The organism is Streptomyces sp. NBC_00094 (assembly GCF_026343125.1).
In the GTDB taxonomy this organism is placed as follows: Bacteria; Actinomycetota; Actinomycetes; order Streptomycetales; family Streptomycetaceae; genus Streptomyces.
The window spans coordinates 1664591-1722261 of the sequence record NZ_JAPEMB010000001.1; the positions used below are offsets into that span (position 1 = coordinate 1664591).

A 57671-nucleotide genomic window follows, 5' to 3' on the forward strand; every position below is an offset into this window, starting at 1 on the left:
AACACCTCGTCCAGCGCATCCGCCGTGGCCTACGGCACATCCAGTACCGCAGTCACCTCATAGACGGCTGCCTCGCCGAGACCGGCTTGACCATCAGACCCACCTGAGCAGCCCAGCAACACCACGAGTTCAATCCCAGTCGCCCTGGGAACGGTCGTGATCGGTGATGGTCCGCTGGCACTCTCCCGGCCACTCGTCTGCCACCCCCGGACGCACGGGGGCGTGAACCAGGTAGGCGATCATCGTGTGATGGATACAGGTATGTGGCCGACGCTCCCGGACGCGGAACGGGATCAGTGAGCTCTTTCAGAGTGGCCACTGATCGGGTGACGGGCCAGCGTCCCGCAACGCACGAGGCTCCTGTGCCGTTGAGAGAGGTGTTCGACGTCTCAACTCATCAGCGCAGGAGCCTCGTTGGTTCCCTATCCTGCCGCACTCGACCTGCCTCATGCTCTGGTCGAGTGGGTATCCATGCTCATCGTCACCCGTGAGGGTGACCGCCGCTGCAAGCTGCCGCCCCACCAGCGTGCTCTTGTGGGCCTGGTCTACCTTCGCCGGCACGACACGCTCGCGCAGATCGCCGCCGGCTTCGGCATATCCGTCGGCACCGCCCACGCCTACGTCACGGCCGTCGTCGAGCATCTGTCCGGCCGGGCGCCCGGTCTCCTGCGGGTCCTGCGCGAGGCCGATCCGGACTACGTCCTGCTCGACGGGACGCTCGCTGAGTGTGACCGGGTCGGCGACAGCCGGGCGGACTTCTCGCAGAAGCACCGCCGTCACGGCGTGAACGTGCAGGTCGTGGCGGATGCCGCGGGCAAGCTGCTGTGGATCTCGCCCGCGCTGCCCGGCCGCACGCACGACCTGACCGCGGCCCGTACCCACCGCATCATCCGGATCTGCGAACGCCAGGGCGTCCCCGTCCTCGCCGACCGCGCCTACATCGGCGCCGGCCCCTGGGTGACCACACCGATCAGACGGCTTCCCGGCCGGGACCTCACCACGACCCAGCAGACGATCAACCGGGCCCTGTCGGCGGCACGGGCGCCGGTCGAACGAAGCATCGCAAGGCTGAAGTCCTGGCGAATCTTCCGCCGGGCCCGCTGCAGCCCCAACCGCATGACCGCCATCGCCGCAGCCATCCTCACCCTTGAGCGTCAACGCTGAAAATGCTCAGTGGGTTTACCTCCCCGGGCAGGCCCTGGGGCCGGTGCGCATGGATATGCATCGCGAGGAGGTCATCGCGGCTCTGGCCGCGCATGGGTTTGCTACGCAGTCCGACGGGCGCATCGAGGGGTGGGATTTTGTACATTTCGCTAAGGAATACAACCCGGTAATCAAGGCGGCTGTGGAGTGCTACTTCCACGAGGACGGGGAACTGGCCTACGTCCTCGTCGACGGCCGGTTTGGCCCACAGGTGGCCTGTGAGGGGATTCGGCTCATCGGCCGCGTGCCGTCGCAGCTCGCGCAGGAGATGGAGGACTACGCAACCGAGCACGACACCGGCATCCAGTTCAGTTACGGCGGCGACTGCTTCTGCGACGGCTTCCAGCTCGAAATCGGCGCCCAGCGTGCCGGCGACCACGTTGTGTCCTGGGCCCTGTTCTTCATCGCCGGAGAGGACCCCTCTCTCCCACGCGACGCCGCGCCCACGGTGATCTGGCACCGCTGGTAGACGACACCACGAGTTCAACCTCAGTAACCAGCTCACTCCACGTCACCAGACCGCTTGACAAACATGATTGGGAATCAGTCAAGTCATGTGTCGGTTTTGAAGTTGTCGGGTTCACAGAATCCCCTCCGGGATCCGAGGCAGCACTCCCCTGGACACGCCCAATGGACCCGTCGGCCAGGGAAGAGACGTCCTCGAAAGCATTGGCCGCAATGTGGGTAACCTGCACGAGCCAGCGGTCGGCTTGACACCTGCCACAGTCCGGTGATCGCGGGCAGGAAACAAGCCGGTGCCGTCCGTATGGCGCCACTCAGCGGCGAAACGCCGCTGTCGTTTCTGAGTCGCCTACCAGACGGCCTTCGCGTCGACGTAAAGGGTCTGATCATGGCGCTGGCCGACGGCGAGCGCGCTCTACATTCCTGCGGCAACATGCACCCCGACGGGGAGGTCTACCTCGCCGCTGAGACCTGGTCCCGTCTCGCTCAGTTCCGCCAGGTCCCCGAGGCGCACCTCGAGCGGGCGCTGCCGGCGTGGAGATAGCGCCCGCAGGCGAGGAATGCGCCTGCGGCTCAGTTCCGGTTCGCCTCGACCGTACCCCGCCACAGGCGTGGAGTGCCGGCTGTGCTCTGCGGCGCCTACAAGGACGGCTGCGATGTTACACCGGTATCTGTCTCCGTCGGCCCGGTCTGCCTGCGGCATCAGCAGTGGTTGGCAGACACGCAATGTGTGGGCAGGACGACGCTCCTGAACGTGCAGATGGGTCTGGAAGGGAGGGGCCACCAGAGGCGATGGTGGTGCACCGGCGGCTGGTGCGGCGACACCACTGTTCTCCCAGGCGCGGAAGTGGAGCAGTCCGTGGTCGCCTCCTAAGGGCTGTCCCGTAAACGATCTTCAGAGGGCGACGCGCGGTCCAGCACGCGGCCTTGCTGGGCCCTCTGCTCGTGTCCTGCCCCGCTTCAGGCCCGTGCGGGGAAGTCAGGATGGTCGGCGTAAGGCGAGGCAAGGTCACGTAGGTCGTGGCACGGCCAGGGGTCGCGGGCGTGACGGGCCAGGATGCGCCGCTTGGCTTCGACCTCGCGTAGGACGCGGGCCGGGTCGTGCAGTGCCACATGCAGAGCAATCGTGGGGTGGAATCCGGAGAGGTCAACCTGGCAGAAGTCGACCGTGTGTCCGTGGGCAGACCATTCCCCGCATCCGTCGCCGTCGCAGCGTCGTGCCAAGTCGGCCTCCTCGTCGAGCCGCGCCTTGAGAAACTTCACCAGCTTTTCAGTCATGGGAGCATTCTCGACGTTGTGTCGGCACCATGAAACGATCTTGTGGTGTCTGGTGTGATCACGGCGTCGGAGTCGTCCTGGATAACCCCGTTCACGGGGCTGAGCCCACGTGTCTTCGGCAAGTTGGTGACTGAACTGCGCCGCGAGGGTGCGGATCCGGTGCGCAAGGGCCGCCCGTGGTCCCTTCCGCTGGAAGACCGGGTGCTGCTTGTCGCGGCGTACTGGCGCACGAACCTCACGTTGCGCCAGCTTGCCCCGCTCTTCGGGATCTCGAAGTCCGCGGCCGACCGCATCATCGATGACCTCGGCCCGTCGCTCGCGCTGCAGCCCCGCAAGCGATTCCGCAAGGACACCGTGCTCATCGTGGACGGCACTCTGGTGCCCACCCGCGATCACACCATCGCCGAGCAGTCCAAGAACTACCGGTACTCCACCAACCACCAGGTTGTCATCGACGCTGACACCCGGCTCGTCGTGCTGGTCGGCCGGCCGCTGCCCGGCAACCGCAACGACTGCAAGGCGTGGGAGGAGTCCGGTGCGAAGGCCGCCGTCGGCACGACCACGACGATCGCCGACGGCGGCTATCCAGGCACCGGGCTCGTCATGCCCCACCGCCGCCGCAAAGGCGAAGAGCTGCCCGACTGGAAACAGGCCCACAACAAATCCCACAAACAGGTCCGAGCCCGCGTCGAGCACGTCTTCGCACGCATGAAGACCTGGAAGATCCTCCGCGACTGCCGCCTCAAGGGTGACGGCGTCCACCACGCCATGCTCGGAATCGCCCGACTCCACAACCTCAACCTCGCCGGATAGACGGGCAGTCGGGTTGGTCACCGACCACGTCCACACGGCTCAGAGATCATTTACGGGACAGGACTTAGTGGGATGCACACTGGCCGGCCGAGGAGGCGTGGCCAAGATGCCCTGAAGGGGTACGCCGAGACCTGCGAGTCCTCTGTCGTCCATTCCACGCGTAGCCGCTGGGCTTCGGCCGGGTTGCGGCCGGAGCACGATGAAATGCTGCCGGCCACGGTTCACTCCCCGTCGACCAGCAGCACCCCACCGCATATAGATACGAGTGACCGGGGTTCAAGAACCCTCTTTACACGGGCCCATTCAATGCGGCCAGTAGCCAGCGCCACCAGTCCGGAAATGACTCACTTAAGGAATACTAGTTGCCCGCCAACCTCGAAATCCGTCCAGAGCACAGTGGCTCCTTGCGACTCCCCCAACCAGAACGTTGCCGCACACCCCGAATCGAACCGAAGGAAAACAGCAGTCGCCCCGCCCGATTCCCGCGCCTCCCAAGTTCCGACCCCGCCAGCAGGACCCGAGGTTTCCGTAGCGCACTCAAAGTAGTTTGCACCCAGACTGCGCGCCTCGAACTTATTTTCAGACTGAAGCGTGAGGCTCGATTCCCCACCTTTCCACTCCCTGGAAAGGAAATCTGAATCACGAATAACCCCCTTGGGATACTTGACCCCCGAATCCTCCAGAGTTGCACAGGAAGAAACAACAGGAAGGAGCACGGCGAGCAGTATTCCTCGCACCACAATTCGACCCATCAGCATTCTAGTTTCCACCCACCCTTTCGCGCCAAAAGTGGTCACCCTCACGAAAGTGAGAGCGACCACCCTCACGCTACGTCCAGACCCCGATACTTCAGAAGTATACTGTGGTCCGGAAAGTAATAGTCATGTCATGCGACTTCATGGCGCCACCGAAAGCGATAATTCCGTCATTGTCGACCCATCTCTGAACGAAACGCTCAGAAGGAGTTCCATAGCCGGTCGCTATATGCGCAAAGGACGAAACGGTCATCGAATTCTGAATCGTGATCCTCGCCTGAATTCCACGCGAATTCGCCCGGAGAATCTTGTACTTCGCGGTATAAGATCCCATGACAGCCGTCCCTACGTTGTGATCACCAGTGATCATTGAGGCTATGTCGCGGGCAAACTGCCCCCCCTCATCCCCGCCTGCCGCAATGGAGTTCGGCTTCAAGGATCCTTCGGTTCGACCATTGAAAATGAACGCCTTAGCGATCTCCACCCTTTGGGCAGCCGTGACATCCGATCGCAATATTTGCTGCGCCACCTTACTATCCTCGCCGTACGTCACGTTGCGCTCGAGTCCACCGAGTGCCCATTGCATGCCGACCTTGACGAGTCCATCTTGACCCCCTCCAAGAACGGCGTCCTGCGGATTGCACACCAAATCAATTGGCATCATGGAGCAGTCGCTCTCCTGCAGATACTCCGGACTAGCCACATACGGCGGAATGTAGGGCAACTGTACGGGCTTCGGTCCAATTATCGGGACATTCGTTACCGCTCCACCTCCAGTGCCACAGTAGAGAGTGCCGCACCTGGACGGCGCGGTCGGTGTCGAGGAGCCGTCACTGCCCGAGGTGCTCGCTGTGCCCGAATCGGAGTTCCCGCCCGTGCTGGACGAAGGCTGAGGCGTGTACGTGCTGGTCGCCGGGGTACAGGAGTTTCCATATGCACTACACACTTCTTGCAGCCCCGTCGGGTCCGATGTCGTCGTCGGGTGCTGGTTCGCGTAGCTGTACCCGTTGAGGGACTGGTGCTGGTCAAGTGACAGGATCGGGTCGATGCTGATGAACTGACCGAGGGTTGGGTCGTATTCGCGGGCACCGATGTGAGTGAGATTGGTACCGGCGTCGGTGGGCTTTCCGAGGAAAGTCTTGTCGTCGGGCCAGGTGCCGCTGGTGGCACCTCGGGTGGCGCCGAAGGGGGTGGTGTAGCGCTTGGTCAGGGTTTGGGTGGCGTCGGCGGTGAGGGAGAGGTTGCCGGTGTTGTGGTGGTCAGTGGCGAGGAAGTGGAGTTTCTCGGTGCCGGTTTCGTTGGTGCGCAGGGCGATGGTGGAACCGGCCGCGGTGTAGTAGCGGTTGGCCCATTTCTTGGCGCCCTTGAGGTGGACCTCGGTGGCGCCAAGGTAGAGGACGGTCTCACCGCTGGTGCCGGCGGCACGGCGGATCAGGAGCTGACCGTCGGCGTCGTAGAGGTAGTCCGTGGTGGCGGTGCCTTCGGCGAGCTTGGTGAGCTTGCCTTCAGTGGACCAGGTGAGGGACTGGGTAGTGGTGCTGCCGGCTGCTTCGACCCGGGTGGTGGTGTTGCCCATGGCGTCGTAGGTGTAGCGGGTGGTCTCGTCGGTGCAGTTGCCGTCGGTCGTGGTGGCCTTCAGCGCATGCGTGCGGGGGCTGTTGTAGCAGTAGGTGCGGGTGACCGGAGTGGCGGTGTTCTGCTTCTCCGTGGCCCGCTGGCCCGCAGCGTTGTAGGTGTAGGAGGTCCAATAGGGGGCGGCTCCGCCGAGGTTCGCCACGGTACGGCCCGTGGTGCCGCAGTTGGCAGTCTTCGGGGTCCAGGCTTCCATCAGGCGGCGCTGGCCATCGTAGGTGAAGCACTGGAAGTCGGCGCCGTTGCCTGTGTTGGCATAGTCGAAGGTCGACGTGACATTACCGGCGGGGTCGTAGGTGTAGGTGGTGTCGCGCACCGCGCCGCGGGTCTGGTCATCGACGTCCGCGTCGGTCAGACGGCCGGTGCCCTCCTCGTAGAAGTTGGTGAGGAAGACCTTCTTGGTGCCGATGGCGGTCGATGGGCCCAGCGTGAGCTGCTGCACCTGGCCCAGGTCGGCGTAGGAGGCGCCCAGCAGGTAGCCGGATATACCGGAGAGACCAGTGGGCAGACCGTAGCTGTTGTAGGCGGTGCTGACAATCTCCTTGGCGAGGCCGCCGGCCGCCGGTTCAGTGGTGCTCTTGATGGTTCCGTCGATGCGGTAGTCGACTTCCGCAGTACTTGTGGCGGTGACGGCACCGGAGGTGACCAGCGGGTCGTCGGACGGGAGCGTCAGTGTGGTGGAGGTGGCCCGGCCCATGGAGTCGTAGGCGGTGACCTTCTTCGTGTAGGTCTTGCTGCTGGTCTGGCCCTTGCCGCCGGTGTAGCGGATGGAGGCGTCGGGCAGGCCCCTGAGGAGCGAGTCGTAGGTCCACTCCGCGAGGCGGTTGGCATCGGTCGCGCTGTTCTGCCACAGGCCGGTCTTGCGGCCGATCTCGTCGTAGCCGTAGACGAGTACCCGGTTCGCCGCGTCCTTGGTCGTCTGGATCTGGTCGAGATCGGTGTAGGAGGTGGCTGCCGTTCCCTTGTCGGGATCGGTCGCGGTGTCCTGCCGGCCGTAGAGGTCATAGGTGTACGACCACTTGGCACCGTCCGGGCCGGTGACCTGCTTCTGCCCACCATCGCGGAAGTAGCCGTACTTGACGGAGGTGTAGGAGGTACCGGAGGTCGCACCGTAGGCGGTGTCGTCGGGCTGGGCGCCCGCATACGTGCGGGTCTCGGTGGTGCGGCCCAGGGCGTCGGTGATGGTGCGGGTGGCAGTGCCGCCCTGCTGCGCGGTGGCGGCCACGGAGTCACCCGTGTAGGTGGTGACGACCGGGGCGAACTTCGGCACGCCCTTGACCAGAAGCATCGACTTCACCTGCCGACCAAGGCCGTCGAACTCCAGCCGCGTCTCCTGAGGTGCGCCACCGTTCTCGGCACGGACCCAGGTGCTGTTGGGTGCGGTTGTGGAGTCGAAGACGTCGGCGAAGGTCTCGTATGCCAGGCCACGGTCGTTGTAGCGGGTGTCGGTGAGGATGCGGCCTCCGTTGGGGGCCGGGCTCTGGGTCTGGAGCGGGCGGAGCAGGGAGTCCACCAAGCTGTAGCTGGTGGTGTAGGTCTGGCCGTCCGCCTTGAGGGTCGAGACCGAGGTCCAGGAAGGATCCTTGATCTGGTTGATGCCGTAGGCGAAGGTCGCAGTAGCTGTGTCACCGCCGGACTTGGAGCGGTTGGGTGCCCAAGTCGCGGTGATCCGGCCAAGCGCGTCGTAGGTGTGCTCGGTCCGCTTGAGGTTGGTGTCCAGGGCGTAGGTCACCAAACCACGCGCGGGGTCGTAGTAGGTGTACGAGCTGTGGGCCTGGCCGTTGGCGAGCGTCGGCTTGGTGACGATCACGGCGGTGACCGGGCCCGCGGCGGCAGGGTAGTAGGCCGTGGTGGTGACCTTGCCGGAGGCATCGGTTGTGGTCAAGGGGCGGCCGAGCTTGGCGGTCGATCCGTCGTAGCTTGCCTTGGTCAGCGTCTGCCAGCCGGTGGGCTCGCGATCGGCGGTGTTGCCGGAGACAGCGGCCGGGTAACCCTTCGCACGGCCGGTCCAGGTCGGCAGGCCGAGTGTCGGCGTCTGGTCCGCGGTCCATCCGGTGGCAGTGGTGTTGTCGTAGACCACGGCCGTGTCGGACAGGACGTCACCGCGCTGGTCCGGGGCCTCGGTACTTGTGTACTTGTGCGTGATGCCGGTGGGCATCTTCAGCAGGTCGTCGGTCACCGAGCAGGCCTGGCCCACGGTACGGGTGCGGGAGACCAGGCTAGTGAGGCCCTCGGTGTCGTTACGTGCGTACCAGGTGCGGGTACAGGTCTCGTCTCCGGCCGCCGAGGAGTCACCGAGGTTGTCCGTACGGACGGTCATGCCGTAGCCGTCGTAGGTGTGGCTGGCGACCGTGGTGCGCCACTTCTGGGCTGCTGTCAGGTACGTGTTGGCGTAGGTCCGCGCGGTGCGGACGTAGCCGGCGGTGACGTGTGCATACGACTTCTGCTGGCTGGCGGTCTGCTTGTACCAGAGGTCGTTGACCTTGTTCCCGACAGCGGTGGTGCCGTTGTAGGTGATCTGCTGGCGCAGCTGACCAGCGTACTGCTCACTATCTGTGGCGTCGGCGACGGTCACCTCGTCACCGGTGCTGCCGACGACGTTGTCGATGTCGATGCCAGGGACAGTGACGCTGCGGGTCAGTGGATTACCGTTGGAGTCCTTGGCCTTGAGGCGGTCGCCATGCATGCCCTGCATGTACAGGCTGACGGTCTTGGAGCGCGTGTTGCCGATCGCTCCGGTGTAGGCGGTCACCTTCTGGTAGCCACGCCAGATGGACCAGGTGCGTTCCTTCTCCTTGGTGAAGGGGTCGTCGTTGTAGTGCCAGGCCGGCCCCTCGTAGGTGTAGGCGTGTTCGACGGGCACGTTGCGGCCGCCCGTGTCGGCGGTGCTCACTGCGATCACCCGGTACTTGTTGAACCAGTCAAGCTCGGGGTCGCCGCCGTTAACGGGCCAGTACACCGGGTAGCAGGAGAGATTGTTTTCGTCCTCGGCCGTCGGCATCTTCGAGCCGCGCACACACTCGGGCTCGGAGAGGGCGACGGTGGTGATCGCGCCGGTCTCGGAGGTGACGGTGGAGATGCGCGGACGCGTCAGAGGCACCGCATCGTCCGTGGCCCCGTCGACGCGGTTGGCACGCTGCTGGTAGGTGAAACCGATGGTCGGCAGGCCGATGGCAGTGCCGTTCTTGCCGGTCCGCTTCAGTCCGGTCAGGGTCCACACCTGGTCAGAGCTGTTGCCGATGTCCTGACCGTCGAAGATGTCCTGGGTCAGGGTGTAGGAGTCGACCGGCTTGTAGGCGTCAGGCTCGGCGGCCGTGGACCAGACATGGGTATCGATGGCCGACAGTATCTTCTGGGTGAAGAACGCTGGTCCAGTGGCCTTGCAGTCCGTCTCGCTCGACGTGCAGATCGAGTCGAAGGGGACGTCCGGCCAGTTCTTGGCGGTGTCCACGGTGATCGCGCCGCAGCCGCCCCCGAGGTCCTTGCAGCGGTCCTTGTACGCGAAAGCCACCTTGCCCGAAGCGGTCCCAGTGAACAGCGTGTCGGAGCGCTGCCCGTAGCGAATCTCATTCAGGTATCCGCCGCGGGTGTAGGAGGCGAGGGCGGTCTTGTCGCCGTTCTTCGCGTAGTGGTTCGTGTCGGCCGTGTACCAGTAGGTGGAGGCGTTGCCGTGGACGTCCTCGACCAGATCGAGGTTCCAGCGCCACGCCTGCTTCTTCGCGCGGCCGGAGAAGGTGGTGTCGGCGGAGTAGCCGGGCTCACCGGAGTCGTCGCCGAAGATCGGGACAGTCCACACCGAGTTGGTCCGCTCGGTGCCTGCGCCGTCGAGCTTGTTCAGGCCGAAGGTGTAGGTCGTGCCGTCACCGGTGACCACCTTCCAGTACTCCCCTGCACCGTCAACGCCGGCGTCACCCTCGTCGCCGTTGTCGGCGCCGGTGGCGTGGGTGACCTTGGAAGCATCGTCGTTCTTCAGCCGCCACGCGCCGGTGGTGTCGTCCTTGACCAGTTCACTGGCCTTGCCGTTCAGGACGAGGGAGGCGTTCTCGTACTTCCAGCACTGGTCGTTCTTGTCAGTCTGCCCATCGTCGTCGCACGAGCCGTACTTGCGCTCGATGTACGACGAGGTCAGGTCGAAGCCCTCACCGACCATCGAACCCTGGTTGTTGGTGTTCGCCGTACGCCCGTCAACGCTGCCTGAGTCATAACTGATTCCCAGCGACGGAGCAGGGCCTGCTGCTGCCGGCGGAACCGAGATCGGGTAGGACCACGTGAACGAGCCGGACGAACCGCCGGCCTCCCAGGAGGACGCGCTCGACAGCGGGGTCGCCTTGTAGTCACCCGCGCCCTTGTCCGAACCGCCCGTCGTCGTGGCAGCCAGGGCCAGCACCCGCGGAGCGGCGTCCACTCGCGACAGACTCGCGGTGACCGTCTGCTCCTCGGCGCTGTTCTCCGAAGAGATCGGGGTGGTCTCGCGGCACTCCGCCTTCTGCGGAGTCGTCAGCGCACACGCCGGCAGCGACACCATGCCCAGTCGAGTCGCCCAGGCACCGCCGATCGCGGAACCGAAACCGCCGTAGTCGACCTCCACTTCGGCCGCACCCGACTCCTGCGCCGCCACGGTGAACAGCACACCGGTGACACCGGCTGCCCGAGCCGCCTTCTGGTCGAGCACCTTCACGGTAGAAGTACCGGACGCGGGGCGCTGCACCAGCCGGGCCGCTCCCGTCCCCTCTATGCCTCGCACATCCACCAGGGCGGCGCTCGCGCGACCGGAAGCCGGGTCTAGCTGGCCTGTGAGCGTCTGCGCCTTCGGCCAGGTGCTACGGGCACGCTCCTGATTGGCCCTGATTGCCAGCTGACGGTTGGCCGCCAGTTCCTGCGCGACCTTGGCACGTTCCTTCTTCGCGCCCGGCTCAGTGACGGCATGTACCTTCACCGGCTTGGACGCGGGGACCTCTGGACGCCCCGGAAGTTCCGCGGCCTGCACCATGGGCACGAGGGGCGTGGGTATCGACAACGCCAACGCCAAAGCGCCGATCACGGCGCCTTGGCGTCTACGCAGACGCGTACGTCTGGACACGACGAAACGACTCCTTCTGATCAATCGATCAAGTCGGAAAGATGGAGGAACCTGAGCCGAAGCTCAGGCGGGCAGCCTCAGCGGGGGCGGAGCGCTCGATCGCGCCCCGCCCCGATGCGGAGGCAAAGAGAGAAGGACTTCCGTCAGGTCACGGGCCGACGACGGCTTCCACCTGCTGCGCATCGCTCAGCGCACCTGCCCACAGGCGGATATCACTGATCTTGCCGGGCAGGTAACGGCTCCAGGCGCTGCCGGTCCAGCCCTTCCCGACGGTGAAACCCGACCCAAGGTCCGCGGACTTATAGGCCAGCAGAACGCCTTCTTCGGAAGTGCCGGCGTAGAGACTGGCCGTCTGCCCGGGGGCGTCGAGCACTCCGGTCAGCCGGATCTCGCCCTTAGGGGTGAGAAGCTCCTTGCTCTGCGCCGAGACGCCTGTGCCATCGGATTTCCATTGCCCGAAGTGCCATCGGCCTTCGGGAAACGGCTCGGTGATCGGAACGCCGCCCGCGTCGAGTATCGGCTTACCTAGCGAGTCACGAGCCGGGACATCCTTCGTTCCGGTCTTCTCGAACCAGATGCCCCACGAGGAACCCGTGCCGGTCTGCTGGCCCAAGACCTGCATCCGGGACCCGTTGGCCATGCTCTGTATCTTCTCCGTGTCCACGTCCACCGCAGTGGACACGGTGAAGGAGCCGGTGTCGTCCACCAGAGGGCGAACCGTCGACGCAAAGTCGTCCACGCCGTCCAGGACGATGTTTTCGCCGTCCAGTGAGGCACCGGATCCCATGGTCAGCGTGTTGCCGTAGCCGCTGCTGTCCTGCAGGGACGTACCGGAGCCGCTCGGGTTGTACTGGGCAACCAGCTCGACGTAGCCCTTGCCATCCTTGTCCTTCGCCCTGGCGAGCTCCGCCATGCCCTCCGAGGTCAACGCGTCCTGCCGCACAACGACCTCGTCGATCTCGCCGGGGAAGTAGTCGGTGTAGGAGCCGTTGTACTTGGCTCGTCCGACCTGGAGGCCGCCGCTGGATGCCCACGCGTCGGCGGTGAGGTTATCGGTCCCCTGCAGAACACCGTTGACATAGAAGGCGAGCTTGTTCGTTGTCGCCCCCCTGTTGACCACGACACCGAGATGCGTCCACGCCTTGAACTGCGGCAGGTTCAGCGCGTTCACTCGCTGACCGGAGAAGGCAGATCCAGCGGTGTCCGTGTCGGGCAAGCGGACGCACCAGGTCTGCACGTCGTAGCAGTAGCTCAGGTAGAAGGAGCTGTGCACGCTACCGTCCTGCGCCAGAACCGTAGCGACGCTCGAGCCGGAGTCCAGCCTTCCCCAGGCCGTGACCGTGTAGGACGCCTGGGTCTCGACGACCTGCTTGCTGGTGCCGGCTCCCCCGAGGCTTGACTTGGTCAGCGACAGCGCCTTGTCCTGCGACTTGGAGTCATCCGCCGCGGTCAGTACACCTCGTCGGCCATGGTCGGTACGGATCGCGCCGGAAGCCGTGAGGGTCATGTTGTTCTGCAACGCGGTCGTAGCGGCCGAGCGGTCCACCGCAACACCGGACGCTTCATTGAAGTCCCAGTAACCGATCGGTTTACCCCACTCCCCCACCAGGAACTTCACTGCCTTCTCGCCGGCACGCCCCAGTGAGTCCTTGGCCCGCACGTTCAGGACGAAGGTGCCGGACACCGGAGGAGTGATAGTGGTGGTGTAGGACCCTGCGGTGGCAGCCTTCCAGCCGCTCCACGCCGTGTCCGTGGACAGCTTGAACTCGTAGTGGGTGTTCGAGTCACCTGCGGCAGAGCTGAAAGTGACCGAATCTGCCTGCCCCGGCTGGCCGCGCACCTCACATGGACCACCCGTGACGCACTCGGCGTACACGGAGTTGAACTTCACCACCGGCGGCTTGGGTGCGGTGGGGTCCACCTTGAAGTAGCACCAGGGGGTACCACCACTGACCAGCGGCGCCGTGTAGGAGGTGTTGGGGAACGACTGTGTGTTGACGGTGAAGCGGTAGAGCGTGCCCTCCTTAAGAGCGACGTTCCAATCCTTCGACTGGTTCGGGAAGTCCCTCAGTGTGTTGCTGTAGGCGACGTGGCCTGTGGTCGGCGTCAGGGAACCCGTGGTCGGTTGCGGTGCGTCGGACCACGTACCGTCCGCGTTCCTACCGTCGACGTCGTAGTACACCCGCAGCATGGCAGCGCTCTCACCACCGGACACCACGCGGGGCGTTGCCACAAGGATCGGCGTGGTGTCGGAGATCGTGGTCGGAGCCGACTCCGACTTACTGCAGATCTGCGTAGAGCCCGAGGGAAAGCCGTACTCGGCCGGCGTCGCCGGCTTACTCATGTACGTCGCCACGAGTACCGCGTCGTCATCGAAACGCTTCCACGCCTCGGTGTCCGTCTCGTCCTGTGCCGACAGCCTCAGCGTCAGCACGCTCGTCTTGCCGTCGGCGAACGCTCTGGTGGTCGCCGTCAGGTTCTCGTCGGCCTCCTCCGGGTTGTCGTTGAACTCGATCACCGCGCGTGGCTGGGAGGGAGAACACGCCGTTCCCCTGCCTGCCGAGACGTAGCGGTCGCCCATGTGATCCCGGACTGCCGGGCCCGGCCACTTGGAGGACTGGGAGATGGCGTCGGTGCGCTTCAGGCTCACCCAACGAGCGCTACAGGAGAACGACCAGGTCTCCGTCACTCGGAAGGTGGCGTCCAGGACGTGCTTGCCCATGAGTTTGGTGGGCACGAACTCGAAGTACATGCGGTTCACGTAACCCGAACCGCAGTAGTACGACACCCCACCGATCACCGCGGTACCGCACTTGCCGACACTCATGCCGTTCTCGCCACCGGCGAAGTCGTAGAAGACATCGCCGTCCGAGGACAGCACCGTCTTCTCTGACTCGTTCATCTCCACCGACGGATCGATGTAGAGCGGAAAGTCCTCCGCCTCAGTTGCGGCGATCAGATTGCGGTCAGGCACGACTGTCAGCGAGTCCTCAGCCAACTGCACGTCCATCACCGCGGCCTCGTCGCCGGCCCCCGGGCCGGCCAGCGGGTCGCCCTCCTGCGAAGGCCCCACCAGCACCGGATCCGCTTGCGTGGAGGTGCCTTCGGCGGACACTCCGGCCAGAGTACGGAAGCCCGCGCTCTGCGTGCCCACCCCTGCCTCTGGTGCCACTACTCCGTCGTCGCCGGCGGAGTTCCACATCTGGGCGGTCGGCGATCGGAAGACCACCTGGCCGTTGCCGTCCAGCGCTTCCACACTGCCCACCGCGCCCTCGCGCAGCCGCAGCCCGTCCGCCGTCAGGCCGTACTCGATCGCCCTCAGCTCCGGCAGCACCGCCGCCTCGGGCGTCTCGACCTCCAACACCTGACGGAAGCCCTCGACCGTCGCAGTCAAGATCAAGTTCACGTCCGGCAGGACGTTCTCGTAAATGGCCCGCTCACCATCAAGGCGGGGCTCGGGCAACTCTCCGGGCCAGCCCATCGAGACCGACTGCCCGTCCTGCCCGATCGTCACCAGACCGGCCCCCGATCCGCCGACGGAGAACGACACATCCACCACGGCGGCCTTGGGACCGATCGAACCGTCCTCGCGACGGACCAGCGTCGCGTCCGGCTGAACCCAGCCGGACCCCGCATCCACACGGACCGGGGCGATCGACTTTTCCAGAGTGAACGTCGCCCCGTCCGGATTCGCGAACACGGTCTCCCGCTCCGTCCGCTCCCCCACCACCTCGACTCGCTCACCGGCGCCGACGGCATCCTGCAACGCCTGCTCGGACTCGGTCAGAGCAACCGCAGGGGTTTCCTCCGCCATCGCGGGACTGGTCGTCAGCGCCGGTGCGACACCCGTGAGGAGCATCCAGGCCGCCGCCAGGGCGAGTGCACGCCCTCTTCCATGGGCGCGCATCATGCGCCTCGGTCTCACATTCATTCCCCACCCGTAGCTACACCCGCCGCGGAAACGCGCACGGTCCGATATGTGACACATGCAGGTAAAGTGAAGATCGAGTAACCACTGCGTGATCTTCTTGTGTGGTGACCCTGACCCAGGCGGCACGCCCATCGGTGCGCCTGGGCCGCGAGCAGACACCGCGACGGCCGGGGCAGATCAGGCAAATCCCGTCGCCTGCCGGGGATAGATAGGGCAAGACGTTCCAACCTGACGTGATGGACGCCATAAAAATTCTGGACTTTACGGGGAACCGTTTGTCATGTTCGACCGCAGGCCGCGCTGAGATCAGGCTCACTCTCCACTATTCGAACTAATGTACGGCTATGAAGTGAGGGTGTTACTCGCGACCGAGACGACACAGATGACGCAAGGGGGGCCATGAGAAGCAGGAGGTGTGTATGTCGTCTACGCATCTCCGTGCAGCGAGTGGCTACTCACTGCGTTACGGCGCCAGCCACCCCCATGCGCTTGCAGAGCGGGCGTCGAGCGAGGTCTTGACTCCCTGGCGCTGACCGACCGGGACTCCCTCACGGGTGCGGTGCGGTTCGCCAACGCGTGCGCGCGGGTCGGGGTCCGGCCGCTGTTCGGTGTCGACCTGGCGGTTCCCGGCGCGCCCGCGCCCAAGGCGACGAGGGCAGGACGGCAGCGCACCCCGGCAAAGGGCGGTGCGTTCGCGACGGAGGCGCCGCTGCGTGCGGTACTCCTGGCCCGGAGCGCACGCGGCTGGGCCGAGCTGTGCCATCTGGTGTCGGCGTCGTCGGATCAGGGCGTCACACGACGATCGGCATCGGTCCCAGTCCGCTGGCCACCCATCATGGAGAGCCGGGCATGATCCGCGCCATCCCGGACGACCTCGAGGCGATCACGGCGTTCCTCACCGGCTGCCCGCCGCCGCGCTGCTGGGGGTCGGCCCGGCGACTGCGCGCACCCTGATCTCCTACGGTCTGGCCACTGCCGACCAGATCGCCGCCACCCCGCTGCCCACGCTCCAGCGCATCCTGGGCACAGCGACCGGGCGCCAGCTCCACCGGGTCGCGGCCGGCATCGATCCGACCCGCGTCACCCCCGGCGCTCCGCCACGCACCTTCACCGCCGAGCACCGCTTCCCCCGCGACGAACTCGACCCCGGTCGGCAGCGCGGCGCCCTGACCCATCTCGCCAAGCGCCTCGGCGCCCGGCTCCGCGCCGAGCGGCAGGCCTGCGACTCGCTCGCCCTGACCGTCCAATACGCCGACCGCTCGACGACCACCCGCAGCCGTACCCTGCCCGAACCCACCGCCCACAGCCCGGGGCTCCGCACGGCCGCCCATGCGTTGTACCTGACCCTGGGTCTGCAGCGGGCCCGAGTCCGCTGTCTCACTCTGCGCGTCGGGGATCTGTGCGACGCGGGTTCGGTGTCCCGGCAGTTGACCTTCGGGCTCGATGACGACAAAGCACGTCGCATCGAGGCCGCCGCCGACCGGGCCCGGGCGCGCTTCGGGCCGGGCGCGGTGCGGCCTGCCAGTACCGCGGGGATGCCGTGACGCCATGACCTTCCGGCCCGCGCTCAGGACGGCTCAGACTCCCGGATCCGTCATGGGAAACCGACGGCCGGGCCCACGCCGCCGGGGCATGGCCACCACCGCCGCGTCCAGGGCGTCCTCCTGATCGCGGCGCACGTTCTCCACCTCGACCGACAATTCCACGACCGTCCGGCGCAGGAACGCAGTCAACTGCCGCTCCGCCGCGAGCTGTCGCTTCGCCTCCTTCAGCTCCTCGACCACGGTCGCGTACCGCTCGGCGAGCTCCTGGGCGGCGGTGGGCACCCTGTCTTGCGCCTTGGCCCGGAGCCGGAACTCGTCGACCAGCCCTGGTGATGCGGGTAGACCACATCGCGGCGCAGCCCCGACTCGACGATCAACTCGGTCTCGGTCAGCCTGCCCGAGACCGAACGCAGGGGCGTACCCGCGAGCAGCCGGGCGGCGCGGTCGGGGCGGCCCGCGGCGAGGGCCCGGCCGACGTCGGACGCGGGGCCGAGCAGGACGGTCACGTCGTCGTCGCGCAGAGCGGACCGGGGCAGCAGGGGGCCGGCCCCCTCCCCGGCGTGGGCGGCGGTGACCATCGCGCGGAGGGAGACCCAGCCCGCCCGGGAGCGGGCGAGGAAGAGGGCGCGGGGCGCGGACTCGTCGACGAAGGCCCCGCCCCGGACGGGCACACGCCGGGCGGCTCCGCGGTCGGCCGGGGCGGGCCCGGGGGCGTCGGGGAGCTCGTAGGCGAGGTCCACGCCGAACAGGGGGCGGATGCCCTCCTTCGCGCACGCCTTGGCGAAGCGGATCGCGCCGGAGAGGGTGTCGCGGTCGGTCAGGGCGCGCGCCGTCCATGCCCCGCTCGGCGGCGCGCCCGGCCAGTCGCGCGGGGTGCGAGGCCCCGTAGCGCAGGGAGTAGCCCGACGCGGTGTGCAGGTGCGTGAATCCCGGCATGGCGACCTCCCGCACTCCCGCATTGAATTCGTACGTACGTTCCCACCCCCACGCTCCCGCCCTAGCTCATTTCGAATGTACGTTCGACAACCGGAGCCGACATGCCCCCGTCGACCTCCGGCGAGCCACCGACCTACCCATCGACCGACCGCCGACCGACCCCCGACCGTCCGCCACCCCCCGCCCCCGACCGGCCTCCAGTCAGCCATTCGGACCCCTCCCACCGGTGGAAACGCCCTTCACCCCGGAACCTGGGGGGCATGAGTCTCGTCGATGAACTGAAAAGCGCCGTCACCCCCCGAGCCGCCCTGCTCGTCGTCGGCGTCTTCGCCCTCCAGCTCCTGTTCATCACCTCGTACGTCGGGGCCCTGCACCACCCGAAACCGACGGACGTCCCCTTCGGCGTCGTCGCGCCGCAGCAGGTCTCCGCCCAGCTCGTCGGGCAGCTGGAGAAGCTCCCCGGCGCGCCGCTCGATGCCCGGGCCGTCGCCGACGAGGCCGAGGCGCGGAAGCAGATCATGAACCGGGACATCGACGGGGCCCTCCTCGTCGACCCGGCCGGCCGCACCGACACCCTGCTCGTCGCCTCCGGCGGCGGCACCGTGCTCTCCTCCGCCCTGGAGACGATCCTCACCACGGTGGAGGCGACTCAGCAGCGCACCGTGAAGACGATCGACGTGGCCCCCGCGTCGGCGGAGGACTTCGACGGACTCTCCGCCTTCTACCTCGTCGTCGGCTGGTGCGTCGGCGGCTACATCTGCGCCGCGATCCTGGCGATCAGCGCGGGCTCCCGGCCCGCGAACCGCGAGCGCGCGATCATCCGCCTCGGTGTACTGGCGATCTACGCGGCCCTCGGCGGCCTCGGCGGCGCGATCATCGTCGGACCGATCCTGGGCGCCCTGCCCGGCAGCATCGCGGCCCTGTGGGGCCTGGGCACCCTGGTCGTCTTCGCCGTCGGCGCCGCCACCCTCGCCCTGCAGTCGGTCTTCGGGATCGTCGGCATCGGCCTGGCGATCCTCCTCATCGTGGTCGCGGGCAACCCGAGCGCGGGCGGCGCCTTCCCGCTGCCGATGCTGCCCCCGTTCTGGAAGGCGATCGGACCCGCCCTGCCGCCGGGCGCGGGGACCTGGGCGGCGCGCTCGATCGCGTACTTCAAGGGCAACGACATGACCGCCTCGATGCTGGTCCTCTCCGCCTGGGCGGTCGTCGGCACCGTCGTCACCCTGGTGATGTCCTCGCTGCCGCGCAAGCCCGAGTCGGAGCCGATCGCCACGGAACTCGGCACCCCGAGCGACACCCGGACGACCCACTGAGAAATGCCCTGGCCCACCCGCACACAAGGCAGTTATGTTCGCCGGGCATCACCGACCGTCCCCGAACCGACAAGGCTCTCTGTGACATTCGTCCGCCCTGCCCGCCCCGACGAACTTCCCGCCCTGCTCGAACACCCCGACGACCCGGAGCGCAACGCCTCCACCCGCGCGTACCTCACCCAGCTCCTCGACAACGGGTGCACCCGTCCCGAGTGGTGCCTCGTCGCCGAGGACGGCGCCGGGCGGCTCACCGGCAGCGTGGTGCTGTGGACCATTCCGGGGCACGAAGTCCCGCTCGCCCTCGTGCTCTTCGAGGCGCCGGCGGACTCGCCGGAGACCGGGGCCGCACTGCTGGACGCGGCAGCGGTCACGGCCGGGAGGCTGGGCGCGACGGAGCTGGAGCACGTCGTCGACTCCCCCGCCCAGGCCCCGCAGTTCCAGCGGAACCCGGAGCACCGGGGTGAGCTGCTGCGCCTGTCCGGATACGCGGTGGTCCGCGACGGCCGCCGGTTCAGCCTCCGGCCCTCCGTCGAGACGGTGGAAGCCGGCGGGGCCGGCGGACTGCCCGCCGACGACCCGCGCCTGACCTTCCGCTCGCTCGCCGAACTCGGCCCCGAGCCCTTCGTCGCGACCCTCGCCGAGCTGCTCGTGGACACCGCCGACGCCCGGCTCGCGGCCGATGTGAAGCTGCACGGCGCCCGACGCGCGGCCGAGCTGCTCTTCGAGGAGACGGCCGAGCTGAAGCACGAGCCCGAGTGGTGGGAGCTCGGATACGACGCGGACGGCACCGTCGCCGTGATCAGCCTGCCCGCCGAGAACCCCAGTGTCCCGGTGATCGGTTTCGTCGGCGTCACCCCCGCCCACCGCGGCAAGGGGTACGCCGCCTCGGTCGTGATCCGGGGCACCCGGGTCCTGGTCGCCGCCGGGGCCACGGAGATCCGCGGGGACTGCGACGCCGCGAACGTGGCGATGGCCAAGGCCTTCGAGCGGGCCGGGTACGCGAACTTCGCCGACCGGCTGGAGTTCGCCCGCGCCCTCTGACGGCCGGAGTCCACCCGCGCCCACTGACGGCTCGGAGGCCGCCCACGCCCTCCGAGCCGTACGTACCGCAGGCCTGTGGCACGTACGGGAGGCCGCCCCGCGCTTCCTCGCGCGGGGCGGCCTCCCGTATCCGTACGGCGGTCACGCGCCGTAGTAGGCCCGGGTCATCAGTTCCTTCATGTCGTCGATCATCGGCATCCGCGGGTTGGCCGGCGCGCACTGGTCGGCGTACGCGTTCATGGCCTGCTGCGGCAGGGCCGCGAGGAAGGCCTCCTCGTCGACGCCCTCCTCCCGGAAGGAGGCGGGGATGCCGCACCGGGTGCGCAGCTCCTCGACCGCGCGGGCGTACGACTCCACGCCCTCCTCCGGCGTCTCGGCCGGCAGGCCGAGCATCCGCGCGATCTCCTGGAAGCGCTCGGGGGCCCGGTAGACCTCGGCCTTCGGCCACGGCACGGCCTTGTGGGTGACGGTGCCGTTGTGGCGGATCACGTGCGGGAGCAGCAGCGCGTTGGTGCGGCCGTGGGCGACGTGGAAGGTGTTGCCGAGGGTGTGGGCCATGGCGTGGACGAGGCCGAGGAAGGCGTTGGCGAAGGCCATGCCGGCGATGGTGGACGCGTTGTGCATCTTCTCGCGGGCCTCGGGCGCCTTGGCGCCCTCCTTCACGCAGGTCTCCAGGTTCCGGAAGATCAGCTTGATGGCCTGGAGGCACTGGCCGTCGGTGAAGTCGTTGGCGTAGGCGGAGACGTACGCCTCGGTGGCGTGGGTCAGGGCGTCGAAGCCGGAGTCGGCGGTGACCGTGGCCGGGAGGTGCAGCGGAAGGACCGGGTCGACGATGGCGACGTCCGGCGTGAGCGCGTAGTCGGCGAGCGGGTACTTCTGCGCGGCCTCCGGGTCGGAGATCACCGCGAAGGGGGTGACCTCGCTGCCGGTGCCCGAGGTGGTCGGGATCGCGACGAGTTTGGCCTTCTCGCCGAGCCGCGGGAAGCGGTAGGCGCGCTTGCGGATGTCGAAGAACTTCTCCTTCGTGTCCGCGAACTCGACCTCGGGCCGCTCGTACATCAGCCACATGATCTTCGCCGCGTCCATCGGGGAGCCGCCGCCGAGGGCGATGACGGTGTCCGGGCGGAAGTCCCGCATGGCGGCGGCGCCGGCCTGGACGGTGGCGAGCTCCGGGTTGGGCTCGACGGAGTCGATGACCTGGATCGTGACCGGTTCCTCGCGGCCGTTGAGGATGTCGGTGACCTTCCGGACGAAGCCGATCTCGCCCATGGTCCGGTCGGTGACGATCGTGACCCTCTTCAGGCCCTCCATCTCGCCGAGGTAGCGGATGGCGTTGCGCTCGAAGTAGATCTTCGGCGGCACCTTGTACCACTGCATGTTGGTGGTGCGCCGTCCGATTCGCTTGACGTTGATCAGGTTGACCGCGGTGACGTTGTCGGACACGGAGTTGTGTCCGTACGAGCCGCAGCCGAGCGTGAGCGAGGGAAGGAAGGAGTTGTAGACGTCGCCGATGCCGCCGAAGGTGGAGGGGGCGTTGACGATGACCCGGATCGCCTTGACGCGCTTGCCGAACTCCTCGGCGAGCGCCTCGTCCTCGGTGTGGATCGCGGCGCTGTGGCCGAGGCCGTGGAATGGCCTTGACCATGGCGTTTCCGCCGGTGGCGAGGATGGTGGAGACGCCTTCGTGGTTCATGAGGAGGCGGGTGGCCTCCATGGAGGGCTCGTCGACCCACTGCACGCAGGCGGCGGGCGCACCGGCGGCGACGGCGGCGTCGCGGACGATCCGGGCGGCCAGGGGCGGAGGGGCTTGTCGGCTGCCCGCCGGGGACCGTGTACGAGGGTGGTTTAACTCGATCGTGTGATGGTCTGCTTGCGGGCTTGCGGTGGCTTGGGCCGTTCGGGCTACGGTGACCGTGCGACCTGGGACGCCGGGTACGGCGCCAGCGTGCGGGGCCCCCGCTCCACCGGAGTGATGGTTCGGGGCCTCCCCGTCGCCCCTGGCCGTACCCACTTGGCCAGGTCGTGAGGAACCCGGCCTCCCGGGATCGGACCACGGACAGGATCCGTGTCGCCGCCCCGGGGTCGAGTACGCCGGGGACCAGTGCACCCAAGACCGTTCGGGGTGTGCGGCTGAGTGGGCTCACCCCCACTTAGCCCTCAGGAACGGTGGAAGGCGAAGACGATCGCCTGGGCCGCCACAAAAACAGGCCCACCCCCTTCGACCCCTTTCCTGATGCCTCAATTCGACACCCGAGGGATCGGGGAAGGGGCCGGAGCAGGGCCCGTAATCGGCCGAAGGTCCTGGAAAACGGTCTCTCCGGCCGCTCTTCGACGGCCGGAGAGACGGGTCAGGACGTGCGTTCCGTCCCGACCGGGATCAGTACACGCTCACGCCGTACGCGCTCAGCGCCTCCGTCACCGGCTGGAAGAAGGTCGTCCCGCCCGAGGAGCAGTTGCCGCTGCCGCCCGAGGTGAGGCCGATGGCGCGGCTGCCCGAGTAGAGCGGGCCGCCGGAGTCGCCCGGCTCGGCGCAGACGTTCGTGCGGATCATGCCGTAGACGATGTCCCCGCCGCCGTAGTTCACGGTGGCGTTGAGGCCGGTCACCGAGCCGCTGTGGGTGCCGGTGGTGGAGCCCCGGCGGGTGACCGACATGCCGACCGTCGCGTTGGCGGCGCTGGTGATGTCCACGCTGCCGACGCTGCCGGACTTGGTGACCGTGGTGTTGGTGTAGCGGACGATGCCGTAGTCGTTGGTCGGGAAGCTCGACCCGGCCGTGGAGCCGAGGACGGTCGACCGCGAGGAGTTGGAGTACCAGGTGCCCGCGCCGTCGGTGCAGTGACCGGCGGTGAGGAAGTAGTAGGCGCCCGCGCTGTCCCGGACGTTGAAGCCCAGGGAGCAGCGCCAGCCGCCGTCGGCGTAGATCGCGTCCCCGCCGGAGATCAGTTTGGTGAACTTACCGGGCGTCCGCTCGATGCGGAGCGCGCCCGCGTCGGCCCCGGCCTGCCGCTTGATCTTCGCGATCGCGGCGGGGGTGACGGTGGAGTCGGCGGTGACGACGACCGCGCCGGTGGCGGTGTCGACGTGCCAGGCGGTGCCCGCGACGTCGGCGGCGAGCACGGCACCGCTCGCGGCCGCGAGCCGGTCGGCGCCGAAGGTCTGCGCGGAGTCGGCGCTCGCGGTGGGGACGGCGAGGGCCGCCGCGGCGGCGAGACCGACGGTGACGGCGAGCATCCGGATCGTTCTCGTGGGGGTGGTGCGCATGATCCTCACTTCTCGTTCCTCCCGAGGGGAATCGGGGGCCCGCCGTGGGGTGACGGGCCCGTGAGGCGCGGCCCGAGGCCGGCGCTGTGGGGGAGTCTCGGGCCGTACGACTTCGCGCCGCAAGGGCGCCTTTCGGTCGTACGGCCCTCAACAGGCTCTGTCTGTACGGTGGTTCGGTTGACTCAGTAGAGGCTGACCTTGTACTTGGCGAGGGCCTCCGGCACCGGCTGGTAGAAGGTCGTGCCGCCGGTGGAGCAGTTGCCGCTGCCGCCGGAGGTGATGCCGAGCGCCTTGGTGCCGTCGTAGAGCGCGCCGCCGGAGTCACCGGGCTCGGCGCAGACGTTGGTCTGGATCATGCCGCGGACGGTGCCGCCGCCGGAGTAGTGGACGGTGGCGTCGAGGCCTGTCACCGTGCCACTGCGGGTGCCGGTGGTGGAGCCGGAGCGCTTGACCGACTCGCCGACGTAGGCGTTGGCGGCGGTGAAGCCGCCGGTGTGGCTGAGCGAGGTGTTGTCGTAGCGGACGAGCGCGTAGTCGTTGCCGGGGAAGCTGGAGCCCACGGTGGCGCCGATCAGGGTGGACTGCGCCGAGTTGGCGTACCAGGTGTTCGCGACGTTGCCGCAGTGGCCGGCGGTGAGGAAGTAGTACGTGCTGCCGCTGCGCACGTTGAAGCCGAGCGAACAGCGGTAGCCGCTGCCGTAGATGGCGTCGCCCGCGCCGAGCAGGGGCGTGAAGACGCCGGGGGCGCGCTGGACGCGGAGGGCTCCGGCGTCGGCGCCGGCCGCCGCGCGGATCTTCGCGAGCCCCGCTTCGGTGACGGTGGAGTCGGCGGTGACGACGACTCTGCCCGCGGCTCTGTCCACGTACCAGGCGGTGCCGCCGACCCCGGCGGCGTCGACGGCGGCGTCGGCGCGGGCGAGCTGCGCCGCTCCCGCCGGGCCGGGGGTGGGGGCGGCCTGGGCGCCGGGGAGTCCGAGGGCCGTCACGGCCGCGAGTCCCGCGGCGATCGCGAGCAGTCGGGTGCTTGTGATCCTCACTGTGCTCCTCACCATTCTCCTTCTGGAAAAACCGGAAAAAGCGGAGGGGCCCGTGGGTGGCGGGCCCGTGAGGCGCCATCAGGTGACGTGTCCCTGACATGCACCGCCAGTGATAGTGGCCCTCTCTGAGCGGACGCACAAGACCGCCGAACGGACGGGCGCCCCCGGCCGTGGTGGCCGGGGGCGCCCGTCATCCGTACGTCCTGTCGAGAAGCCCTGGTCAGGAAGGGTTCAGCCGCCGCTCCCCCGCCGGGACGGCGGTGTCGAGCGTGTTCCCCGGCGGCGGGAACGGGCAGATGAAGTGGTCGGCGAAGGCGCACGGCGGCAGCAGCGCGCGGTTGAAGTCCACCGTCACCGAGCCGTCCGGCGCCGGGGCCGCGGGGCGCAGGAAACGGAAGCGGTAGCTGTCCCGGCCGCTGGTCGCGTCCGCGAAGACCGCCCACAGCGAGCCGTCGTCCTCGACGGCCACCTGAAGGGTGTGCTCGCCGCCGTGCAGCTCGAAGGCCAGCTCCCCGGCGAGCCCGAGGCCGCGCTCCCGGCCGTCGGCGTTCTCGACCCGTACGCTGCGCGTCTCCTCGTACGGACGGAAGACGCCGGGCACCGCCCAGCGCTCGTCGTACGGGGTGGCCTCGATGCCCGCGAAGGCGCGGCGTGCCTCCGACTCGGGGTCGAAGTCCCGTACGGCCCAGAGCCCTTCGCGCCGCAGGACCACGAGCCGCCGGCCGGCCGACTCGACCCGGGACTCGTGGATGGGGGCGTGGTCGGCGGTGAGCCGTACGGTGCCGACGAAGGGCTTCCCGTCGACGGTGATCGCGTCCTCGGCGTCCGCCGTCAGGACCACCTCGTCGCCGTCCTCCCGCCACTCGCCGGGAACGGCCGGAATTCGACCCTCCGGGTGATCCGAAAGCCAGTGGGTGCCCGTGAGGGAGAGCGGGCCGTACGAGGAGGCGACCGTGGCCTCACGCTGCTCGCGCCAGTGCTGCCAGTCCTGCTGGGGATCCGTACTCATGGTGTTCCACCTTTCCATACGGGCTCGGGAAGCCCGGGGTACGACCGCGACCGGTGCGGCGCCGTGTGTCAGTTCTCGGTACGGGGCAGGCCGGGCGGGTTGATCTCCGACTTCTCCACGGCCTCGCTGTCGAGACCCCAGCGCTTGAGGACCTTGGCGTAGGTGCCGTTCTCGATGAGGTGGTCGATCGCGGCGGCGTAGGCGGCGACGAGGCCGCTGTCCTTCTTCGTGGTGGCCGCGATCTTGCCCTGGAGTCCGGCGCCCGCGCCGGAGAACTTGCCGACGGTCTCGGTCTGTCCGGCCGAGGCCACGTGGTACGCGACGGTGGGGTTGGGGCCGAGGTAGCCGTCGATCCGGCCGGACTGGAGGGCCAGGTAGTAGTCGGTCGTGTTGTCGTAGTACTTGATGTCGACGCCCTTGCGGCCGGCCTTCTCGTTCTGCCGGGACCAGTCGACGAGGATCTTCTCCTGGTTGGTGCCGGTGCCGACGGCGATCCGCTTGCCCGACACGTCCTCGGGGCCCTTCACCGTCCAGCCGGACCCCTTCTTCGCCTCGAAGGCGAGGTCGTCGAGCCGGTAGGTGGCGAAGTCGTACTTGTCCTTGCGCTCCTCCGTCACGGTGACGTTGGAGAAGACGGCGTCGTACTTGCCGCTGTCCAGGCCGACGAAGAGGTTCTCCCAGGAGACCGGGTTGAACTCGGGCTTCAGACCGAGGGTGTCGGCGACCAGGGTGGCGAGGTCGAGCTCCACGCCGATCAGCGTCTTGTCGTCGGTGGCGCGGAAGGCGAGCGGCGGGTTGCTCTTGGCCGAGACGCCGAGGATCAGGGTGCCTCTCTTGCGGACGGACTCGGGGAGCTTGCCGGCGATGGCGTCGACCTTGTCGGTGTGGATCCGGTTCTGGTTCGGGCCCACGTTGATGCCGGTGTCCTTCTGCCCCTCCGGCTTGATCTCGTTGATGGCGGCGTCGCCCGAGCCGCAGGCGGTGAGGACCCCGAGGGCGGTGAGCGAGGCGAGGGCGGCGAGGACGGTGCGACGGGTCTTCATGGCAGTACTCCTGTGCGGGAAGGGCAGGGCGGACGAGCGGAGGTGGAGCGGTGCGGGAGGAGGAGACGGGCTCCTCGTCCGGGGGGGTCAGAGGACCTTGGAGAGGAAGGCGCGGGTGCGTTCGTGGCGCGGGCTGTCGAGCACCTCGGCCGGCGGGCCCTGCTCGACGATCCGGCCCTCGTCCATGAAGACCACGGTGTCGGCGACCTCGCGGGCGAAGCCGATCTCGTGAGTGACGACGATCATGGTGGTGCCGGAGGCGGCCAGGTCCTTGATGACGTCGAGGACCTCGCCGACCAGTTCGGGGTCGAGCGCGGAGGTCGGCTCGTCGAAGAGGAGCAGCCCCGGTTCGAGGGCGAGCGCGCGGGCGATGGCGACCCGCTGCTGCTGCCCCCCGGAGAGCTGCTTCGGGTACGACTCCGCCTTGTCGGCGAGCCCGACGCGGGCGAGGAGCTTCCGGGCCGCCGCCTCGGCGTCCGCGCGGGGGCGCTTCAGGGCCGAGACGGGGGCCTCGACGATGTTCTCCAGGACGGTCAGGTGCGGGAAGAGGTGGAAGTTCTGGAAGACGAAGCCGATCCGGGTGCGCTGCTTGAGGATCTCGCGCTCCCGCAGCTCGTACAGCTTGTTCCCGGAACGGCGGTAGCCGACGAGGGTGCCGTCGACGCTGACCGTGCCGCTGTCGACCTTCTCCAGGTGGTTGATGGTCCGCAGGAGGGTGGACTTGCCGGAGCCGGAAGGACCGAGGACGACGGTGACCTCGCCGGCCCGGACGTCGAGGTCGATGCCCCGCAGGACGTGGAGCGGGCCGAAGTTCTTGTGGACGGACCGGATCTCGACCTTGGCGGTGGCGGCCTCGGAGACGGTGGCGGTGGCGGTGGCGGCGCTCATCGGGCGCTCCCCTTCGCGTAATGGCGCTCGACGTAGTGCTGGACGACGGAGAGCGCGGTGGTGAGCAGGACGTACCAGGCGGTGGCGACCATCAGGAGCGGGACGACCCGTCCGTTGCGGCCGTACACGACCTGCACCTGGTAGAAGAGTTCGCCGATCGCCATGACCGAGACGATCGAGGTGCCCTTGAAGAGCGAGATGATCTCGTTGGCGGCGTTGGGCAGGATCGAGCGCATCGCCTGCGGGAGCACGATCCGCCGCAGCTGCCGGAGCCTCGGGATGCCGAGGGAGGCCGCCGCCTCCGACTGCCCCTCGTCCACGGCGAGTACGCCGCCCCGGACGATCTCCGCCGCGTAGGCCGCCTGGTGGAGGGCGAGCCCGAGGACGGCCGCGCTCATCTCCCCGACGAGGCCCATCGTGTCGAAGGAGAGGAAGCTCGGCCCGAAGGGGATGCCGATGCTCAACTCCTTGTAGAGGTAGGCGAGGTTGAACCAGAAGAGGAGCTGGACGATGAGCGGGATGGAACGGAACGCCCAGATGTAGGCGAAGGCGACCGACCGCAGGAACGGACTGGCCGAGAGGCGCATGAAGGCCAGCACGATGCCGATGGCGAAGCCGAGCGCGGTGCCGTGGAAGGTGAGCTGGAGGGTGACCCAGACGGCCTGGAGGATCGTCTCGGTGGTGAAGAACGCGGCGAAGACGTCCCACTCCCAGCCGGGGTTGGTGACGAGCCCGTGGCCGAACTGCACGAGCAGCACGGCGGTGACGGCGACGGCCACCCAGCGCCAGGGGTGGCGCACGGGAACGACCACGAGGTCGGCGGGGGCCGACGGGGTGGGGGCGGCTTCCGGGTCCTTCACCGGGTCTTCGGTGGCGGGCGGATCGCTGGTAAGAGCCATGGCGGTTCCTCGGGAACGGGTCGGGAAGAGGGAAGGGGGGCGCTGATCAGGCGCTCAGCGGGGCCGGGAGCGGACAGCTCCGGCCGGTTCCGCCGCTCTCGACGGTCCCGCCGCCGGTGCCGGTCCCGCCGCTCCGGTCGCGCAGGAAGGACAGGGCCGCCCGGGCGGTGACGTCGTTCTGCCCGAAGGCGACCCCGCCGGTACGGGGCCGGGTGAAGGCCCCGCCGGCCCGGGCGGTGGTGTGCGGGCCGAGCGCGAAGCGGCGCGGGTGCGGGCGTCCGTCGCGCTCCAGGATCCGGGCGTCGGTGGGGTCGACGACGAGGAGGCCGCTGGCGGTGGCCCGGGCCCCGTCCTCGTACAGGGCGCGCAGCAGCGGACTGCCGGCGAGCTCCAGGGTGGGGTCGGGGAGCCGGGCCTCGACGAGGGCACGCGCCTCGGTCCACTCCCCCGGCGCGGCGGGGGACGCGGCGCGGAAGACCCCGCGTTCCTCGTCGGTCTCGACGGTGACCTGGGGTCCGAGGAATCGGACCAGGCCGGCGCGGGAGAGCGCGAGGAGCTGCCGCAGCCGGGGTCCTGGCGGCCCGGAGGCGAGGTAGCTGAAGAATCCGTGCCACCAGCCGCCGGGGTCGACGCGGCCGCCGAGCCTCAGGAGCTGCCCGTAGACGGAGAGCAGGGCGGCGAAGACGGCGGCGTCGGGGCTGTGGGCCGGGTCGTGGCGGCGGGTCAGGTCCTCGGTGACGTAGTCGCGCAGGCCGTGCTGGAGCGCCTCGGCGGAGGCGAAGCGGATCCCGTCGAGGGGGTGGTCGAGGGCGTCCGGGTCGAACCGGTCGGCGGGGTCGGGGACGGCGGCGGCGGCGAGCGCGGCGATCTCCGCCCCGCGCGGTGGCGCCTCCTCGTACGCCCGCTCGAAGTCGCTCCAGGCGAGGGAGGTCCGCTCGGGGTGGGTGGAGAAGAGCCGGTGGTAGTGGGCCCACCCGAGCTCTTTGTCGACGAGCGGCCACACGTCGCGCCGGAAGTCGAGCGGCCCGGCCCGCCGCAGCAGGGCCTCGGTCTGCTCGGCCCCGAAGAACCGGGGCAGCGGTGGCCGTTCGCCGTCGAGGACGTACCCGATCTTGGAGTGGTACGGGACGCCTCGCCGCGATCCGACGTACAGCACGGGCTCCCGGCCCGAGGGTACGTAGACGAGGTCGTCGCCCTCGCCCTCGTACCGTCCCCCGCGGCCCTCGGTGAGGAGGACCATCAGGTCGACGAAGGCGAGGCCGAAGCCGCGGACCAGGACGGGCGCGCCGGCGCGCAGCGCGGAGAGGTCCGTGTCGGCGGTGAAGGCGGGCGGGAGGTGGACGAGCCGGTGGCGGGCGGCGAAGTCGGCGAGGGCCCGCTGTTCCGGGTCGGGTTCGGCGTCGAGGTGGCCGACGGTGAGGACGACGAGGTCGGCGAGGAGGGGTTCGGCTCCGGTCTCCAGCCAGACCCGCTGGCGTCCGTCGCGCGGGCCGCCGATCCGCAGTGCGGTGGTGCGGTGTTCGTGGACGGTGACGGAGGCCGGCAGGGAGGCGAGGACCCGCTCGTACACCCAGCGGAGGTAGGCGCCCTGCTGGGGCCGGGTGGGGAAGGCGCGTCCGTCGATGCCGGACCAGTCGGCGAGGGTGGGGCCCGGCCGGACGGGCCCTTCGAGCGTCACGGTCTCGTCGGTGAACAGGGTGACGTCCTCGGCGCGGGAGTTCATCCAGAGCAGCGGGGACTGCTCGGTGCGCCAGATCCGGCCCGGTCCCGGCGGGTGCGGGTCGACGAGGTGGAGGTCGAGGGGGGCGTCGCCGTACAGCTCGGGCAGGTTGGCGGCGAGCCGTTCGAGGAAGCCGGTCCCCCGCGGCCCGGCGCCCACGATGACGAGCGAGGGCGTCGAGGGGCGGGTGGTCATCGGGCACCGCCCGTGCCGCGGGCGTAGTGCCGCTCGACGTAGTGCTGGCCGAGGCTGAGGACCGAGGTCACGGCGACGTACCAGAGGGTGGCGACGAGGAGCAGCGGGATGACCTCGTACGTGCGGTGGTAGACGAGCTGGGTCGAGTAGAGCAGGTCCTGGACGGCGATGACGGAGACGATGGAGGTGCCTTTGAGGGTGCCGATCAGCATGTTCCCGGCCGGCGGGACGATCGCGCGCATCGCCTGGGGCAGCACGATCCGGGTGAGCCGGCGCCATCGGCCGAGGCCGAGGGAGTGGGCGGCCTCGGTCTGGCCGCGGTCGACGGAGAGGATGCCGCCGCGGACGACCTCGGCGGCGTAGGCGGCCTCGTGCAGGGTGAGGCCGATGACGGCGACGGAGACGGGGCCGAGGAGGTTGACCGTGTGGATGCCGAGGACGGTCGGGTAGAGCGCGCCGATGTTGAACCAGAAGAGCAGCTGGACCAGGATCGGGGTGGACCGGAAGAACCACACGTATCCCCAACTGACCGCGCGCAGAACGGGGTTGACGGAGAGCCGGAGGACCGCGAGCAGGGTGCCGAGGGCGAAGCCCAGGGCCATGACGAGGGCGGTCAGCCACAGGGTCAGGCCGAGGCCGCGCAGGACGGACGCGGAGGTGAAGTACTCGGCGACGACGTCCCACTGGAAGGCCTTGTTGCGGACGACCGAGACGAGTCCGAGTCCGAGGAGGACGAGGACGGCGGCCGCGGCGGTCCACTGGCCCGCACCGCGGGCGGGGACGACGACGACACGGGGCGGCGGCCCGGCCGGCGGGGCCGTGGAGGAGGTCTTGACGAGGGTCGCGGACATGCGAAGGCTCCGTGGATGCCAGGGGGCGGATCGAACACGGGGGTGCGCCTTCACACGCGTCGAGCACGGATCCGGGCCCCTCAGCCCGATCCGCCCTTCGAGGCTATGCGGTCAACACGCCCTGTTGTCAAGGGTGTCCGGACTGTGAGCCGTGCGTCTCATCGCGGTTGACGCGGGAACGGATGCCTGTTCCACTGAGGCCATGCATCCGCAGCAGCTGGTCACGCGCTCCCACATCGACTTCGGTCGCGTGTGGTCCTCTTCCTGTTGAGCCGACCCGCTGCTCTGCCCCGCCCGCGTGCTCCTTTCCGCGGCGCCTTCACACACAGGCCCCTCGTGGGTGCCTGAGCTCTCCCCTCCCCTCGCCCTGCCCGTTTGTCCTCCTTCGCCCTGAAGGACCGTCATGACCTTCGCGTTGTCCGTACACCGGACCACGACCACCGACCCCCTGGCGCGCCCACTCCTCGACGAGCTGGCGCACGAGTACACGACCCGTTACGGCTCCGCCCACGATCTGAGCCTCTACCCGGCCGCCGAGTTCGCTCCTCCGGACGGCGCCTTCCTGCTCCTCCTCGAGCAGGGCCGGCCCGTCGCCGGAGGCGCGTACCGCCGTTACGACGAGCGCACCGCCGAGCTGAAGAGGATCTGGACCCACTCGGCACACCGCAGGCGCGGGCTCGCCCGCCGCGTCCTCACCGTGCTCGAACGCGAGGCCGCCGCCCGCGGCTACACCCGCCTGTACCTGACGACCGGCCCGCGCCAGCCCGAGGCCAAGGGCCTCTATCTCGCGTCCGGCTACCGGCCGCTCTTCGACGTGTCCGCCGATCCCGAGTCGATCGGCCCCCTGCCTTTCGAGAAACTCCTGGAGAACCCGAGACCATGAGTACGCGTACGAGTTCCGGCACCACCCGCACGACCCTCGGCTTCGCGCTGATCACCGCGGCCACGCTCGCGCTCACCGCCTGCGCCGGGGGCGAGCCCACGACCGTGCCCGCCGGAGCCTCGGGGGCGCCGGGCGCCGCGAAGGACACGCTCCCGACCGAGGACGTGGTGTCGGGCGTCAGGAAGAACGAGGCCGCGGCGAAGCTGCTCCCCGCCGACGTGCGGCAGCGGGGCAGCTTCACGATCGCCTCCTCGGTCGCGACCCCGCCCAGCTCGGCGTACCTGGCCGACGGCAGGACCGTGGTCGGGGTGGACGCCGACTTCGCGGGCGCCGTGGCGAAGGCCCTCGGCCTGGAGCTGGAGCGCGAGGTGGTCGGCTTCGAGGCGATCCTGCCGGCGCTGGGCAGCGGCAAGTACGACGTCGGCACCGGGAACTTCGGGGTGACCGAGGAGCGGCGCAAGGCCATCGACTTCGTCACGTACATCAACGACGGGCAGGGCTTCGCCACCCGGGCCGACAGCCCGCTGAAGGCGGTGACCGACCTCACCCAGCTGTGCGGCCTGAAGGTGGCGACGGGCGCCGGGACGACCTTCGAGCGGACCCTGGAACAGCACAAGGGCCGGTGCGCGGAGGCCGGGAAGCCGCCTTACGAGGTGAACGTCTTCAGCGAGACGGGCGCGGTCTGGATGTCGCTCCAGCAGGGCCGCAGCGACGTCGTGATGAACACGATCAACGGCCTGCGGTACGCGGTGACGCGGCAGAAGAACGTGAAGTTCCTCAACGAGTACCGGCGGCTCGACGTCGGCTTCGCCTTCAAGAAGGGGACGCCGCTCGCCCCTGCCTTCCAGGCAGCGGTGAACGGCCTGAAGGCGGACGGGACGTACGACCGGATCCTGAGGAAGTGGGGGGTGACGGCGTCGGGCATCGCGCGGTCGCAGATCACCCCGCCGGAGCTCCCGGCGCCGAAGAGGTAGCGCCGGGGTGCCTCCAGTGGGGTGTCCCGACGGCCCGACTGGGCGTCAGCAGTCGCAGCCGCAGCTGCAGTCCCCGCAGCAGCCATCTCCCTCGCAGCAGGAGGAGCAGTTGCTGCAGCAGTCACAGCAGTCGCAGCAGCTGCCAGGGTCGCACTGCTGGCAGAGCCCCTCGCGCCGCTGTCGGCTCCAGGGGTCCTCGAAGGTCCCGCAGCACATCTGGCAGGTGCAGGCCAGGCCGACCCAGAGGGCGCATCCGGCTATCAGGCCGCGCCGGTTCGGCGGCCCGGGCGGGAACGGCCCGCCGGGACCTCCGGGGCCACCGGGGCCGGGCGCGTAGGGCCCGCCGGGTCCGCCCGGGCCGGGGGCGTACGGGTTGCCGGGGACGGGTCCGGGCCCCTGGGGCGCGTACGGGTTCCCCGGCACCGGTCCCTGCCCGTGCACCGGCCCCTGCCCCGGCACCCCGTGCGAGCAGCTCGTCGTGCCGAAGGCCCGGTCCACCGACGTCCGCAGCTCGTGGGCGAGGAGGACGTGCACCAGCTTGCCGTCGGCGAACTCGGCGTCCCGCAGCGCGAGCCGGATCCCGTGCAGGGCGTCGTCGGCGAGCCGGCGGGCCTCCTCACGAGAGGTGCCGGTCGCGGTGAGCGGGTTCCAGGAACCCGCCGCCGCGTCGGCCGTCTGGTCCTCGACGGCGTCGAGGAGATGGGCGAGGCGGCCGAAGAGCCGGCCGGCCTCGGCGAGCGGCGCCGCGTTCCCCGGACGCCCGGCGAGGACGGCGGTGTGCGCGAAGGCGGCCGCCGTCGCGGTCTCGGTCGGCTCGGTGACGACGAGCAGCGGCGTCCCGATCCCGGCGAGGGACTCGATGCCGGTCTGCCGGTCGACGGCGTCGACGAGGACGGCGGTGTCGAAGCCGAGGGCGCGGCCGGTCCTGGCGCCGGCCCGGTCCCAGGAGCGGGCGACCCGGCGGGCCGCGGCGGCGACCGGCCGGCGCGCCAACAGGCCGTCCCGGTCGGCGACGTGGTCCCGCACCTTCGCCGAGGCGAGGACGAGCGAGACGGCCGCGGCGAGGCGCGCGCCCTCCCCCCGGGCCACGGGCGCGGTCCGCATCCCGCGCAGCGGGCAGGGTCCCGCGGTGCGCCGCCCGCTCTCCACGGCGCCGGTCTGAGCCTCCGTCAGGACCGAGACGATGAGCCCGTCGTAGTTGGTGACGACCCGGGCGAACTGTCCGTGGTCCGCGCGAAGTGCCAGGCAGAGGCCGCAGAGGTGGGCCATCCACTCGACTTTCAGGCCGTCGGTGAGCCGATGCGTGCAGGGTCTGACGATTCCGAACATGAGGTGCCCCCGTGAGCCGTGCGAAGGTGCCGTCGAGCGGCTCCGCCGCATCGTAGCGAGCCCGCCCGTTCACCCGTACGCGCCCATCGTCACCCTTCTGGCCCGACTTTCATATTTTAAGTTGCACACCCCTCCGTCAGACCCCGCATACCGCAAGTTTCCTGACGTCTCGCCAGAAAACGGTGCTCACGTTCTGCACCAGTACCGTCACGAATCCCCTGCGCGGCGTGTATCCGCTTGGCGCGCGATCCGCATCATGGACGACGATAGGAACTGCGGAACCACAAGTGACCGCGCTGAAAGGAGGCGTCCATGGGATCGGTGCGCAAGGCCAGCGCCTGGCTGGGACTCGTCGAGGACAACGACGAGCGTTACTACGACGACGAGTACACCGACGGTGCCGAGAGCGGCGGCGACGCCTGGGTGACGGACCCCCGGGTCCGGGTGGCCACGGACACCGCCCAGGAGCAGGGCCGCCGGATCGCGACCGTCTCCCCCGACGGCTTCCGGGACGCCCGGGGCATCGGAGAGCTCTTCCGGGACGGTGTTCCGGTGATCGTGAACCTGACCGCGATGGAGCCGGACGACGCCAAGCGCGTGGTCGACTTCGCCGCCGGCCTCGCCTTCGGTCTGCGCGGATCGATCGAGCGCGTGGCGACGCGGGTCTTCCTGCTGACCCCCGCCGACACCCAGATCATCGGCGGAGAGAGCCGTCGGCGTCCGCAGGACGGTTTCTTCAACCAGAGCTGAGCGGGTCCGCCGGCCCGACCGGCCGCCGCCCGGACAACCGGGTCAGTGCGCCGGGCGCCCCGAGCCGGCGGGCTCGATCGCGTCCCGGGTCGCGGGCACCCGCGGCTCGGCCGGCTCACGGGCCTCGCCCGGCCCGACGGCCACGGCCGCCCCGGAGAGCTCGCCCGCCCCGGAGATCTTGTACGACGCGGAGAGCTCGCCCGACCCCGCGAGCGTGCACGGCTCGGAGTGCTCGCTCGGCCCCGTGAGCTTCCGCGACGCGGAGAGCTCGCCCGCCGCAGCGAGCGTGCACGGCTCGGAGGACTCGTCCGGTTCCGCCGGGCACTCCATGACCCTCGGCAGCCGCCGGGCCATCACCGCGCCGGCGAGCAGCAGCACGGCGCTCACGCAGAGCGTGATGTGCAGACCGTGCACGAAGGCGTGCCGGGCGGCCTGGTGCAGCGTCTCGCCCGCCGTACCGCCGAGCTGGTCGGCGACCTGGTAGGCCTCGCCGAGCGAGTTCGCGGCGGCCTGACTCGCCTCCGCCGGCACCCCGGGGACCGAGGCGAGCCCGGGGGCGTACGCCGCGTTCATCACGCTGCCGAGCAGCGCGATGCCCATGCCGGCACCGAGCTGGTACGAGGTCTCGCCGATCGCGGCCGCGCCGCCCGCACTCCGCTGCGGGGCCTCGCTGAGCATCGACTCGTACGCCGAGAAGAGCGTGGTCTGCAGACCGAAGCCGAGCAGCACGAAGCCCACGGTGAGCAGCAGCGGCCGGTCGTCCTGCCCCATGAGGGTGAGCAGCAGCACCGCGGCGGCGGTGAGGACGAAGCCCCAGCCGACCATCCGGCGCGGTCCGATCCTGCGCAGCGTGTACGAGCCGGTGGCGCCGGCCGCCATGGCGGCGAAGGTCAGCGGCAGGAGCCGGAGACCGGTCTCCAGCGGGCTCAGTCCGAGGACGAGCTGGAGGTACTGGACGGCGATGAGCTCCAGGCCGACCAGGGCCAGCATGGCGAGGACGATGCAGCCGACCGAGGTGGTGAAGGCCGCCCGGGAGAAGAGCCGCATGTCGATCAGCGGATGCGGGCGCCGCTTCTGCCTCCGTACGAAGAGGACGAGGAGCGCAGCGCCGACGAGGAGCGGTCCGGCGGTCGGGAGGGCGAGCAGCGGCTCGCCGGCCCCGGCGCGCTTGACCCCGAGGACACAGCCGAGGACGCCGGCGGCGGCCATGAGCGCGCCGAGGACGTCCCACGGGCCGTCGGTGTCGCCCCGGGACTCGGGAAGGAGGCGGCGGCCCAGCGGCAGGATCAGCGCCATCAGCGGGATGTTGATGAGGAAGACGGAGCCCCACCAGTAGTTCTCGACGAGGAAGCCGCCGAGTACGGGTCCGGTGGCGGCGCCGATCGCGGCCACCGCGGTCCAGATGCCGATGGCGGTGGCGCGCTCCCGGCGGTCGGGGAAGACCGCGCGGAGGATGGAGAGCGTCGCAGGCATGATCATGGCGCCGCCGACACCGAGCAGCGCGCGGGCCGCGATGAGGACCCCCGGCTCGGTGGCGAGGGCGGCGACGGCCGAGGCGACGCCGAAGAGCGCGTAGCCGAGGAGGAGGATCCGCCGTCTGCCGACCCGGTCGCCGAGGGTGCCGAAGAGGATCAGCAGCGAGGCGCAGACCAGCGGATAGGCGTCGACGATCCAGAGCAGCGCGGTGGAGCTGGGGCGCAGGTCCTCGGTGAGCGAGGGGACGGCGACATGGAGGATGGTCGCGTCGAGGGCGACCAGGAGAAGGCTGACGCAGAGAACGACGAGGACGACCCAGCGGTTGGTCCCGCCGTCGGCGGCACGTGGTCGTGTTCGGGCCGTGATCGTCCGCGCCATGTACGTACCTCCCAGTGAAGCTCTCGCGCTCGGCAGGCGCCGACCAGGGCGTATGCCCCTGGGGCGGCCCGACATCGACGGGCGAGTGAGCCGTCAGCGTACGCGAGTTCAAGCCCCGAGCGCGTGGTGCAGCTCTCACCCCGGCGGGCCTCCGCGTGTGGCGTACGCCACTCGACGGGACCCGCGCGTCGCATGGAATTCCGTACGAATACCTGTCCGACGCAATTCCCTTGCACTCAAACACTCTTCCGGAATAGGCCACGTCCGCAATAGGGCTGAAGGTCATCGGATTTTCCGACGGACGCCGGGAATGGGTCCGCGACTGAGACCTACTCCACATCACATGGTCATCACGAAGGCGCCGGATCGACCGGGGCGGCTTCTCAATCCCTGTAACGTCGATTGGGTGCGTACCGACATCTTTGCCCGGTTGGACCGGGAGCCGGAACCGCCGAAGATAGAGGTCCCGGGGATGACCCGCACGCGTCTCGCCCTCTTCGGCGGGACGTCGGCGTTCTATCTGGCCATCGTCGTCGCGGTCCTGCTGTCGACCTGGCTGGTGAGCCTCGACTGGAAGATCATGCTGTTCCGGCCCTACCAGCAGTGGCCCGAGCTGCACGCCTTCCTCGACTACTACGTCGTCCTCGGTCAACGCGGCCCCACGGCCGTCATGGTGGCCGCGTGGCTGGGCTGGCGCTCCTGGCGCCAGCACACCCTGCGGCCGCTGCTCTGTCTCGGCGCGGCACTGCTGCTGCTCAACGTCTCGGTCGGCGCGGTCAAGCTCGGACTCGGCCGCCTCGGTCCCCACTACGCGACACAGGTCGGCTCCGCCGAGCTCTTCGCGGGCGGCGATATATTCCCCTCCGGTCACACCGCCAACGCGGTCGTGACCTGGGGCATCCTCGCCTATCTGGCGACCACCCCGCGGGCCAGGCGCTATCTGTCGGCCCTCTCCGCCGTGGTCGCGCTCGGCGTCGGCCTCACCACCGTCTATCTGGGCACGCACTGGCTGAGCGACGTGGTGCTGGGCTGGGCGGCCGGGCTTCTGGTCCTGCTCGCCCTGCCCTGGTGCGAGCCGGTCCTCGCGGTGGCGGAGTCCCGGATCCTCGCCCTGCGCGACCGGCTGCGGGACCGGCTGCGGGACCGCCGCCGTCTGGTGCCCTCGCTGCCCGTCGCCTCCGGCGGCCCGCGCCCCGGGTTCTTCCCGCAGCGGCCGGCCGGGGCCGAGGAGCCCGTCCGGGAGACCGTGGGAGTGGCCCGCGGCCGCGCCCCGGCGACCCGCGGCTGACCCGTACCCCCTGCGTCAGAGAAGGGCCCCGACCGTCACCGGTCGGGGCCCTTCCGCTGTTCCCGCCCTCTCCGGCCGCCTCGTCAGCCGAGCCAGCAGCGGGTGACGCTGCCGTCCTCGACCTCGAAGTTGATGCGTCCGGACAGGTACTCCATGGTGACGAACGAGCCGGGCGGCAGGGACCTGACGACCTTCCAGCCCCGTGTCCTGGCGAGTTGCTCCGCGCCGTCCGCATCGAGGCCCACATAGGACTCGGGAGCGTCGCGGGGCGGTTCTGGAGTGCGCGATGTGGGTGACATGGACCTCACGTTAGTCCCTTGGCGGTCACGCTTGTGTCACAAGTTCTCGACATATGTTTGACACGCCGGCCGTCACTCGAAGGGACAGTTTCCGGCCGTTTCTCCAGTAATTCCCAAGAGACTCCGGCAGTTCGCACAGAGGGAACCACCACACCCGTACACCGTACGAAAATGCCGATTACCAGGGACGATCGGTGAATTGTCCCGCACACCGCGCGCGACACTCTCACTCTTCCCTTACACAAGACTTACGACGGCTCCGCCGGAGAACTGTCCGCCGACCGGCGCAGCCGCACCCTCCGCCTCCCCGGCCCCCCGGCCCGCCGCGCGCATCATGTCCCGACGCCCGGACAGACCCTAGACACCCCCGGGGCGAGGCGGAGGCAGCGATGGGCACCGAGACAGCGACCGCGACCGTCGAATCGGCCCGGCAACGACACGGCCGCGTCCTGATCGACTGGGCCACGACGACCGACCACAAGAAGATCGGCCACCTCTACCTGGTCACCTCGTTCGTCTTCTTCCTGCTGGCCGGGCTCATGGCGATGCTGATGCGGGCCGAGCTGGCCCGCCCCGGGCTCCAGCTCGTCTCGAACATGGAGTTCAACCAGGCCTTCACCCTGCACGGCACGATCATGCTGCTGCTCTTCGCGACGCCCACGTTCGCCGGCTTCGCCAACGAGCTGGTGCCGCTGCAGATCGGCTCCCCCGACGTCGCCTTCCCGCGGCTGAACATGTTCTCGTACTGGCTGTTCCTCTTCGGCGGCCTGATGGTGATCGGCTCGCTGCTCACCCCGAGCGGCCCCGCCGCCTTCGGCTGGACCGGCTACGCGCCGCTCAACAGCCTGGAGCGGTCGCCGGGCGTCGGCGTCGACCTGTGGATCATGGGGCTCGCGCTCTCGGGCTTCGGCACGATCCTGACCTCGGTGAACTTCCTCGCCACCATCATCGGGATGCGGGCCCCCGGCATGACCATGTTCCGGATGCCGATCTTCACCTGGAACATCCTCTTCACCGCGGTCCTGGTGATCGTCGCCTTCCCCGTCCTCGCGGCGGCACTGCTCGTCCTGGAGGCGGACCGGCGCCTCGGCTCCGTGGTCTTCCAGCCCGAGAACGGCGGGGCGCTGCTGTGGCAGCACCTCTTCTGGTTCTTCGGCCACCCCGAGGTCTACATCATCGCGCTGCCGTTCTTCGGGATCGTCAGCGAGATCATCCCGGTCTTCGCCCGCAAGCCGATCTTCGGCTACACGACGCTGATCGCGGCCACCATGGCGATCACCGGCCTGTCGGTGGTGGTCTGGGCGCACCACATGTTCGCGACGGGCGCGGTGCTGCTGCCGTTCTTCTCCCTCCTGTCGTTCCTGATCGCGGTGCCGACCGGGGTGAAGTTCTTCAACTGGACCGGGACGATGCTGCGGGGCTCGCTCTCCTTCGAGACGCCCATGCTGTGGTCGGTCGGCTTCCTGGTGTCGTTCCTCTTCGGCGGGCTGACCGGGGTGATCCTTGCCTCGCCGCCGATGGACTTCCAGGTGACCGACTCGTACTTCGTCGTGGCCCACTTCCACTACACGGTCTTCGGCACGGTCGTCTTCGCGACCTTCGCCGGCTTCTACTTCTGGTGGCCCAAGTTCACCGGCCGGATGCTCGACGAGCGGCTCGGCAAGATCCACTTCTGGACGCTGTTCATCGGCTTCCACCTGACGTTCCTGGTGCAGCACTGGCTCGGGGCGGAGGGCATGCCCCGGCGGTACGCCGACTACCTGGAAGCGGACGGGTTCACCGCGCTCAACACGGTGTCGACGATCGGCGCCTTCCTGCTCGGCGCGTCCACCCTGCCGTTCCTCTACAACGTCTGGTGGACCTGGCGGTACGGCGCGAAGGTCGACGTGGACGACCCCTGGGGCTTCGGCCGCTCCCTGGAGTGGGCGACCTCCTGCCCGCCGCCCCGGCACAACTTCGACGCCGTGCCGAGGATCCGCTCCGAGTCGCCGGCCTTCGACCTGCACCACCCGGAGTTCGCGGCCTACGAGCGGATGCGGATCACGAGCCCGCCACCGTCTCCCCTGCCGTCTCCTCCGTCCTCTCCCCCGGCGTCCGCTCCGCCCTCTCCTCCGTCGTCCGATCGAGAGCGCGGGACAGACGGTCCCTGAGGTCGCGGACCCGTTCCGTCAGCTCCGGCGGCTCGACCACCTCGAAGTCGAGCCCCATGAGCACCACGTGCACCACCGCGACGTGGAGGTTGTTCGCCCCCGTCCGCAGCAGACACGCCCCCTCGCCGTCGGGCTCGAGGACCCCGTCCATCGGACCGACGACCGCGGCCGCCTCGGCGTGCGGGACGAGCAGCCGGACGACGACCTCCGTCGCGTAGGCCGCGCCGGACACCCCCTTCGACACGTACGCCGCGAGGTCGTCGGCGGGCGGTTCGCGGGGCGGGAAGCGGGGACCGTGCGGCGGCGTGGGCTCGATCCGGTCGGCCCGGAACGTCCGCCAGTCGCCGCGGTCCAGGTCCCAGGCGACCAGGTACCAGCGCCGCTCGGTGCAGACCAGCCGGTGCGGTTCGACGATCCTGCGGGTCGCGGTGCCGCCGTGGTCGCGGTAGGCGAAACGGAGCCGCTCGCTGTCCCGGCAGGCGTTGGCCAGCTCGGTGAGCACCCCCGGGTCCACCCGCTCCCGCGGCGTACGGAGCATGGGCACGGTGAAGTCGGTGAGGGCGCCGACCCGCCGCCGCAGCCGCGCCGGCAGGACCTGCTCCAGCTTGGCCAGCGCGCGTACGGAGGTCTCGCCGATGCCCTCGACACCCTGGCCCGCGGCGGTGCGCAGGCCGACCGCGACCGCCACGGCCTCCTCGTCGTCGAGGAGCAGCGGCGGCAACTCGGCCCCGGCCCCGAGCTGGTAGCCGCCGCCGGTGCCGGGGCTGGCGTTCACGGGGTAGCCGAGCTCGCGCAGCCGGTCGACGTCGCGCCGTACCGTACGCGAGGTCACCCCGAGCCGGTCGGCGAGATCGGCACCGGACCACTCCCGGTGGGCCTGGAGCAGCGAGAGCAGACGCAGCAGCCGTGCGGAGGTCTCCAACATGCCCCCGAGTCTGCCAGCCGTCGCGGACAGGTACGGTCCGCGATGCGACCGCGAAAGCGAGAGACAGCCGCGCGCACGGCCGCATCCCACACGGCCGCACCGCCTCCGCCCGCCCGTCAGCGGAAGCGGGTACGGAAGCGGCCGCGCGTGCCGCGGACGAGTCGGCCCGCCCTCGCCTTCAGTGCGTAGACCGCGTCGACGCCCACGCCGACCCGGTGGTGGAGCCATGCCCGGCCCCGTGCGTGGGTGCGCCGGCTCGCGCCCTTCCCGACGAGCTCCGTCCAGAGCGCCTCGTGCCGAGCCGCGATCCGGACGGGGTCGAAGCGTTCCGAGGAGGCGAGCGCCGCCCGCGCGGTCTTCGCCCGCAGTTCGTCGTCCTCCACGAGACCGCGCAGCGCCTCCGTCACCGCGGCCACGTCGTCGACCGGCACGAGCCGCCCGTCGACGCCGTCCTCGATGATCTCGCGCGGCCCGTGCGGGCAGTCGGTCGACACCACCGCGAGCCCGGAGCGCATCGCCTCCACGATCGTCATCCCGAAGGACTCCCGCTGCGAGGTCACCACGGCGATCGACCCCTTGACCCACTCCGGCTCCATCGGGGTGACGCTGCCCATGAGGAACGCCCGTCCCCCGAGGCCCCGTTCCTCGATCCGGCGGGCCAGCTCGCCCCCGACGTCCTGGATCGCGTCCCCGCTGCCGTAGATCCGCAGCTTCCAGTCCGGGTGGTCCGCGGCGACCTCGGCGAAGGCGTCGATCAGCACGTCATACCGCTTCACCCGGGTCAGCCGGCCCGCCGCGACGACGGTCCTCGCCGCGGGGTCGGCGGGCGGCAGCGTCGGCGCGGGCACGCTGTTGGGCACGGACTCGATCCGTACGCCGGTCAGCCCGAGCCTCCGGTAGGCGCGGGCGTCGACCTCCGTGACCGTCGTGACGGCGTCGAGGAGCCGGTACTCGTGGCCGATGTCCCGCCGCAGCCGGTAGCCGTGGCCGGCCAGGGTCAGATGCTCCTGGCCGACGAGGACGGGCCCCCGCCGGGCCTGCCGGGCGAGGTGCACGACGAGCCCCGGGCGGGTGGCGACGAGGACGTCGGCCTCCACCCCGCGCAGGTACTCCCCGATCCGGGTGTCCGTGAGGGCGCTGTACTGCCTCCAGCGGCCGTCGCCGCGCGGGAAGACCTCGGCGGGTCGGTGGAAGTCGGGGTGGTCCCCGTCGTACCCGGGGCTGTCCGTGCGCAGGTCGACGAGGTGCCGCAGCGTCACACCGGCGGGCAGGCCGAGGGCCGGCCGGTCGCGGTGGCGGAACACCGTGACGATCTCGACCTCGTGACGCGTGGCCAGTTCCTCGGCGAGCGTGAACGTCGTCCGGATCGTGCCGCCGTAGTGGTAACCGTTGTGGAGCAGAAAGGAGATTCGCATCGCGCTGCCGGTTCTCCCCGGTCGGTCGGTCCGTCGGTTGTCGGTCGGGCCGACTTTACTGCGCTACGGAGTCGGTCACTCACGGTCGGTAGCCGAGCTGGGGCACGGTCGCGCAGTTCTCCGTCATCTCGCCCTGGGCGACCCAGCCCCGGCCGTCCTCCCAACGGGCCACGGAGAGACAGGTGTGACGGGTGTCGGGCGGTCGCGCGAGGTGCTCGAAGCGGACGGGCAGCAGCAGTCCGCGCGCGGTGTACGGCTCCGGACGGTTCAGGAACTCCTCGACGCACCCACGGGTGAGCTCTTCCCCCGCCAGACAGGAGCGGGCCGCGTCGGTGAACCACATCGCCGCCGCCCACCCCTCCAACTGCCACTGGGACAGCGGCCGTTGCCCCATCGCGTCCCGGAACTCGCGGACGGCCGGGTGGTCGGCGTCCTGGTGGTTCCGGCTGGCTCCGGTCACCCACAGGGAGTTCAGGCAACCGGGGGCGCGGGCGTAGTCGCGGGCGACGGACGAGGACCAGTTCTGGACGTTGGTGACCTTGGCGTCGACACGTACCCCGAGCGCCTCCATCGCCTCGCACAGCCGCACGTTGCCGTGGGTGTCCATCGCGTCGAAGAGGAGGTCGACGTGCCGGTCCCGCAGATCGGCCGCGACCGCGCGGAAGTTGGGCAGCGCGAAGTCGACCTGCTCGTCGACGACCCGGTAGCCCTCGGCGCGCAGCCCGTCCGCGACCAGCCGGGCGTACGCGGCGGACGCGGCCTGGTTGTACGAGACGACGGCGGCGGTCCTCGCGCCCTTCTCCCGCTCGAACCAGCGGTAGACCTCCGTCCCGCCGTACAGCGTCCCGTTCCACCCGGGCTTCCCTCCGGTGCGCGGCGCGGAGCTGCCGTAGATCCCGTAGAGGTGCGGGTACGTGTCGTACGCGGGGGTGAGGGGCTGACCGCCGACGTCGGGGACGCCGGCCTTCGCGACGAGGGGCGCGCCCGCGTAGTTCAGGGCGGTGGTGGCGACGAGCGCGAAGACATGGCGCTCGTCGACCAGCCGGTGCACGCAGGCGTTGTTGCCGACGCCGCTGCCGCCGTCGTCGCAGGTCTCGACCTCGATCCGGCGCCCGTCGAGGCCGCCGCGGGCGTTGAGGGCGTCGAAGTACGCGCGGGCGCCGTCGCGCGGGCCGGTGAGGGCCTGCCCGCCGATCGGGCTCGTGGCGCTGGTGATGATCCCGACGCGGAGCGGCTCACCGCCGGAGGGGGTGGCGGTGGGCCGCGTCTCGAAGGCGCGCTCCGGGAGCCGGCTGCCGCAGGCCGTGAGCACGACCAGGAGGGCGAGCAGCACGGCGAGGAGCAGCGCCGCCCCCGGTTCAGCAGCCCGGAACGGTGACACCGCTCAACTCGACCAGGCCGCAGAGGGTCTTGACGGAGACCTTCCAGGTGCCGTCCTGGAGGATCGAGGTGCCCTGGGAGTCGGGCAGGGCGGGGGCCCCGCCGACGAGCAGGTCGTAGGTGACGTTGGCCTCGGTGGCCGAGGTGAACTCGACGCCCGTGACCTTCGCCGAGGTCATGGCCGCGTTCTTGTCTCCGGCGAAGGCGGTCAGGACCGGCTCCAACTCGGCGCCGTTCTCCAGGAGACCCACCTTGTCGGCCGCGGGGGTCTTCGGGTCGAAGAACGTCGTCCAGTTCTTGGTGATCTCCGCCTCGGCGGCGGCCGGGTCGGCGGGTTCACCCTCGCCCGGCGGCTGGTCCGTCGTCCCGGGCGGCGGCGTCTCGTAGACCTGGTTGCCGGTCGTCCCGTCGTCCGAGCATCCCGCGACGGCGGGCACGAAGGCCAGGACGGCGACGGCCGCGAGGGCCGCGAGCCGGGGGCGTCCGCCGAGTCGTTCGAGAACCATCTGGCTCACCACCGGGTGTCTCTCCAGGCCGCACGGCCTGATGCTTCCAGAGTGGGGCGAAGGGGGGCATAGTGCAAGGAAAAGGGGAGACGAGGGAGGCCCGTGCCGACATCCCGGATCCTGCTGTGGGGCGGTGTCGCGGCGGCCGCCGGGGGCGCGGTGCTCTGCGTGCTCGGCTGGTACGGGATCTCCGGCGAGCGCTTCGCCGAGCGCCAGCTGCCCTATCTGGCCTCGTGCACGGTGCCGGGGGCCGCGCTGGTCGTGGCAGGCGCGGTGCTCGTCGCTGCGGCCCTCCTGATGCCCGTACGCCCTCAGGAACCGGCCCCGTCCGAAGCGGCGGAGACTCCCCCACCGTCCTCGGACGAGCCGCCGCTGCGCGTCCCGGGCGGGACCCTGGCCCACCGCCCGGACTGCCCGCTGGTGGCGGGGAAGCCGGAGGCGACGGAGGCGGGCGCCGCGGAACTCGACCCCTGCCCGGTCTGTGAGCCATGGCCTCCCTGACGTACGAGCTCACGCTCGCCGGCCTCGCGGTCGGCAGCGCCGCCGCGCTCACCGGGATCGGCCTGATCGTCACCTACCGGGCGACGGGCGTGCTGAACCTCGCGCACGGCGCCGTCGCCATGATCTGCGCGTACGTGCTGCGGCAGCTGGTGGTCGTCGAGGGCTGGCCGCTGCCCCTGGGAGCCCTGGTCACGCTCCTGGTGGTGGCCCCGGGAATCGGCCTCGTCCTCGACCGGGGAGTGTTCCGCCCGCTCTCCCTCCTCGGCTCGAACCCGGCGCAGACCCTGGTGGCCTCCATCGGCGTCTTCGTGCTCCTCGTGGGCGGGGCGGTGCTGCTGTGGGGCACCGAGGCGCGGGCCGACGCGCCGGTGCTCCTCGGCGACGACCCGTGGGCGCAGCTGGGGGCGGTGGTGGCGCTGGCCTGCCTGGTGACGGCGGTGGCGCGGTGGACCCGGTTCGGCCGGGAGCTGAGGGCGGTGGTGGACAACCGGCCGCTCGCCGTCCTGTCGGGGGTCCACGCGGACCGGGTGGCGGCGGCGGGTTGGGCGTTCGGTTCCTTCACGGCCGGGCTCACGGGCGTCCTCCTCGCCCCGTACGTACGCCTCGACCCGTACGGGATGCCGCTGCTCGTCATCGAGGTGATCGCGGTCGCGGTGATCGCCCGGATGCGCTCACTGGCAGTCGCGGTGGTGGCCGCGGTCGCGATCGGCGTGGCCCAGGCCCAGCTCACCCGGCTGCACCCGGAGGGCTGGGCGGCGCCGCTGGTGCAGGCGATCGGGGCGAACCTGTTCGTGGTGGCGCTCCTGGTGGCGGCGCTGGTCCTGCCGGGCGTCGGCGGCAGGGGCCGGGACGCCCTGCCCCCACCGACCCGCACCCCCCGCATCCCCACGACCCTCTGGCTGGTCACCGGCGCCCTGCTCCTCCTCCCCCTCGGCCTCGCGGGCTCGGACCTGCACACGGCGGTGCAGGTCCCGGCGCTCGCCGTGGTCCTGCTCTCCCTGGTCGTGGTGGCGGGCCGGGGCGGCCAGATCGCCCTGGGCCAGGCGGCGTACGCGGGCCTGGGCGCGCTCCTGACGGCCCTGCTGTCGACGGCGGGCGTCCCCACCCTCGTGGCGCTGGGGCTCGCGGTACCGATGGTGGCGGTGGTGGGCCTGGTGACGGCCTGGCCGGCGATCCGCCGCCACGGCCTGGCACTCGCCCTGGCCACTCTGGCGACCGGGGTGGCGGTGAGCCGCTTCGTCCTCGCCCAGCCGTACGCGACGGCGGGCCTGTCCCTCGGCCGCCCGGCGGGCTTCTCCGGCGACCGCGCCTTCTACGCCCTGGAACTGGCCGTCCTGGCCGGCTGTCTGGCCCTGGTGGCGGCACTGCGCCGGGGCCGCACGGGCCGCGCGCTGGCCGCGCTGCGGGACCACGAGCCGGGCGCGGAGGCGTCGGGCGTCCCGGCCCCCGCCCTCAAGCTCCTCGCCTTCGTCCTGGGCGCGGCCCTGGCGGCCCTCGGCGGCGGCCTCCTGGGCATGGGCCTGCGCGCCTTCGACCCGGAGGCGTACGACCCGGTACGCGGCCTGCTCTGGTTCGCCGCGGTCCTGGTCCTGGGCGCGGACAGCCTGCTCACCCCGCTGGTGGCCGCGGCCCTCCTGGTCACCCTCGACGCGGGCCCCCAGGCGGGCGTGGCAGCGGCCCTGGTCGGCCTCCTGGCCACCCAGACGGGCCGCATCCCGCCGCTGACGACCCTGCTGCTCCCCCACCCCAAGCCGACCAGCCGACCCGAAAACCGCGTACGCCCCCGCCCCCCTCCGTCCGCCGTCGGCGCCGCACCTCCCACGGAAGAACCCGCACCTCTCCCGACGACCCGCGCGGAAAGCGCGGGTCGGAATCCCGCTCCGCCCGAAGGCCGGGCACAACCCCGCCGGCCCGCGGCCGCCGACGGCGCCGGGCCCCCCACGGGAAGGCCCGCACCTCTGCCGACCACCCACACAGGTGGTGCGGCTGGGAACCCCAGCCCGACCGCAGGCCGGGCGCACCCCCGCCGCCCCGCACCAGGCCACGCACCCGCACCACCCACCACCCGCACCACCCCGGAACTCCGCGCGCACGACCTCACCCTCACGTACCCCGGCGGGATCACCGCCCTCTCCCACGTCACCCTCCACCTCACCCCCGCGCGCATCACCGCCCTCGTCGGCCCCAACGGCGCCGGCAAGAGCACGCTCTTCGACTGTCTCGCCGGGACCCTCCGCCCCCGGCACCACCAGGGCCTGATCACGCTCGACGGCGCCGACATCACCTCGCGCCCGGCGCACGCCCGGACGCGTCTCGGAATCGCCCGGACCTTCCAGCGGCTCGCCGTCTTCCCGTCGCTCTCCGTCGAGGAGAACGTCCGCCTCGGCGGGGAGCGCGGCCACGTCCGCGGGGACCCCGCGGCCGTCGAACGGAGCCTGCGGCTGCTGGGCCTCGAAGGCCCCGTACGGCACCGCGCGGCCGCCGACCTGCCGACGGGGACACTGCGCCGTGTCGAGCTCGCCCGCGCGCTCGCCGGGCAGCCGCACACGCTCCTCCTCGACGAACCCGCCGCGGGCCTCGACGCCGAGGAGACCGCCGCGCTCGCCAGGCTCCTCGCCGCGCTCGCGGCGGACGGCCTGACGATCCTCGTCGTCGAGCACGACCCGGACCTCGTCGCCGGGATCGCCCACACCGTGCACACGATGGAGGGCGGCCGGATCCTGTCATGAGCGTCGAGATCGAGCTGCGCGCTGCCCGGGTCCGCTACGGCCCGCTGGAGGCCCTGCACGGCCTGGACCTGCCCGTGCCCGCCGGCACCGTGACCGTGCTCCTGGGCCGGAACGGCGCCGGCCGCACCACCGCCCTACGGGCCCTCGCGGGCACGGTACGGCTCTCCGCCGGCCGGGTGGTGTGGCGCGGGACCGACGTGACCCGGCTGCCGGCACACGAGCGGGCGCGCCGCGGGATGTGCTTCGTACCGGATCTGCGGGCGGTGTACGAGGGGCTGACCGTCGCCGAGAACCTCGCGCTCACCGCACCGGGCGCCCCGCCGCCGTACCCCGAGCTCGTACCCCTGCTGTCCCGGCCGGCCGGGACCCTCTCCGGCGGGGAGCGCCGGATGCTGGCGCTGTCCCGCGCCCTGCTGACGCCCGCGCGCGTCGTGCTGGTCGACGAGCCGTCGCTCGGCATGGCCCCGCCGGTCGCGGCGCGTACGTACGGGTTCCTCGCCGCGCTCTGCGCCGAGCGCGGCGCGGCCGTGGTCCTGGCCGAGCAGCGCGTACCGCCCGGCCTTCCGCGCGGCTCGCTCGTCCACGAGCTGCGGCGCGGCTCCCGCACGGCCTGCGGGGAGCCGTCCGAGTTCGCCCGGGATGCCGCGGAGTGACGTCAGAGCGGTGCGATCCGCAGCATCGTGCCGATGACGATCCGGTTCGGGTCGGGCCCGATGAGGCTCCGGTTCGCCGTGTACAGCGCCTGCCAGCCGCCCTTGACGGCGAAGCGGGCGGCGATCGAGCCGAGCGAGTCCCCCGGCTGGACGGTATGCGCGCGGCCGCTCAGCCCGTACCGCTTGGAGCAGACCGGCCAGGCCCCCCAGCCCTGGGTGCGCAGGAGCTCCTCCGCGACGGTGATCTGCTGCGGGCGGGTGGCCAGGTCGGCGCGCCGGGCGTACTTCAGTCCGCCGTGCTCGACCCAGGTCGGCTGCCAGAACTGGAGTCCGCCGTAGAAGCCGTTGCCGGTGTTGACGTTCCAGCGGCCGCTGGACTCGCACTCGGCGACGCAACCCCACGGCCACTGGTCGACGGCGCAGGCGTAGCGGGGCACGGCCGCCGCCGCGCGCACCGCGTCGGCGGAGGCGGAGACCGCCACGGCGGACGGCACGCCGTCCCGCGCGACGCCCGGCACCACACCCGCCACCGCGCCCGTCATCGGCGCCACAGCGGCCTCCCACGGCCCCGTGGACGCGTCCCGGGCCTGGGCGGGCGCCGACGTGAGGGTCAGCAGCGCGGCCGCCGACGCGGCCGCCACGGAGCCGGCCGTCCAAAATCGGATCTTCGACATCGGGGCAGGCTAGGCAGGCTCCCGACACCCCCGGCCCGTGCCGCGCGGAACACTGTTCACACCCCACCCGGTCGGAGTCACCACCCCCGCCGCACAAGCCACCTGCAAGTTGCCTCGCTTCCGCGCGTGACCCCGGCCGAGCCTGACCCGTTGAACTCGGCATGAGACGCCCGGGAACGGCCCGGCGTCCCCCCGTACCGAGTCCAGGGAGCCCCCCGTGCCGCGCATGCTCGACGTCAGCGAGGACGTACGCGCCGAGATCGGCGACGAAGAAGCCGACCGGCTGCTTGCCGGCGACAACGCCCCGGGCAGCTACGACTGCACCTCCTGCCGCACGCCGGGGGACTCCGAGCAGGAGCGCACCAGCACGGTGCTGTTCGTCGGTGAGGAGACCGCGGTCCTCGCGTTCGCCCACGCCAGCTGCATTCCGTCCCAGGTCGTCCGCGTCGCCGAGGAGCAGCTCCAGGGCGCTGTCGCCTCGATCACGGCCTCGGACGCCGCCGACGCGCTGTCCGCCGCCCACCCCGAGCAGGCCGTGCTCGGTGTCACCAGCGGTCTCGTCCTGATCGAGGGCGAGCTGCACCCCGCGCTGGTCGTGGAACCGACCGCCCCCGTGGCCCGCCCGGGAACGGACGGTCTCGTCGACGAGTTCCTGCCGCTCCTGGCGGAGCAGGGCTTCCGGCCCGTCAACGACCTCGGCGAGAAGCCCGCGGTGCTGCCGGGCTGGTCGGTCCTGGTCGCCATGGGCCAGCTGCACTCCGTCCTCCAGCCGGGGCCGAACGGCGCGGGTCAGGCCGCCTGGTGGCAGGCGCACCAGCCGCTCCAGGTCACCGAGGGCTGGCGCGCGGCGGCCAACAAGTCGCACACGGTCCTCGTCTTCGCCGCCCCGGTGGGCTCCATCGGCCAGCAGCCCCGCGAGGACCTGCTGCGCGACGCCCTGGAGAAGGCCGCGGCGAACGGGCGCCTGGTGGCGGCCGCGATGCCGCTGGCCGGTACCTGATGGACGACGGCCGGCCCGGTTTAGGGCCCGGACGGGTCCCCGCGGGCCCGGCCGGCCCCCCGGTGCCGGGCGGACCGGCGGCACCGGCGGCGGCCGCTCCCCTGGGAGCGGCCGCGCCGCGGGTCGGCGGGGGTGCGGCGGCGCCGAAGGTCACGACCGTGCCGCGCCCCCGGCGTGCGCCTCTTTCGGAGAGCCGCCCGCATCCGACGGGCGGCGGGGTCGTTGGCACGTACGTGCACCCATACGACCCTTTCCTCCAGCCGTATCCGAGCCACATCCCCTCCATGCGCCCGGCGCAGGACGTCACGGCGGGCCAGTCGGCCACGCCGATCTACGACGCCCTGTTCTCGGAGTACCGCCGGTCGTTCCGCACGCTGCCGGGTGACCGCAGCGGCGAGGAGGAGGTGGCCTTCCGGGCCTTCGGCACGACCGCGAGCACGGGTCTCCACGGCAACGGGCAGGGGTACGCGGCCGGACAGGGGTACGGGAGCGGGCAGCGGTTTGCCACCGCGTATCCGCCGGTGTGGACGGCGCAGCAGCATCACACCCCGGCGGCCCTGCCGCCGGGCCCCCGCCGGGGCGTCTAGGGCGCGGCGGACTCCGCGGACACACCTGACACGGCTGAGGGCCGGGGCTCATCGCCCCGGCCCTCAGCCGTTCCGTACCGTCCCGCGCACTACTTCTTGCGGCCGCGCTTCTCGCGCACGCGCACCGAGATGTGGATCGGGGTTCCCTCGAAGCCGAACTCCTCGCGCAGACGGCGCTCGATGAAGCGGCGGTAGCCGGCCTCCAGGAAGCCCGAGGCGAAGAGCACGAACCGGGGCGGCTTGGTGCCCGCCTGCGTACCGAAGAGGATGCGGGGCTGCTTGCCGCCGCGGATCGGGTGCGGGTGGGCCGCGACGATCTCACCGAGGAAGGCGTTGAGCCGACCCGTGGGGATACGGGTCTCCCAGCCGGCGAGGGCGGTCTCGATGGCCGGGACCAGCTTCTCCATGTGGCGGCCGGTCTTGGCGGAGACGTTGACGCGGGGCGCCCAGGCGACCTGCTGCATCTCGGTCTCGATCTCGCGCTCGAGGTAGTAGCGGCGCTCCTCGTCGAGCTCGTCCCACTTGTTGTAGGCGATGACGATGGCGCGGCCCGACTCGACCGCCGTCGTGATGATGCGCTGGTCCTGGACCGAGATGTTGTCGGTGGTGTCGATGAGGATGACGGCCACCTCCGCCTTCTCGATGGCGGCCGCGGTCCGCAGGGAGGCGTAGTAGTCCGCGCCCTCCTGGAGGTGGACCTTCTTGCGGATGCCGGCGGTGTCGACGAACTTCCACGTCACGCCGCCGAGCTCGATGAGCTCGTCGACCGGGTCGCGGGTGGTGCCGGCCAGCGCGTTGACGACGACCCGGTCCTCGCCCGCCACCTTGTTGAGCAGGGAGGACTTGCCGACGTTCGGACGGCCGATGAGGGCGATGCGGCGCGGGCCGCCGACGGCGTTGCCGAAGCGCTGCTCGGGGGCCTCGGGCAGCTTCCTCAGGACCTCGTCGAGGAGGTCGCCGGTGCCGCGGCCGTGCAGCGACGAGACGGGGAACGGCTCGCCGAGGCCGAGCGACCACAGCATGGACGCGTCGGCCTCGCCCGACTGTCCGTCGACCTTGTTGGCGGCGAGGACGACCGGCTTCCCGGCGCGGCGGAGGAGCCTGACGACGGCCTCGTCGGTGTCGGTGGCGCCGACGGTGGCGTCCACGACGAAGAGACAGGCGTCGGCGGCCTCGATGGCGAACTCGGCCTGGGCGGCGACGGCGGCGTCGATGCCGAGGACGTCCTGCTCCCAGCCGCCGGTGTCGACGACCTTGAAGCGGCGCCCGGCCCATTCGGCCTCGTAGGTGACGCGGTCGCGGGTGACGCCCGGCTTGTCCTCGACGACGGCCTCACGGCGGCCGATGATGCGGTTCACCAGGGTCGACTTGCCGACGTTCGGACGGCCGACGACGGCGAGGACGGGGAGGGGGCCGTGGCCGGCCTCCTCGATCGCGCCCTCGACCTCTTCGGCGTCGAAGCCCTCTTCGGAGGCGAGCTCCATGAACTCCGCGTACTCGGCGTCGCCAAGTGCCCCGTGGTCGTGCTGGTCGTTCATGAAGTCCGTTCCTTGATCATTCGTGGTCGGTGGGTCCCCGGGCCGCGGGGCCCACTACTGAAAGTCTCGCTCAGCGCCCGGTGAGGCGCCTGGCGTTTTCCAGGTGAGCGGTGAGCCGCCCCTGGATACGTACGGTGGCCTCGTCGAGGGCCGTGCGGGTCCGACGGCCCGAGCCGTCCCCCGCCTCGAAGGCGTCGCCGAAGACGACGTCGACGCGGCCGCGCAGCGGAGGCAGCGCCTTGATCAACCGTCCCCGGCGCGCCGATTCTTCCCGCCCATCCCGCCCGGTGGTCCCCAGCACCGCGACCGGGACGATCGGCGCGCCGCTCCGGACGGCGAAGTAGGCGAGACCGGCCCGCAGCGAGGCGAAGTCTCCCTCGCCTCGGGTGCCCTCGGGGAAGATCCCGAGGACGCCGCCCTGCTCCAGGACGCCCAGGGCGTTGCCTATCGCGTTGCGGTCGGTGCTGTCGCGGTCGACCTTGACCTGCCCGATGCCCTCCAGGAAGGGACCGAGGGGCCCGACGAAGGCTTCCTTCTTGATGAGGAAGTGCACGGGGCGCGGTGCGGTGCCCATGAGCATGGGGCCGTCGATGTTGTGCGCGTGGTTGACGGCGAGGATGGCGGGGCCGGAGGCCGGCACCCGCCAGGCGCCGAGGACGCGCGGCTTCCAGAAGCCGTACATCAGACCGATGCCGATACGTCGGCCGACGGCGGCGCCCTTCTCGGAGGGCACGGTCACTTGGCGGCCGTCCTCTTCTCGTCCACCAGGGTGACGACGCACTCGATGACCTGGTCCAGCGTGAGCTCGGTGGTGTCGACCTCGACGGCGTCGCCGGCCTTCGCGAGCGGGGAGGTCTTGCGGCTGGAGTCGGCCGCGTCCCGCTTGATCAGGGCTTCCTTCGTCGCGTGCACGTCGGCGCCCTTGACCTCGCCGGAGCGGCGGGCGGCACGGGCCTCGGGCGAGGCGGTGAGGAAGATCTTCAGGTCGGCGTCGGGCAGGACGGTGGTGCCGATGTCCCGGCCCTCGACGACGATGCCGTGCTCGGCGCCCTTCGCGATGGACCGCTGGAGCTCGGTGATGAGCTCCCGCACCTCGGGGACGGCGCTGACGGCGCTGACCTTCGAGGTGACCTCTTCGGTACGGATCGGACCGGCCGCGTCGACACCGTCGACCGTGATCGTGGGGCGGGACGGGTCGGTGCCGGAGACGATGACCGGCTTGGCGGCGGCGTTGGCGACGGCGTCGGCGTCCGTCACGTCGACGCCGTTGCTGATCATCCACCAGGTGATCGCCCGGTACTGGGCGCCGGTGTCGAGGTAGCTCAGCCCCAGCTTGGCGGCGACCGCCTTCGAGGTGCTCGACTTGCCCGTGCCGGACGGCCCGTCGATGGCGACGATCACGGATTCCACGGTGGGAACACCTTCCTGGGGTGAGCGGTAGGGCCCGGCGGAGATGCAAGGGGCCCCCACAAGGTTACCGAGTCCCACGCACCCGTTCGGCCCAGCCCGTGCCGGACCCCCGAAGGACGCCGCCGAGAACCCCGCCGGGAGTCCGCCCGGAGCGGGTCCGGAGCCCTGCCCGGGCCCTGCGCCGGGGGCCCTCGGCAGGGCCCGCGATCAGACCCGTACCGCACATCCTCGTACCGTCACGCCGTCACACCGCGAGGCCGTCACACCGCCAGGCCGTCACACCGCCAGGCCGTCAGGCCGTCCGCAGGGCCCAGCCGCGTTCCTGCAGGGCCGCGCCCAGGGCCGCGGCCGAGGCCGGGTCGACCATGAGCTGGACCAGGCCCGCCTGCTGGCCGGTCGCGTGCTCGATGCGGACGTCCTCGATGTTGACGCCGGCGCGGCCCGCGTCGGCGAAGATCCGGGCCAGCTCGCCGGGCCGGTCGCTGATGAGGACGGCGACGGTCTCGTAGGCCGTGGGGGTGGTGCCGTGCTTGCCGGGGACGCGGGCGCGGCCGGCGTTCCCGCGGCGCAGGACGTCCTCGACGCCCGAGGCGCCGTCCCGGCGCTTGTCCTCGTCGGCGGACTGCAGGGAGCGCAGCGCGCGGACCGTCTCGTCGAGGTCGGCGGCGACGCCCGAGAGGACGTCGGCGACGGGGCCCGGGTTGGCGGAGAGGATCTCGACCCACATGCGCGGGTCGGAGGCCGCGATCCGGGTGACGTCCCGGATGCCCTGCCCGCAGAGCCGTACGGCCGACTCGTCGGCCTCCTCCAGGCGCGCGGCGACCATCGACGAGACGAGCTGCGGGGTGTGGGAGACGAGGGCGACGGCCCGGTCGTGGGCGTCGGCGTCCATGACGACGGGCACGGCCCGGCAGAGGGCGACGAGCTCCAGGGCGAGGTTGAGGGCCTCGGTGTCGGTGTCCCGGGTCGGGGTCAGGACCCACGGCCGTCCCTCGAAGAGGTCCGCGGTCGCCGCGAGCGGGCCCGAGCGCTCCTTGCCGGACATCGGGTGCGAACCGATGTACGCGGTGAGGTCGAGGCCCAGCGCCTCCAGCTCCCGCTTCGGCCCGCCCTTGACGCTCGCCACGTCCAGGTAGGCGCGCGCGAGCCCGGCCGTCATCGCCTCGGCGAGGGTCGCGGCCACGTGCGCCGGGGGTACGGCGACGATCGCGAGGTCCACGCGCCCCTCGGGCGCCTCGTCGGTACCCGCGCCGAGCGCGGCGGCGGTCCGGGCGCTGGCCGGGTCGTGGTCACGGAGGTGGACGGTGACGCCCCGGCCCGCGAGGGCGAGGGCGGCGGAGGTACCGATCAGTCCGGTGCCGATGACGAGCGCTGTCCTCACTGGGCGATGTCCTTGCGCAGGGCGGCCGCGGCACCGAGGTAGACGTGCGCGATCCGGGACTTGGGCAGCTCGGTCTCGACGTGGGCGAGGAGCCGTACGACTCTCGGCATCGCGCCCTCTATGTCGAGCTCCTGCGCGCAGATGAGGGGTACGTCGACGATCCCGATGCCCCGGGCCGCGGCGGCGGGGAAGTCGCAGTGCAGGTCCGGCGTGGCCGTGAACCAGATGCTGATGAGGTCGTCCGCGGTGAGCTCGTTGCGCGCGAGGACGGCGGTGAGCAGCTCCTCGACCTGCTCGCGCATGTGTCCGGCCTCGTCCCGTTCCAGCTGGACGGCTCCTCGGACCGCTCGTACCGCCACGTCGTAACTCCTTCGTCCGCGTCGACTGCTCCGTTCAGCCTAGTCAGCGGTGGGGACGACCTGTTCCGGGCGCCCGCCCTCCGAGACGGAGGACGGGCGCCCGGAAGGGTCAGAGCTGCTGCCGGCGGATGAGGTCCTCCAGGGAGCCCTGGGGCACCGAGCCGTTCGGGGTCAGCTTGTCGACGGCCTGCGGCAGCGACTGGGCGATCTGCTCGGCGGCCTCCTGCGGGCTGACGCCGGCGTCGGCCGCGACCTTCTGGAGGGTGTCGTCCGGGAGCGCCTCGGCGATCTGGGCTCCACTGACGGGCTGGTTCCGGCCGGTGCCGACCCAGGACTGGGCCTGGTCGGTGAGGCCGGACTTCGTCAGCATGTCGAGGAGTCCTCCGAGCGGGTTCGCGCCGTCGGCGCCGCCGCTCTTGCCGCCCGCGAGGGCGCCGAGCAGGGAGCCGAGGATGCCGCCGGCACCGCCGCCGCCCTGTCCGCCGCCTCCGAGGAGGCTTCCGAGGAGACTGCCGAGGTCGTTACCCGCCATCGTTCTGCCTTTCGTCCGGTACGGAACACGCCCAATCTCACGCATAGGGTGATGTTCCGCCACTCGATGGACGCCCCGGGCGCGGTAGAACTGTCTGCATGCTCCTGCACGTCGTACCGCTGGCCGACTGGTCCGCCGACCCCACGGACCCCACCGCCCCCTACGCCCCCGCGTCGCTCGCCGCCGAGGGCTTCGTCCACTGTTCGGCGGACGGGGCCGCGGCCCTGGCGATCGCCGACGGCCCCTACCGGACCGCGCCCGGCCCCCTCCTGGTCCTCGTGATCGACGAGTCCCGGCTCGGCGCGGAGGTCCGCTGGGAGGGCTCGGGGGACGTGCTCTTCCCCCACGTGTACGGAGCGATCGAGCGGACCGCGGTGACGGAGGTCCTGGAGGTACGCCGGGACGCGGACGGCCGTGCGAGGGAGCTGGCACCCCGGCCGTAGGCGTGTTGCGGGATCTCCGGGCGGAGCGCGGCCAAGCTGGATGCCATGACTTCACGCGCCACGAAACGCCGTACCGTCCTGATCGCCGCCGCGGCCCTGACGACGGGCTGCGGCTCGGACGACGGGGGTGACGGCGGTACGGCGACCGGCGCCCCGACCACGCCGAGCGCACCGGCCGGCACGAGCACCCCGGCCGATACCGGCACCCCGTCCGCTCCGAGCACCCCCACGTCGGCCGCGCCGAGCGGCGCCGCCCCGCTGGCCAGGACGTCCGAGATCCCGGTCGGCGGCGGCACGGTCTTCGCCGAGCAGAAGGTGGTCGTCACCCAGCCCGCGGCCGGCGAGTTCAAGGCCTTCTCGGCGGTCTGCACCCACCAGGGCTGTCTGGTGAACAAGGTCGCGGACGGCACCATCGACTGCCCCTGCCACGGCTCCAAGTACCGCATCGCGGACGGCTCGGTCGCGGCGGGACCGGCACCCCGCCCGCTCCCGGCCGAGCAGATCACCGTCTCGGGGGAATCGATCACCCTCGCGTAGCCTGACCGGCATGACCCCCGACGAACTGGTGCGCGACCACACCGTCTACTCCTGCGTGATGGGCTCGCGCGCCTTCGGTCTGGCGACCGAGGGCAGCGACACGGACGTCCGGGGCGTCTATCTCGCCCCGACACCGCTCTTCTGGCACTTCGACAAGCCCCCGGCCCATGTCGAGGGCCCCGGCGAGGAGCAGTTCAGCTGGGAGCTGGAGCGCTTCTGCGAGCTGGCCCTGCGCAACAACCCGAACGTCCTGGAGTGCCTCCACTCCCCCGTCGTCGTGCACGCCGACGACCTGGGCCGCGAACTCCTCTCCCTGCGCGGCGCCTTCCTCTCCCGCCGCTCCCACCAGACCTTCGTCCGGTACGCCGGCGGCCAGCGCCGCAAGCTCGACGCGGACGTCCGCCAGTACGGCCACCCGCGCTGGAAGCACGCCATGCACCTGCTGCGGCTGCTGACCAGCTGCCGCGACCTGCTGCGCACGGGCGAGCTCCGCATCGAGGTCGGCGAGGAACGCGACCGGCTCCTCGCGGTCAAGCACGGCGAGGTGCCGTGGCCGGAGGTCGAGTCCTGGATGAACCGCCTCCAGGACGAGGCCGACCACGCCCACGACACGAGCCCCCTCCCCGCCGCCCCGGACCACGCCCGCGTCCAGGACTTCCTGATCCGCGCCCGCCGCGCGTCG

45 protein-coding genes and 4 pseudogenes (2 of these 49 running past the window's edge) are annotated in these 57671 nt (G+C 70.7%); 21 read left to right on the top strand and 28 right to left on the bottom strand.

Going from position 1 to position 57671, the window contains the following annotated elements:
- From OG580_RS07140 to OG580_RS07150, 3 genes are all read left to right on the top strand, one after another.
- Positions 1-107 carry the 3' end of an IS630 family transposase gene (locus OG580_RS07140; protein WP_267042789.1) on the top strand. It extends 469 nt beyond the left edge of the window, so the window shows 107 of its 576 coding nt (coding positions 470-576); its start codon lies beyond the left edge, outside the window; its stop codon occupies positions 105-107.
- Positions 108-414: 307 nt separating this feature from the next.
- Positions 415-1164 (top strand): transposase, encoded by a 750-nt coding sequence (locus OG580_RS07145; protein ID WP_267041591.1) that lies wholly within the window; start codon positions 415-417, stop codon positions 1162-1164.
- Positions 1148-1672, top strand: coding sequence for a hypothetical protein (locus tag OG580_RS07150; RefSeq protein WP_267042790.1), 525 nt, complete (start codon positions 1148-1150; stop codon positions 1670-1672). Before OG580_RS07145 ends, OG580_RS07150 begins: the two co-directional genes overlap by 17 nt.
- A gap of 953 nt (positions 1673-2625) precedes the next feature.
- On the opposite strand, the gene OG580_RS07155 is transcribed toward OG580_RS07150, so the two are convergent.
- The gene (locus OG580_RS07155) at positions 2626-2943 is read right to left on the bottom strand and encodes a DUF6221 family protein (protein WP_267042791.1); all 318 of its coding nucleotides are present in this window, start codon (positions 2941-2943) and stop codon (positions 2626-2628) included.
- Positions 2944-2988: 45 nt separating this feature from the next.
- Between OG580_RS07155 and OG580_RS07160 the strand changes: the two genes are divergently transcribed.
- Entirely contained in the window at positions 2989-3756 is a 768-nt protein-coding gene (locus tag OG580_RS07160) for a transposase (protein WP_267042792.1), read from the top strand.
- A gap of 849 nt (positions 3757-4605) precedes the next feature.
- On the opposite strand, the gene OG580_RS07165 is transcribed toward OG580_RS07160, so the two are convergent.
- Both OG580_RS07165 and OG580_RS07170 read right to left on the bottom strand, forming a co-directional pair.
- Positions 4606-11133, bottom strand: coding sequence for an RHS repeat-associated core domain-containing protein (locus tag OG580_RS07165; RefSeq protein ID WP_267042793.1), 6528 nt, complete (start codon positions 11131-11133; stop codon positions 4606-4608).
- Between the two features lie 238 nt (positions 11134-11371).
- Positions 11372-15133, bottom strand: coding sequence for a LamG-like jellyroll fold domain-containing protein (locus OG580_RS07170; protein ID WP_267042794.1), 3762 nt, complete (start codon positions 15131-15133; stop codon positions 11372-11374).
- A gap of 440 nt (positions 15134-15573) precedes the next feature.
- Here OG580_RS07170 and OG580_RS07175 point away from each other — a divergent pair.
- Positions 15574-15932 (top strand): annotated as a pseudogene (locus OG580_RS07175) (PHP domain-containing protein); the annotation flags it as partial.
- Positions 15868-16698, top strand: a complete 831-nt coding sequence (locus OG580_RS07180; RefSeq protein WP_323182554.1) for a hypothetical protein — start codon at positions 15868-15870, stop codon at positions 16696-16698. The pseudogene OG580_RS07175 and the gene OG580_RS07180, both read left to right, overlap by 65 nt.
- Before the next feature lie 33 nt (positions 16699-16731).
- Here OG580_RS07180 and OG580_RS07185 read toward each other — a convergent pair whose 3' ends face one another.
- Together OG580_RS07185 and OG580_RS07190 are read right to left on the bottom strand one after the other, a co-directional pair.
- Complete coding sequence (locus tag OG580_RS07185) at positions 16732-16980, bottom strand: hypothetical protein (RefSeq protein WP_267042795.1); 249 nt, start codon at positions 16978-16980, stop codon at positions 16732-16734.
- A 140-nt stretch (positions 16981-17120) separates the two neighbouring features.
- Positions 17121-17634: pseudogene (locus tag OG580_RS07190) on the bottom strand (PHP domain-containing protein); the annotation flags it as partial.
- Positions 17635-17894: 260 nt separating this feature from the next.
- Here OG580_RS07190 and OG580_RS07195 point away from each other — a divergent pair.
- Both OG580_RS07195 and OG580_RS07200 read left to right on the top strand, forming a co-directional pair.
- Positions 17895-18947, top strand: a complete 1053-nt coding sequence (locus OG580_RS07195) for a DUF3533 domain-containing protein (protein ID WP_267042796.1) — start codon at positions 17895-17897, stop codon at positions 18945-18947.
- An 81-nt stretch (positions 18948-19028) separates the two neighbouring features.
- Positions 19029-19988: a GNAT family N-acetyltransferase gene (locus tag OG580_RS07200; RefSeq protein WP_267042797.1), complete on the top strand. Its 960-nt coding sequence runs from the start codon at positions 19029-19031 to the stop codon at positions 19986-19988.
- Between the two features lie 141 nt (positions 19989-20129).
- Here the strand turns inward: OG580_RS07200 and OG580_RS07205 are convergent.
- The 9 genes and pseudogenes from OG580_RS07205 to OG580_RS07245 form a co-directional block, all read right to left on the bottom strand.
- Positions 20130-21780, bottom strand: a pseudogene (locus tag OG580_RS07205) (iron-containing alcohol dehydrogenase); the annotation flags it as partial.
- Positions 21781-22365: 585 nt separating this feature from the next.
- Entirely contained in the window at positions 22366-23250 is an 885-nt protein-coding gene (locus tag OG580_RS07210; protein WP_267042798.1) for a S1 family peptidase, read from the bottom strand.
- Positions 23251-23432: 182 nt separating this feature from the next.
- Positions 23433-24302 carry a S1 family peptidase gene (locus OG580_RS07215; protein WP_267042799.1) on the bottom strand — a complete coding sequence of 290 codons (870 nt, stop codon included), beginning with the start codon at positions 24300-24302 and terminating at the stop codon, positions 23433-23435.
- Positions 24303-24507: 205 nt separating this feature from the next.
- A complete protein-coding gene (locus OG580_RS07220; protein WP_267042800.1) occupies positions 24508-25296 on the bottom strand; it encodes a DUF1684 domain-containing protein in 789 nt (262 codons plus the stop codon).
- Positions 25297-25364: 68 nt separating this feature from the next.
- Positions 25365-26339, bottom strand: a complete 975-nt coding sequence (locus OG580_RS07225) for an ABC transporter substrate-binding protein (protein WP_267042801.1) — start codon at positions 26337-26339, stop codon at positions 25365-25367.
- 87 nt (positions 26340-26426) lie between these two features.
- Positions 26427-27227, bottom strand: a complete 801-nt coding sequence (locus OG580_RS07230) for an amino acid ABC transporter ATP-binding protein (protein WP_267042802.1) — start codon at positions 27225-27227, stop codon at positions 26427-26429.
- On the bottom strand, positions 27224-28126 hold the full coding sequence (locus OG580_RS07235; protein WP_267042803.1) for an amino acid ABC transporter permease: 903 nt from the start codon (positions 28124-28126) through the stop codon (positions 27224-27226). Before OG580_RS07235 ends, OG580_RS07230 begins: the two co-directional genes overlap by 4 nt.
- A 46-nt stretch (positions 28127-28172) precedes the next feature.
- Positions 28173-30041 carry an FAD/NAD(P)-binding domain-containing protein gene (locus tag OG580_RS07240; RefSeq protein WP_267042804.1) on the bottom strand — a complete coding sequence of 623 codons (1869 nt, stop codon included), beginning with the start codon at positions 30039-30041 and terminating at the stop codon, positions 28173-28175.
- Complete coding sequence (locus tag OG580_RS07245) at positions 30038-30892, bottom strand: amino acid ABC transporter permease (RefSeq protein ID WP_267042805.1); 855 nt, start codon at positions 30890-30892, stop codon at positions 30038-30040. The genes OG580_RS07240 and OG580_RS07245 overlap by 4 nt, the downstream gene beginning before the upstream one ends.
- Positions 30893-31295: 403 nt before the next feature.
- Here OG580_RS07245 and OG580_RS07250 point away from each other — a divergent pair, with 403 nt between their 5' ends.
- Entirely contained in the window at positions 31296-31775 is a 480-nt protein-coding gene (locus OG580_RS07250) for a GNAT family N-acetyltransferase (RefSeq protein WP_267042806.1), read from the top strand.
- Positions 31772-32749 (top strand): ABC transporter substrate-binding protein, encoded by a 978-nt coding sequence (locus OG580_RS07255; protein WP_267042807.1) that lies wholly within the window; start codon positions 31772-31774, stop codon positions 32747-32749. The genes OG580_RS07250 and OG580_RS07255 overlap by 4 nt, the downstream gene beginning before the upstream one ends.
- 45 nt (positions 32750-32794) lie before the next feature.
- On the opposite strand, the gene OG580_RS07260 is transcribed toward OG580_RS07255, so the two are convergent.
- A complete protein-coding gene (locus OG580_RS07260; RefSeq protein ID WP_267042808.1) occupies positions 32795-34078 on the bottom strand; it encodes a DUF5685 family protein in 1284 nt (427 codons plus the stop codon).
- 312 nt (positions 34079-34390) lie between these two features.
- Here OG580_RS07260 and OG580_RS07265 point away from each other — a divergent pair, with 312 nt between their 5' ends.
- Positions 34391-34828 (top strand): cell division protein SepF, encoded by a 438-nt coding sequence (locus OG580_RS07265; protein WP_267042809.1) that lies wholly within the window; start codon positions 34391-34393, stop codon positions 34826-34828.
- Between the two features lie 42 nt (positions 34829-34870).
- Here the strand turns inward: OG580_RS07265 and OG580_RS07270 are convergent, their stop codons facing one another.
- Positions 34871-36682, bottom strand: coding sequence for an MFS transporter (locus tag OG580_RS07270; RefSeq protein ID WP_267042810.1), 1812 nt, complete (start codon positions 36680-36682; stop codon positions 34871-34873).
- Positions 36683-37088: 406 nt separating this feature from the next.
- On the opposite strand from OG580_RS07270, the pseudogene OG580_RS07275 reads away from it, so the two are divergent.
- A pseudogene (locus OG580_RS07275) lies at positions 37089-37967 on the top strand (phosphatase PAP2 family protein); the annotation flags it as partial.
- 86 nt (positions 37968-38053) lie between these two features.
- On the opposite strand, the gene OG580_RS07280 reads toward OG580_RS07275, so the two are convergent.
- Positions 38054-38269 (bottom strand): I78 family peptidase inhibitor, encoded by a 216-nt coding sequence (locus tag OG580_RS07280; protein WP_267042811.1) that lies wholly within the window; start codon positions 38267-38269, stop codon positions 38054-38056.
- Between the two features lie 389 nt (positions 38270-38658).
- Between OG580_RS07280 and ctaD the strand changes: the two genes are divergently transcribed.
- On the top strand, positions 38659-40419 hold the full coding sequence (ctaD, locus tag OG580_RS07285; protein WP_267042812.1) for a cytochrome c oxidase subunit I: 1761 nt from the start codon (positions 38659-38661) through the stop codon (positions 40417-40419).
- On the opposite strand, the gene OG580_RS07290 is transcribed toward ctaD, so the two are convergent.
- The 4 genes from OG580_RS07290 to OG580_RS07305 all read right to left on the bottom strand — a co-directional run bounded on the left by OG580_RS07290 (position 40310) and on the right by OG580_RS07305 (position 44645).
- A complete protein-coding gene (locus OG580_RS07290; protein WP_267042813.1) occupies positions 40310-41344 on the bottom strand; it encodes a YafY family protein in 1035 nt (344 codons plus the stop codon). The two genes, ctaD and OG580_RS07290, sit on opposite strands and share 110 nt — an antisense overlap.
- Before the next feature lie 116 nt (positions 41345-41460).
- The gene (locus tag OG580_RS07295; protein WP_267042814.1) at positions 41461-42759 is read right to left on the bottom strand and encodes a glycosyltransferase family 4 protein; all 1299 of its coding nucleotides are present in this window, start codon (positions 42757-42759) and stop codon (positions 41461-41463) included.
- Between the two features lie 79 nt (positions 42760-42838).
- Entirely contained in the window at positions 42839-44140 is a 1302-nt protein-coding gene (locus OG580_RS07300) for an ABC transporter substrate-binding protein (RefSeq protein ID WP_267042815.1), read from the bottom strand.
- Positions 44118-44645, bottom strand: coding sequence for a hypothetical protein (locus tag OG580_RS07305; RefSeq protein WP_267042816.1), 528 nt, complete (start codon positions 44643-44645; stop codon positions 44118-44120). Before OG580_RS07305 ends, OG580_RS07300 begins: the two co-directional genes overlap by 23 nt.
- Before the next feature lie 102 nt (positions 44646-44747).
- Here OG580_RS07305 and OG580_RS07310 point away from each other — a divergent pair, with 102 nt between their 5' ends.
- Genes OG580_RS07310 through OG580_RS07320 form a run of 3 tightly spaced genes read left to right on the top strand, consistent with a single transcriptional unit; the run spans position 44748 to position 48528 of the window.
- Positions 44748-45146 (top strand): hypothetical protein, encoded by a 399-nt coding sequence (locus tag OG580_RS07310; protein ID WP_267042817.1) that lies wholly within the window; start codon positions 44748-44750, stop codon positions 45144-45146.
- Positions 45134-47875, top strand: a complete 2742-nt coding sequence (locus OG580_RS07315; protein WP_267042818.1) for an ATP-binding cassette domain-containing protein — start codon at positions 45134-45136, stop codon at positions 47873-47875. Before OG580_RS07310 ends, OG580_RS07315 begins: the two co-directional genes overlap by 13 nt.
- Positions 47872-48528 carry an ABC transporter ATP-binding protein gene (locus tag OG580_RS07320; RefSeq protein WP_267042819.1) on the top strand — a complete coding sequence of 219 codons (657 nt, stop codon included), beginning with the start codon at positions 47872-47874 and terminating at the stop codon, positions 48526-48528. Before OG580_RS07315 ends, OG580_RS07320 begins: the two co-directional genes overlap by 4 nt.
- A gap of 2 nt (positions 48529-48530) precedes the next feature.
- On the opposite strand, the gene OG580_RS07325 is transcribed toward OG580_RS07320, so the two are convergent.
- Entirely contained in the window at positions 48531-49202 is a 672-nt protein-coding gene (locus OG580_RS07325; protein WP_267042820.1) for a transglycosylase family protein, read from the bottom strand.
- A 217-nt stretch (positions 49203-49419) separates the two neighbouring features.
- Here OG580_RS07325 and OG580_RS07330 point away from each other — a divergent pair, with 217 nt between their 5' ends.
- Both OG580_RS07330 and OG580_RS07335 read left to right on the top strand, forming a co-directional pair.
- Positions 49420-50202 (top strand): hypothetical protein, encoded by a 783-nt coding sequence (locus OG580_RS07330; RefSeq protein WP_267042821.1) that lies wholly within the window; start codon positions 49420-49422, stop codon positions 50200-50202.
- A 284-nt stretch (positions 50203-50486) separates the two neighbouring features.
- On the top strand, positions 50487-50789 hold the full coding sequence (locus tag OG580_RS07335) for a hypothetical protein (RefSeq protein ID WP_323182555.1): 303 nt from the start codon (positions 50487-50489) through the stop codon (positions 50787-50789).
- A gap of 89 nt (positions 50790-50878) precedes the next feature.
- Here OG580_RS07335 and der read toward each other — a convergent pair whose 3' ends face one another.
- The 6 genes from der to OG580_RS07365 all read right to left on the bottom strand — a co-directional run bounded on the left by der (position 50879) and on the right by OG580_RS07365 (position 56009).
- A complete protein-coding gene (der, locus tag OG580_RS07340; RefSeq protein ID WP_267042823.1) occupies positions 50879-52327 on the bottom strand; it encodes a ribosome biogenesis GTPase Der in 1449 nt (482 codons plus the stop codon).
- 70 nt (positions 52328-52397) lie between these two features.
- Complete coding sequence (locus OG580_RS07345; protein ID WP_267047925.1) at positions 52398-53009, bottom strand: 1-acyl-sn-glycerol-3-phosphate acyltransferase; 612 nt, start codon at positions 53007-53009, stop codon at positions 52398-52400.
- Positions 53010-53062: 53 nt separating this feature from the next.
- Positions 53063-53737, bottom strand: a complete 675-nt coding sequence (cmk, locus tag OG580_RS07350) for a (d)CMP kinase (protein WP_323182556.1) — start codon at positions 53735-53737, stop codon at positions 53063-53065.
- A gap of 292 nt (positions 53738-54029) precedes the next feature.
- A complete protein-coding gene (locus OG580_RS07355; protein ID WP_267042824.1) occupies positions 54030-55118 on the bottom strand; it encodes a prephenate dehydrogenase in 1089 nt (362 codons plus the stop codon).
- A complete protein-coding gene (aroH, locus tag OG580_RS07360; RefSeq protein WP_267042825.1) occupies positions 55115-55477 on the bottom strand; it encodes a chorismate mutase in 363 nt (120 codons plus the stop codon). Before aroH ends, OG580_RS07355 begins: the two co-directional genes overlap by 4 nt.
- 109 nt (positions 55478-55586) lie before the next feature.
- A complete protein-coding gene (locus OG580_RS07365; protein WP_267042826.1) occupies positions 55587-56009 on the bottom strand; it encodes a YidB family protein in 423 nt (140 codons plus the stop codon).
- A 98-nt stretch (positions 56010-56107) separates the two neighbouring features.
- Here OG580_RS07365 and OG580_RS07370 point away from each other — a divergent pair, with 98 nt between their 5' ends.
- The 3 genes in view from OG580_RS07370 to OG580_RS07380 are tightly spaced (at most 45 nt apart) and all read left to right on the top strand, a layout consistent with a single transcriptional unit that may run on beyond the window.
- Positions 56108-56452 carry a DUF952 domain-containing protein gene (locus OG580_RS07370; protein WP_267042827.1) on the top strand — a complete coding sequence of 115 codons (345 nt, stop codon included), beginning with the start codon at positions 56108-56110 and terminating at the stop codon, positions 56450-56452.
- A 45-nt stretch (positions 56453-56497) separates the two neighbouring features.
- Positions 56498-56989: a Rieske (2Fe-2S) protein gene (locus tag OG580_RS07375; RefSeq protein WP_267042828.1), complete on the top strand. Its 492-nt coding sequence runs from the start codon at positions 56498-56500 to the stop codon at positions 56987-56989.
- 10 nt (positions 56990-56999) lie between these two features.
- On the top strand, positions 57000-57671 hold the 5' portion of the coding sequence (locus tag OG580_RS07380) for a nucleotidyltransferase domain-containing protein (RefSeq protein WP_267042829.1). The gene runs 18 nt beyond the window's last position; 672 of the gene's 690 nt are visible here — the first part of the coding sequence; it begins with the start codon at positions 57000-57002; its stop codon lies off the right edge, out of view.

Excerpts from the sequence above, each read along its gene's own strand:
- OG580_RS07240 (WP_267042804.1), bottom strand. The coding sequence starts at position 30,041 with ATGACCACCCGCCCCTCGACGCCCTCGCTCGTCATCGTGGGCGCCGGG.
- der (WP_267042823.1), bottom strand. The coding sequence starts at position 52,327 with ATGAACGACCAGCACGACCACGGGGCACTTGGCGACGCCGAGTACGCG.
- OG580_RS07375 (WP_267042828.1), top strand. The coding sequence starts at position 56,498 with ATGACTTCACGCGCCACGAAACGCCGTACCGTCCTGATCGCCGCCGCG.
- OG580_RS07250 (WP_267042806.1), top strand. The coding sequence starts at position 31,296 with ATGACCTTCGCGTTGTCCGTACACCGGACCACGACCACCGACCCCCTG.
- OG580_RS07230 (WP_267042802.1), bottom strand. The coding sequence starts at position 27,227 with ATGAGCGCCGCCACCGCCACCGCCACCGTCTCCGAGGCCGCCACCGCC.
- OG580_RS07245 (WP_267042805.1), bottom strand. The coding sequence starts at position 30,892 with ATGTCCGCGACCCTCGTCAAGACCTCCTCCACGGCCCCGCCGGCCGGG.
- OG580_RS07290 (WP_267042813.1), bottom strand. The coding sequence starts at position 41,344 with ATGTTGGAGACCTCCGCACGGCTGCTGCGTCTGCTCTCGCTGCTCCAG.
- OG580_RS07265 (WP_267042809.1), top strand. The coding sequence starts at position 34,391 with ATGGGATCGGTGCGCAAGGCCAGCGCCTGGCTGGGACTCGTCGAGGAC.
- OG580_RS07165 (WP_267042793.1), bottom strand. The coding sequence starts at position 11,133 with ATGGTGCAGGCCGCGGAACTTCCGGGGCGTCCAGAGGTCCCCGCGTCC.
- OG580_RS07280 (WP_267042811.1), bottom strand. The coding sequence starts at position 38,269 with ATGTCACCCACATCGCGCACTCCAGAACCGCCCCGCGACGCTCCCGAG.
- OG580_RS07225 (WP_267042801.1), bottom strand. The coding sequence starts at position 26,339 with ATGAAGACCCGTCGCACCGTCCTCGCCGCCCTCGCCTCGCTCACCGCC.
- OG580_RS07335 (WP_323182555.1), top strand. The coding sequence starts at position 50,487 with ATGCGCCCGGCGCAGGACGTCACGGCGGGCCAGTCGGCCACGCCGATC.
- OG580_RS07235 (WP_267042803.1), bottom strand. The coding sequence starts at position 28,126 with ATGGCTCTTACCAGCGATCCGCCCGCCACCGAAGACCCGGTGAAGGAC.
- OG580_RS07215 (WP_267042799.1), bottom strand. The coding sequence starts at position 24,302 with ATGGTGAGGAGCACAGTGAGGATCACAAGCACCCGACTGCTCGCGATC.
- OG580_RS07210 (WP_267042798.1), bottom strand. The coding sequence starts at position 23,250 with ATGCGCACCACCCCCACGAGAACGATCCGGATGCTCGCCGTCACCGTC.
- ctaD (WP_267042812.1), top strand. The coding sequence starts at position 38,659 with ATGGGCACCGAGACAGCGACCGCGACCGTCGAATCGGCCCGGCAACGA.
- OG580_RS07320 (WP_267042819.1), top strand. The coding sequence starts at position 47,872 with ATGAGCGTCGAGATCGAGCTGCGCGCTGCCCGGGTCCGCTACGGCCCG.
- OG580_RS07305 (WP_267042816.1), bottom strand. The coding sequence starts at position 44,645 with ATGGTTCTCGAACGACTCGGCGGACGCCCCCGGCTCGCGGCCCTCGCG.
- OG580_RS07370 (WP_267042827.1), top strand. The coding sequence starts at position 56,108 with ATGCTCCTGCACGTCGTACCGCTGGCCGACTGGTCCGCCGACCCCACG.
- OG580_RS07195 (WP_267042796.1), top strand. The coding sequence starts at position 17,895 with ATGAGTCTCGTCGATGAACTGAAAAGCGCCGTCACCCCCCGAGCCGCC.
- OG580_RS07155 (WP_267042791.1), bottom strand. The coding sequence starts at position 2,943 with ATGACTGAAAAGCTGGTGAAGTTTCTCAAGGCGCGGCTCGACGAGGAG.
- OG580_RS07345 (WP_267047925.1), bottom strand. The coding sequence starts at position 53,009 with ATGTACGGCTTCTGGAAGCCGCGCGTCCTCGGCGCCTGGCGGGTGCCG.
- OG580_RS07270 (WP_267042810.1), bottom strand. The coding sequence starts at position 36,682 with ATGGCGCGGACGATCACGGCCCGAACACGACCACGTGCCGCCGACGGC.
- OG580_RS07170 (WP_267042794.1), bottom strand. The coding sequence starts at position 15,133 with ATGATGCGCGCCCATGGAAGAGGGCGTGCACTCGCCCTGGCGGCGGCC.
- OG580_RS07220 (WP_267042800.1), bottom strand. The coding sequence starts at position 25,296 with ATGAGTACGGATCCCCAGCAGGACTGGCAGCACTGGCGCGAGCAGCGT.
- OG580_RS07325 (WP_267042820.1), bottom strand. The coding sequence starts at position 49,202 with ATGTCGAAGATCCGATTTTGGACGGCCGGCTCCGTGGCGGCCGCGTCG.
- OG580_RS07255 (WP_267042807.1), top strand. The coding sequence starts at position 31,772 with ATGAGTACGCGTACGAGTTCCGGCACCACCCGCACGACCCTCGGCTTC.
- OG580_RS07365 (WP_267042826.1), bottom strand. The coding sequence starts at position 56,009 with ATGGCGGGTAACGACCTCGGCAGTCTCCTCGGAAGCCTCCTCGGAGGC.
- OG580_RS07295 (WP_267042814.1), bottom strand. The coding sequence starts at position 42,759 with ATGCGAATCTCCTTTCTGCTCCACAACGGTTACCACTACGGCGGCACG.
- OG580_RS07315 (WP_267042818.1), top strand. The coding sequence starts at position 45,134 with ATGGCCTCCCTGACGTACGAGCTCACGCTCGCCGGCCTCGCGGTCGGC.
- OG580_RS07260 (WP_267042808.1), bottom strand. The coding sequence starts at position 34,078 with ATGTTCGGAATCGTCAGACCCTGCACGCATCGGCTCACCGACGGCCTG.